We start from the raw sequence: 56300 nt of genomic DNA, 5'->3' as shown, positions 1-56300 counted from the left end.
GATGAAAACCGAGGATATCTTACCGCCTGTCCTACAAACGTAGGTACGGGGATGAGGGCTTCCGTAATGATGCACCTCCCTGCTTTATCGATGACCCAGCAGATCAACCGGATGATTCCGGCGATTAACCAGCTGGGTCTGGTGGTAAGAGGCATTTACGGGGAAGGCAGTGAAGCACTGGGCAGCATTTTTCAAATATCCAACCAGATTACTCTCGGAAAGTCGGAGGAGGACATTGTGGAAGATCTCCATAGTGTCGTGAAGCAGCTGATCGACCAGGAGAGGAAAGCAAGAGAGACGTTGATGCACCGCTCCAGTATCCGTCTGGAGGATCGAATTTTCCGGTCGTACGGGGTGTTAACAAACAGCCGCATCATCGAATCGAAAGAGGCGGCGAAATGTCTGTCCGACCTGCGGCTCGGTATCGATCTTGGGCTCATTGATCATATTCCAAGAACCATTTTGAATGAATTGGTGATTTTGACCCAGCCGGGCTTCCTTCAGCAATACGCTGAAACATCGTTATCCCCTGATGAGAGGGATGTAAGGAGAGCTTCGCTTATCCGTGAGAGGCTCCAGCTTGAGCATAAAGAATAATGTTAGGAGGGAATGTCCATGATGTTTGGGCGATTTACAGAAAGAGCACAGAAAGTACTTGCTTTAGCGCAGGAAGAAGCCGTCCGTTTAGGACACAACAATATTGGAACAGAACACATTTTGCTTGGACTTGTCAGTGAAGGGGAAGGCATTGCAGCCAAAGCTTTAACGGCTTTAGGTCTGGAATCCTCTAAAATTCAGCAGGAAGTCGAGAAGTTAATCGGCAAGGGAGAGAAAGTATCCCAGACGATTCACTATACGCCGCGTGCGAAAAAGGTGATTGAGCTTTCCATGGATGAAGCACGCAAGCTTGGTCATTCCTATGTCGGAACCGAACACATTCTTCTCGGTTTGATCCGCGAAGGAGAAGGAGTTGCGGCCCGCGTATTGAACAACCTTGGTGTAAGCTTGAATAAAGCCCGTCAGCAGGTTCTTCAACTGCTTGGGAACAATGAGTCCACCGGCGGTCAGAACCGCAGAGGCGGCGGCTCAGGAGCTCAGGCGGCGAATGCGAATACACCGACCCTTGACTCCCTTGCCCGTGACTTAACGGCTATTGCCAAGGAAGGGAATATTGATCCGGTCATCGGCCGCAGCAAGGAAATTGAGCGCGTGATTCAAGTATTAAGCCGCCGTACGAAGAACAACCCTGTTCTTGTAGGTGAGCCTGGTGTTGGTAAGACCGCTATCGCTGAAGGTCTTGCCCAGCAGATCATGAATAACGAGGTGCCCGAAATCCTTCGTGAAAAACGCGTCATGACGCTTGATATGGGAACCGTTGTCGCTGGTACGAAATACCGCGGTGAATTTGAAGACCGTCTGAAAAAAGTGATGGAGGAAATCCGTCAGGCGGGCAATATCATTTTATTCATTGATGAGCTTCACACGCTGATCGGCGCCGGTGGTGCTGAAGGTGCCATTGACGCTTCCAACATCCTTAAACCGTCGCTTGCCCGTGGTGAGCTGCAGTGTATCGGAGCTACGACACTTGATGAGTACCGTAAGTACATTGAAAAGGATGCAGCTCTTGAGCGCCGTTTCCAGCCGATTCAGGTGGATGAGCCGACGCTTGATGAGTCTGTACAGATCCTTCAAGGACTGCGTGACCGCTATGAAGCGCACCACCGTGTAACGATTACAGATGAATCCATTGATTCTGCCGTCCGTTTTTCCGATCGTTACATCACCGACCGGTTCCTTCCGGATAAAGCGATTGATTTGATTGATGAAGCAGCATCCAAAGTGCGGCTGCGTTCCTACACGGCTCCACCGAACTTAAAAGAGCTCGAACAGAAGCTGGAGGAAGTTCGCAAGGAGAAAGATGCAGCGGTACAAAGCCAGGAATTCGAAAAGGCCGCTTCCCTGCGTGACAGCGAGCAGCGCCTTCGTGATGAACTGGAGCAGACGAAAGACGAATGGAAGGAAAAGCAGGGACAGGAAGACTCTGAGGTAACTGTTGAAGATATCGCAGCCGTCGTTTCTGTTTGGACCGGCGTTCCTGTTTCCAAGATGACGAAAGATGAAAGTGAGCGCCTGTTGAATCTTGAAGATACGCTTCACAACCGTGTCATTGGTCAGGAAGAAGCCGTGAAGGCCATTTCCAAGGCGATCCGCCGTGCCCGTGCCGGTTTGAAAGATCCGAAGCGTCCAATCGGTTCCTTCATTTTCCTTGGACCTACAGGTGTCGGTAAAACAGAACTCGCCCGCGCCCTTGCAGAAAGCATGTTCGGCGAGGAAGATGCCATGATCCGTATCGACATGTCCGAGTACATGGAAAAACACAGCACGTCCCGTCTGGTCGGATCTCCTCCAGGTTATGTCGGCTACGAAGAAGGCGGCCAGCTGACTGAGAAAGTGCGTAACAAGCCTTACTCCGTCGTTCTGCTGGATGAAATTGAAAAGGCACACCCGGAAGTCTTCAACATCCTTCTCCAGGTTCTGGAAGATGGTCGTTTGACAGATTCCAAGGGCCGTGTCGTTGATTTCCGTAATACGGTGCTGATTATGACATCCAACGTTGGAGCCCAGGAGCTTAAGCAGAATAAATATGTTGGATTCTCTATGGGAGAGGCGGACCAGGATTACAAGGACATGAAGTCCAAGGTTACGGATGCTTTGAAGAAAGCCTTCCGTCCTGAATTCCTGAACCGTATCGACGAGACAATCGTCTTCCATTCTCTTGAGAAGAAACACATGAAGGACATTGTTGTTCTTATGGCTGAAGAGCTCAGAAAACGCCTGTTGGAGCAGGAAATCGACTTTACGCTTACAGACGCAGCAATCACTTATATTGCAGATTCCGGCTTTGATCCGGAGTATGGAGCAAGACCACTGCGACGCTCCATCCAGAAAAACGTCGAGGATCTGTTATCTGAAGAGCTTCTTAAGGAAAACATCGCTAAAGGCCAAAAAGTTAAAATTGATCTGGACGATGACAAGAACTTCGTCGTTCATACGCAGCAGGAGTCTTCAACAAGCTGACTGCATGAGTAAAGAATCGGAAGGTGTCTGCCTTCCGATTTTTTTCTTATTCCGGTATGATTTGAATCACAACATTTAATAAAAATGATAAGACTGTGAAACTTCCTCACAATCTTTTTCGTATACACTCATAGGAATAGAAGAGGTGATCTCTTGGCAAAAAGAAAGACAAAGTTTGTCTGCCAGGAATGTGGATATGAAACACCGAAATGGATGGGGAAATGCCCTGCGTGCCATCAATGGAACACGCTCGTGGAGGAAATGTCGGCTCCGGCTGCCAATTCCCGTCACGTCTTCCAGACCAGTTCCACTTCTGCAACGGCAAAACCTGAAAAAATTACACAGATCAAATCACAGAAGGAACCACGGCTGCCGACAGATATGCCTGAATTCAACCGCGTGCTCGGCGGCGGTATTGTAGCAGGCTCCTTAGTTTTAATCGGGGGAGACCCGGGTATCGGTAAGTCAACATTACTCCTTCAGGTTTCCGCACAAATCGCTGATAAGGATTTTCCGGTCCTCTACATATCAGGGGAAGAATCTCCCCGGCAGACGAAGCTGAGGGCGGAACGTTTAGGCATCACATCTGACGAGCTTTATGTACTGTCTGAGACGAATCTCCAGGACGTGACGAACCAGATTGAACAGATCGATCCGAAGTTCGTCGTCATTGACTCGATACAGACGATATTCAAAGAGGATGTCACGTCTGCTCCAGGGAGCGTTTCCCAGGTGAGGGAATGTACGAGTCAGTTAATGAGAATTGCCAAAAGCAAAGGTATCCCGATTTTTATTGTGGGGCATGTTACTAAAGAAGGATCCATCGCGGGCCCACGGCTTCTGGAGCATATGGTGGATGCCGTCCTTTATTTTGAAGGGGAGCGCCATCACACCTTCCGTATTTTGAGAAGTGTGAAAAACCGCTTCGGAAGCACGCACGAAATGGGTATATTCGAAATGAAGGAAAAAGGACTTGAAGAAGTGCTCAACCCTTCGGAGATCTTTCTTGAGGAGCGGTCCCAGGGGGCAGCCGGTTCAATTGTTGTTGCTTCCATGGAAGGAACGAGACCCGTGCTTGTTGAAATCCAGGCCCTCATTTCACCAACGGCCTACGGGAATCCGAGGCGTATGGCGACGGGACTTGATAACAGCCGGGTGCCGCTGCTTATGGCGGTTCTCGAGAAACGGGCAGGTCTTCTGCTCCAAAACCAGGATGCTTATGTCAAAGTCGCCGGTGGTGTCAAACTGGATGAACCCGCCATTGACCTTGGCGTGGCGATCAGCATTGCCTCAAGCTTCCGCAACCAGTCGTCCAATGGGGATGATGTCGTTGTAGGGGAAGTGGGGCTGACCGGCGAAATCCGTCGTGTAGCAAGGATTGAACAGCGTGTTCAGGAAGCGGCTAAGCTTGGTTTCAAGCGGGTCATCATTCCTAAAAAGAACATGGATGGCTGGACCCCGCCTTCCCAGATTGAAGTGATCGGAGTCAGCACCGTCCAGGAAGCTATGAAGGTCACATTGGGGGACACATAAATGGAATGGCACGAAATCAAGGAAAACGGAATTGGAGACATTTTGAAGCTGGTGGCTCCCGGGACACCACTCAGGGACGGCATTGACAATGTCCTCCGTGCAAATACGGGGGGCTTGATCGTTCTGGGCTATGGAGACGGTATGCGGGAGCTCGTGGATGGTGGTTTTCACATCCAGTCAGATTTCACACCGGCGCACTTATATGAACTCGCCAAAATGGACGGAGCGCTCATCCTTAATGATGAAGGTACGAAAATTTTATACGCGAATGCCCAGTTAATGCCGAACCCTGATATCCTCTCCAATGAAACAGGGATGCGTCACCGGACAGCTGAGCGGGTGGCCAAGCAGACAGGTTCGCTTGTGATTGCCATCTCCCAGCGGAGGAATGTCATAACGCTGTATAAAGGGTCGCTCCGTTATTCCTTGAAAGACATCGGTGTCATCCTGACTAAGGCGAATCAAGCGATTCAGACATTGGAAAAGTATAAAAATGTGCTCGACCAAAGCGTCACCAACCTTGGAGCCATGGAATTCGAGAACATGGTTTCCTTTTCCGAAGTGGTCCAGGTTGTACACCGGATTGAAATGGTTCTCCGCACAAAGACAGAAATATTAAACTATGTGAATGAGCTTGGAATCGAAGGACGTCTGATCCAGCTCCAGCTCACGGAACTGGTCTCCAACATTGAGGAAGAGGCAGAGCTCCTCATGAAGGATTACAGCCGCCGGCCGGATTATGAACCCTACTATATGTTAAAGAAGATGCAGGAAGTGTCCAATCCGGAACTTCTATCCGATGAGCAGGTATTAAAACTACTGGGGTATTCAACGGGAACGAAGCTTTCTGATGCGGTTCATCCACGAGGCTACCGGATTCTCAGCCGAATCCCGCGTCTTCCGTTTTTAATTATTGAACACCTGGTGCAGCGTTTCAGCACCCTGGATGATCTGATCCAGGCTTCTCCAAAAGAACTTGTCAAAGTGGATGGTGTCGGAGAAATCCGGGCAGCAAAAATCAGAGACGGACTCGACCGCATACAGGAACAACTGTTTGTAGACCGTCATATATAAGAACATTGACTTATTTAAAATAAATATGGTATGATGAATGTTTTGCTCATTGACTAAAAATGGAAGTTGTGCTAAGTTTAAGACCATCATTCCTTTTTATATGATTAATGGTTGTGAGGTTTGGTCATACTGTGTTTGAGGAGGTGAATACAAGTGCTTAAACGTATTGTACAGTTATTTATTGTTATTACCGGCGGAACCATCGGTTACCTCTATTTCCCTGAACTGTTTACAACCATGGGGCTTACGTGGCAGACCTGGATTCAAGCTGTCATGGGAGCTGTAATAGGAGCACTTATTTTATTTTTATTAACATTCTGGATCGTAGATTATATTGTCGATTTCATTCGATGGGTGGAGGATTCTCTTGTCCGGGCACCTGTCGCTGATTTACTGTTCGGAAGTTTAGGTTTAATCGTTGGGCTGCTGATCGCGTATTTGATTAATGTGTTTGTCCAGGATATTCAAATCCAGGTCATCAACCAGGTCGTACCAATTGCTCTTACCGTTCTGCTTGGCTACCTCGGTTTTCAGGTCGGGTTTAAGCGTAAAGATGAATTTTTGAACCTTGTTTCCAAAAAGGATAAAAAAGCGGACGAGGAAGCGGAAGGCTCTTCCGGTACGGCTGTGGATGAGTCGTTGATTCCAAAGCAGAAGATTCTTGATACCAGTGTCATTATTGATGGTAGAATCGCAGATATCTGTGAAACTCACTTTTTGGAAGGGACGATCGTGATTCCTCAGTTTGTTCTTGAAGAACTTCAGCACATTGCCGATTCCTCTGACGGACTGAAAAGAAACCGCGGACGCAGAGGTTTGGATATTCTGAACCGACTGCAGAAGGATCTTCCTGTTAATGTAGAGATCTATGAAGGTGACTTTGAAGAGATTCAGGAAGTGGACAGCAAGCTCGTCAAACTCGCTAAAGTCACGAATGGTATTGTCGTGACCAACGACTTCAACTTAAATAAAGTCTGTGAGTTTCAAAATGTTCAGGTGCTGAACATCAATGATCTTGCAAATGCTGTGAAGCCTGTCGTTCTACCTGGTGAGGAAATGACCATCCAGGTGATCAAAGACGGGAAAGAACAGAATCAGGGTGTCGCTTATCTGGATGACGGAACAATGATTGTCGTTGAGGAAGGCAAAGACTTCATCGGTAAGACGATCGAAGTTGTGGTCACCAGTGTCCTTCAGACATCAGCGGGCCGTATGATTTTCGCAAAGCCTAAATCACTTGAAAAAGCCCTTTAAAAACGGTATAAACTAAATAGAGAAATACAAAAGTGATAACGCGTATGTTATCGCTTTTGTTCTTTTATGGGGAATTTCACAACACTATCTCGCTCAAGGTGGCTATTATGATAAAATACACAGCGATTGTGCTTGCGGCCGGACAAGGAAAGCGGATGGGTGCAGGTCACAATAAACAATTTATTAATATTAATGATAAACCTCTGATCCTTCATACTCTGGCTGTCTTTGAACAAGATGACTGGTGCGGGGAAATCATTCTCGTTACGAATAAACAGGAGCAGGATCAGATGGAGAGACTGCTTGAGCGTTTTCCTTCAACCACACCCATCAAGGCTGTGAATGGAGGAGCAGAACGGCAGGACAGTGTACATGCCGGACTCTCTGTCGTGCAGAGGAAAGACATCCCTGTACTGATCCATGACGGGGCGCGTCCTTTTGTTATGGAGGAAAGTCTACATCAATTAGCAGAAGCAGCTGTGGAAAAAGGGGCAGCGCTGCTGGCTGTTCCGGTCACGGATACGATTAAACAGAAAGAGGGGAGGACGCTTACAACCCTCGACCGTAACAAACTGTGGGCTGCACAGACACCGCAGGCTTTTCAGTATGATCTGATTACCAAAGCGCATGAAGAAGCGCAGGAACGTGGATACTATGGTACAGATGATGCATCGTTAGTGGAACAGTCAGGTAAAGAAGTGGCAGTCGTCCAGGGAAGTTATGACAATATTAAGCTGACAACTCCTGAAGACTTACATAAGGCAGAAGCCTATTTGAATAACCAAAAGGAAAAGGAGACACATTCAATGTTTCGAATCGGACAAGGTTTTGATGTGCACCAGCTGACAGAAGGTCGTCCATGCATCATCGGGGGAATTGAAATCCCTTATGAAAAAGGACTCCTCGGACACTCGGATGCCGATGTTCTGCTTCATACCATCGCGGATGCTTGTCTTGGAGCCGTTGGAGAAGGAGATATCGGCAGACATTTTCCGGATACCGATCCGGAGTTCAAGGATGCAGACTCCGGCCGTCTTCTCCAGCATGTATGGAAGATCATCGAGAAAAAGGGATATACGCTTGGGAATATGGACTGTACCGTGATTGCCCAGGCACCGAAAATGGCCCCTTATATTGAACAAATCAGAGAAAACATTGCGGATCTACTCCAGACCGAAAAAGATCTCATCAATGTCAAAGCGACTACAACAGAGAAGCTTGGTTTTGCCGGACGAAAAGAAGGAATCGCGGCCCAGGCGGTTGTTCTGTTGCAAAATAATCCACAATCCTAAGCAAAAAATGATAAAATGAGTCAAGGATTATGACCGGTTACCGGAAAGGAGAACAATTATGACAAACGAAGTACGTGTGCGGTATGCACCAAGTCCAACGGGGTATCTTCATATCGGAAATGCCCGAACAGCTCTGTTCAATTACCTGTTTGCTAAAAATGCAGGAGGGAAAATGGTCGTTCGTATCGAGGATACAGACGAAAAACGGAATGTAAAAGGCGGCGAGCAAAGCCAGCTGGATTATTTGAAATGGCTCGGGATTGAATGGGAAGAAAGTCCGAACCTTGGTGGGGAGTACGGCCCTTACCGTCAGATGGAACGTCTGGACATTTACAAGAAATATGTCGATGAGCTGATGGAGCGCGGACTTGCCTACAAGTGCTATATGACGTCTGAAGAACTGGAAGCGGAACGTGAGGCTCAGATGGCCCGCGGAGAGGCTCCTAAGTATTCCGGAGCGCACAGCAGCCTGACAGAGGAACAAATGGCGGAATTTGAAGCCGAAGGCCGTGAGCCGAGTATCCGCCTGCGTGTGCCGGAGAATCATACGTACACGTTCAACGACATTGTACGTGGAGACATCACGTTTGAATCCAGCGACTTTGGAGACTGGGTCATCGTTAAGAAAAACGGTACACCGACCTACAACTTTGCTGTAGCCATCGATGATTATCTAATGAAAATCACTCACGTGCTGCGCGGAGAAGAACACATTTCCAACACACCAAAGCAGATGATGGTTTATGAAGCATTTGGATGGGAAGCTCCGAAATTCGGTCATATGACGTTGATCCTGAACGAAGACCGTAAAAAATTGAGTAAGCGTGATGAGCACATTCTTCAGTTCATTTCCCAATACAACGATCTGGGGTATATGCCTGAAGCGCTTTTCAACTTCATCACCCTGCTGGGCTGGTCCCCTGTAGGTGAAGAGGAGATCTTTACAAAGGATCAGCTGATCGATATTTTCGATGCCGAGCGCCTTTCCACGTCCCCGGCCGTATTTGATGCAGCGAAGCTGAAATGGATGAACAACCAGTATATTAAAGCTGCTGACCTTGATCAGGTCGTTGAACTGGCTCTTCCTCACCTCGTGGAAGCCGGCCGTGTATCGGAAGACATGAGTGATGAGGATCGCCAATGGGTGAAGGAACTCATCGGCCTTTATCAGGAGCAGTTGAACTACGGTGCGGAAATTGTCGAATTGACAGAGCTCTTCTTCAAGCAGGAAATTCAGTATGATGAAGCAGCTATGGAAGTGCTTCAGGGCGAGCAGGTGCCAGAGGTGCTTGAAACGTTCAAAAAGAACCTTCAGCAATTGGAAGAGTTCACACCGGCCAATATCAAGGCACAAATTAAAGCGGTGCAGAAGGAAACCGGCCATAAAGGGAAGAAACTCTTCATGCCGATCCGTGTCGCTACAACCGGTCAGACACACGGTCCGGAGCTTCCTAACGCGATTCATCTGCTTGGACTTGATACCGTTACGGTCCGACTGAACGATGTATTAAGCAAAGGACAAGCTTAAATCGTTCACAGGAAGGAAATAATATCATATAGTAGAGTTACCTATACGAAACGTTGATGAGGAGAAGTAAAGGAACCACTCTTCTGCAGAGAGAATCACCTTTGGCTGGAAGTGATTTGGAGAGAGTTCCTTGAAATGCACCTCGGAGTCTTCCGCTGAATGTTAGTAGGCGGAAGCGGCTGCCTTCCGTTATCAAGGCTCGAGAGGGGAAAGGATTTCATGTTTCCCAAACAGAGTGGAACCACGGTCAAGCGTCTCTGTGCTTATGGCACAGGGACGCTTTTTTTCTGCTTTGTGTTATTCAAAGGAGGGAGCAAGTATGGGGCTTTTTAAAATGTTCAAGGAAGATGTGGATGTGGTGTTTGATCAGGATCCTGCTGCTCGTTCTTACATTGAAGTCATTCTTACCTATTCCGGCCTCCACGCCATCTGGGGCCACCGGGTGGCCCATGCGTTTCACAAAAGGAAATTCTTTTTTCCTGCCCGGCTGATTTCCCAGTGGAGCCGCTTCTTAACCGGTATTGAAATTCATCCGGGCGCGAAGATCGGCAGCCGCTTTTTCATTGACCACGGCATGGGAGTCGTCATCGGGGAAACGTGCGAAATCGGTGATAACGTGACGATATTCCAAGGCGTGACCCTCGGGGGAACTGGGAAGGAGAAAGGGAAGCGGCACCCAACGCTGCTCGATAACTCCCTTGTTGCTACAGGAGCGAAGGTTCTTGGGTCCATCACTATAGGAGAGAATTCCAAGGTAGGGGCAGGGTCTGTCGTGTTGAAAGATGTCCCGGACAATTCCACAGTCGTTGGGATCCCTGGTCATGTCGTTATCCAGAACGGCAGGAAAGTCCAGAAAAACCTCGACCACCATAAACTGCCGGATCCGGTTTATGACCGGCTGAACAATCTGGAAAAAGAACTACAGCAGCTGCGTGATCAGCTGAAAGAGAAAGAAGGAGTGAAGACTAATGGCGATTAATGTATATAACACTTTAACGCGTAAGAAAGAACTATTTACACCCATTGAAGAAGGCAAGGTGAAAATGTATGTGTGCGGACCCACCGTGTACAACTACATTCATATCGGAAACGCGCGCCCGGCCATCGTCTTCGATACTGTCCGCCGTTATTTTGAATACCGCGGCTATGATGTGCACTATGTGCTCAATTTTACTGATGTGGATGACAAATTGATTAAAGCGGCCAACGAAATGGGCGAAGGTGTGACAGAAATCGCCAACCGGTTTATTGATGCCTATAAGGAAGATGTTGGTGCCCTTGGAGTTAAAGAAGCCGTCGATCATCCCCGGGTAACAGAAAACATGGAGGAAATCATCAGCTTCATTCAAGGACTTGTTGATAAAGGGTATGCCTATGAAGCAGGCGGAGATGTTTATTTCCGCACCCGATCCTTTGATAATTACGGGAAACTTTCTCATCAATCCGTCGATGAGCTTCGTTCCGGATCGCGCATTGAGGTAGGGGATAAGAAAGAAGATCCGCTTGATTTTACCCTTTGGAAAAATGCAAAGCCGGGTGAAATTACGTGGGATAGTCCCTGGGGCACCGGACGTCCGGGCTGGCATATAGAATGCTCGGCTATGGCGAAAAAGTATCTTGGTGATACGATTGATATTCATGCAGGCGGACAGGACCTTACCTTCCCCCACCATGAAAACGAAATAGCACAGTCTGAAGCCCATAACGGAGAATCCTTTGCTCGTTACTGGATGCATAATGGGTATATTAATATCGACAACGAAAAAATGTCGAAATCCCTCGGAAACTTTATTCTTGCTCATGATCTTGTGAAAAAGCATGATCCAAAAGTCATTCGCTTCTTCATGCTGAGTGTTCAGTACCGTCACCCGATCAATTTCAGTGATGAATTATTGAAAGGCGCGAAGAGCAGCTTTGAACGGATTCAGAACGCTTATGAAAACATCCGCCACCGTAAAGAAACGGCGATGAGCCTGCAGGCAGATCGTGACGAGTGGATGGAGAAGGTACACGGATTCAAGGAGCAGTTCATGAAAGAAATGGATGATGACTTTAATACAGCGAATGCAATTTCTGTCATTTTCGACCTGACCAAGGCCGCCAACCTTTACCTTCAGGAAAGTCAGACACATGTCGATGTGCTTGATGCCTTTGAACAGACGCTGGAGGAATTGCTGCGTGTGCTGGGCATTCAAATTGGAGAAGAAACAGACCTTCTTGATGAAGAAATCGATGCTTTAATTGAAGAGCGTAAACAAGCAAGGAAAGACCGGAACTTCGAGCGTGCCGACCAAATCCGTGATGAGTTGAAAGACCGCGATATTATCCTGGAGGATACATCACAGGGAACGCGCTGGAAGCGGGGCTGAAGAGCATGAAGGATGTTAAACAGATGAAGAGTCTCGCCCTGGCCTATATGGGAGATTCCGTATATGAATTGTATGTCAGGCATCACCTTTTGGAAAAAGGAGAAGTGAAACCACAGCAGCTTCATCAGGCGGCGGTCCAGTTTGTATCAGCTGGATCGCAGGCTGCTGTTGTCCAAGCCTGGCAGGAGGACAGACTTTTGACGGAGGAAGAAGAAGGGGTGCTCCGCCGGGGGCGCAATGCCAAATCCGGCTCCGTCCCGAAAAGCACGAATGTCCAGACCTATCGTTATTCCACAGCTTTTGAAGCTGTACTTGGCTTTTTGTATTTGTCCGGTCGTACCGAGAGACTGGAAACTCTGATCGACTATTCCATTAAGCACGTAGAAGAAAGGAGCGAGCATTCATGACAAACGGAGAATGGATCATAGGAAAGAATCCGGTGCAGGAAGCGCTGAGAGCCGGACGCTCCATCAACAAGGTGATGGTATCCGATCAACTCCAGTACCAGGCTTTTAAAAAGCTGGAGCAGCTGGCTAAAGAACAGGGTGTCAATGTTCAGAAGGTACCGAAAAAGAAAATCGACCAGCTCGTGGACGGAAACCACCAAGGGGTGGCTGCTTCTGTTGCCGCTTACGATTATGCAGATCTTGAAGATCTTTTTGCTAAAGCTGAGGAAAAAGGAGAGGCACCATTTTTCATCATCTGTGATGAAATTGAAGACCCTCATAATCTGGGATCGATTCTGCGGACAGCAGATGCAGCAGGGGCTCACGGAGTGATCATTCCGAAAAGGCGCTCTGTTGCTCTTACGGCGACCGTGGCGAAAACATCGACAGGAGCGATTGAATACATTCCTGTCGCCCGTGTAACGAACCTTGCCCGTACCATTGATGAGTTAAAGGAGCGGTTCGTCTGGGTCGTCGGCACAGATGCAGAGGGTACGGAGGATTACAGACAGCTGGATGGCAGTATGCCGATTGCCCTTGTCATCGGAAGTGAAGGCCGGGGAATGAGTCGTCTCACCAAAGACAAATGCGACTGGACCGTCAGTCTGCCGATGGCTGGCAGAGTAACCTCCTTGAACGCTTCTGTTGCCGCATCCCTCCTCATGTATGAAGTCCATCGCAAACGGCATCCGCTGGGTGAGTAACAGATGGTTGTACTAATTGTTGATGGCTATAACATGATCGGAGCCTGGCCGGAACTCGTGAAATTAAGGGATAAGGATCTCGGGCAGGCCCGGGATCTATTAATTGAGATGATGGCCGAGTACCAATCCTATACAGGTGACCGGATCATCATTGTATTTGACGCCTATCATGTGCGCGGCCTTGAAAAAAAACACAAAAATTACAAAGTGGAAGTCATCTTTACAAAAGAAAACGAAACCGCTGATGAGCGTATTGAAAAATTAGCCGGTGATTTAAATGATGTCCGCACACAAGTCTATGTGGCGACATCGGATTATGCCGAGCAGCGGACGATCTTCGGGCAGGGAGCTTTCCGGAAGTCGGCCCGGGAACTTTATATTGAAATGAGAAATATAGAAAACCAGATTGAGAAAGATGTAGAAAATCACAATCTATACCCGTATCAGTCCAAGATTCCCATCGACAAAGAGATGCGGGAAATCTTTGAGAAATGGCGGCGAGGAGATAAATAATTCTGACAACTTGTTGACGCTTTTCAAGCGCTTACTGTATAATATTGCTATATTTAGGTAGCACGGTCGGAGGGATCCTGTGTGAGCATCTTACAAACGGAGAAAAGCAGCAGTGAGTTGGATCTTAGCAAGCTTGATGATGAAGCGATCGTTGAAAGGATCAATCAAGGACAGGTCCAGGCGCTTGACTATTTGATCAATAAGTACAAGAATTTTGTTCGCGCAAAGGCTCGAACCTACTTTCTTATTGGAGCAGACAGGGAAGATATTGTTCAGGAAGGTATGATAGGCCTTTACAAAGCGATCCGCGATTATCGTGAAGGCAGACTCTCGTCTTTTAAAGCATTTGCAGAACTGTGCGTCACCCGTCAGATTATCACCGCCATTAAAACCGCCACCAGACAGAAGCATATCCCTTTAAACTCCTACGTTTCTTTGGACAAGCCGATTTACGATGAAGAGTCGGACCGGACACTGCTTGATGTCATCGCCGGTTCCAAAGCCATTGACCCTCAGGAATTAATTGTGAATAAAGAAAAATTCGCCGATATGGAAGAGAAGATGTCCGAGCTGCTGAGCGATCTGGAAAGAAAGGTTCTCACGCTGTACTTGGATGGACGTTCCTATCAGGAAATTTCAATAGAGCTCGACAGACACGTGAAGTCTATCGATAATGCACTGCAGCGGGTGAAGAGAAAGCTCGAAAAGTATTTGGAAGTGAGTGAAATCACCCTCTGAACGCTGCATTGACACGGTAACCTTTGAATGCTACATTAAATGAGTATGTGTAAACCTCTTATAAAGAGAGGCGACGGAAATGCGGAAAAAAGTGATATTAGCTTGTACAGAATGTCTCAATCGAAATTATAGTTCATATACAAATCGTTCCAACCAATCTGAACGTCTCGAGGTACGGAAGTTCTGCAAAAACTGCGGGAAACATACGTTGCACCAGGAGACAAAGTAGAGAAGCAGCCGGATGGCGCAAGTTTGGGGGTATTGCAGCATGTTTAAGTTCTTCAAGAATGTAGCTCGGGAGATGAAGAAGGTAAGCTGGCCGAAGGGTCAGGAACTGACACGTTACACCATCACCGTTCTCGGAACGGTCGCTTTCGTAGCTGTGTTCTTTGCTATTGTAGATCTTGGGATTTCCCAAGTGCTTGAACTCATTGCTCAAGAATAGTAGAGTGGATTTTATGCTATAATAGGAGATAGACTTACAAAAAACCCGTTCCGCGGGTTTTTTCATGTTGGAGAAATTTTCATCACTCTAATACAAGGGAGGGAAGGGCAAGCACTTGTCCTGTGATTATGGAAAAAAGATGGTATGTAGTGCACACGTACTCAGGTTATGAGAATAAGGTTAAGACAAACCTTGAAAAGCGCGTGGAATCAATGGGTATGGAAGATAAGATTTTCCGTGTCCTTGTCCCGGAGGACGAAGAAGCTGAGATCAAAAACGGCAAGAAGAAAATCGCAAAGAAAAAGGTTTTCCCAGGCTATGTTCTTGCGGAAATGGTGATGACGGATGATTCCTGGTATGTTGTTCGTAATACACCAGGGGTCACTGGTTTCGTCGGTTCCACAGGTTCAGGATCCAAGCCGATTCCTCTACTCCCTGAGGAAGTAGAAACCGTGCTTAAGCGGATGGGCATGAATGAAGAGCCGAAAGCAGAGGTTGACTTTGAGGTGAAGGAAAGTGTTACAGTAACAGATGGGCCTTTTGCCAACTTCACAGGTACGATCGAATACATTGACACGGACAAACAGAAAGTCAAAGTCCACGTGAATATGTTCGGACGTGAAACACCAGTCGAGTTGGACTTTACTCAAATCGAAAAATTATAAAATTCATCTCTCCCCTTGCATATTAGAGTTAAAGATGCTAGAATTTTTATGTTCTATATGCGCCCTGTAAAATACAGGTTTTTGCATATTGCAATGGAGTGGGAGGGTGAATCCCTATTACCACATCACGGACTTTAAGGAGGTGTGTCTCGTGGCTAAAAAAGTAATTAACGTAGTTAAGCTTCAAATCCCTGCGGGTAAAGCAAACCCAGCGCCGCCAGTAGGACCGGCACTAGGTCAAGCAGGTATCAATATCATGGGTTTCTGTAAAGAGTTTAACGCTCGTACACAGGAACAGGCGGGTACGATTATTCCGGTTGAAATCACGGTATATGAGGACCGTTCATTTACATTCGTTACTAAAACTCCACCTGCTGCTGTTCTTCTTAAGAAAGCGGCTGGTATCGAATCAGGTTCCGGTGAGCCAAACCGTAACAAAGTTGCTTCTGTTAAACGTGACCAAGTTCGCGAAATCGCAGAAACAAAAATGCCTGATTTAAATGCGGCTGACGTTGAAGCTGCTATGCGCATGGTTGAAGGTACAGCGCGCAGCATGGGAATCACAATCGAAGACTAATCCCACAGCGTCACATGGAGATAGGAGAAGGTTGCGGAAATGGAGCTTGTGACTCTTTCGCAACCTTTATTCGTGGGAGGAAAATCCGTTAAAACCACAAGAGGAGGAAATTGAAATGGCTAAAAAAACGAAAAAGCAGCAAGAACTTCAAAAACTTGTTGACCGTACAAAAGCTTACGATGTACAAGAGGCGATCAAGCTTGTAAAAGAAACTTCAAAAGCTAACTTTGATGAAACTGTTGAAGCGGCTTTCCGTCTGGGTGTAGACCCTAAAAAAGCGGATCAGCAGATCCGTGGCGCGATGGTGCTTCCACACGGTACAGGTAAATCCCAGCGTGTGCTTGTTTTCGCTAAAGGTGATAAAGCGAAAGAAGCAGAAGCGGCTGGTGCAGACTACGTAGGAGAGCAGGACCTGATCAACCAAATCAACCAAGGCTGGTTCGATTTTGATGTGGTTGTTGCAACTCCAGACATGATGGCTGAAGTTGGTAAACTTGGTCGTGTACTTGGACCAAAAGGTCTTATGCCAAACCCTAAAACCGGCACGGTAACGTTCGAAGTTGAAAAAGCTGTCAATGAAATCAAGGCTGGTAAAGTTGAATACCGCGTTGATAAAGCAGCAAACATCCACGTTCCAATCGGTAAATCTTCTTTCGATGAAGAGAAACTTGCTGAAAACTTCGCAGCGATTACAGATGCGTTGGTTAAAGCGAAGCCGCAGGCTGCTAAGGGAACTTACATGCGTAACGCTGCTGTTTCATCTACAATGGGTCCTGGAATCAAAGTAGACGTTTCTGCTTACACGAAGTAATAAAAAGTGTTGACTTTCCGCTATTAGTGTTATATACTAAGTAGCGTTGTATAAAAAGAATACGTTATACCGTAGACAGCAGGGGCGGTTTTTCCGCTTAAAGTCCTGCCGAGGTGTGTGATATAAGATAGAGCAGCGCCATCTGCCCTGCTCTATGAAAAACACCTCCATGTCTATGTGGAGGTGTTTTTCTTTATTAAGAAAACCTTCGAACGGTATGATGAAAAGTCAATAGGAGGTGGAACGATGAGCGGTATTATCGAACAGAAGAAACAGATTGTATCTGATCTAGCTGAAAAGTTCCGCAACAGTAAATCTGCTGTATTAGTAGATTACCGCGGTCTTGATGTAGCTGAAGTCACTGAACTTCGTAATCAGCTTCGTGAAGCCGGCGTAGAATACAAAGTGCATAAAAACACAATGATTCGCCGTGCGGCTGCAGAAGTTGAACTATCTGACCTTGATGAAGTGTTACAAGGACCAACAGCGATAGCTTTCCACACAGATGATGCGGTAGCTCCTGCTAAAATCTTGAACAACTTCGCTAAAGATCATGAAGATCTTGAAATCAAAGGTGGCGTAGTTGAAGGCCAGGTCGCAACTCTTGAGCAAATCAAAGAGCTTGCCAACCTTCCAAACTACGAGGGTCTTGTATCTATGTTCCTAAGCGTACTACAAGCTCCAATCCGCAACTTCGCTTATGCTACACAGGCAATCGCGGATCAAAAAGAAGAAGAAAGTGCGTAAGTTAGCATTCGTTTAAAATAAACCAACATAACTAAGGAGGAAATTTCTCATGTCTAACGAACAAATTATCGAAGCGATTAAAGAAATGTCTGTTCTTGAGCTTAACGACCTAGTTAAAGCAATTGAAGAAGAATTTGGTGTATCTGCTGCAGCTCCAGTTGCTGCTGGTGCTCCTGCCGGTGGTGCAGAAGCTGCTGAAGAGCAAACTGAATTTGATGTAGTACTAGAATCTGCTGGTTCTTCTAAGATCAAAGTGGTTAAAGCTGTACGCGAAATCACTGGTGCTGGTCTTAAAGACGCTAAAGAAATGGTTGATGGTGCTCCAAGCGCAATCAAAGAAGGCGTTTCTAAAGAAGAAGCTGAAGAGATCAAATCTCAGCTTGAAGAAGCAGGCGCTACTGTCGAACTTAAGTAAGGAAAACCTTGGAGAAAAGCTCGCTGATATATCGGCGGGCTTTCTTTTTCTTAATAGACATTTTATTCTCTAAAATTCAGACAATGGAGAAGGTGTTCGGATATGTCGGAGCATTATTATTCAAAAAAGACATCAACGGCTAGTGAGGAGAAAACATGGTCCTTCGAATTGAAGGGATTTCCATTTTCCTTCACGACAGATCACGCCGTCTTTTCCAAAAATGAAGTGGATTACGGCTCAAGGGTCTTGATTGATGCATTTCAACTTCCTGAAGTGGAGGGGGAAATCCTTGATCTTGGATGTGGGTATGGCCCTATTGGGTTGTCTCTGGCTAAAGCTTTCAGTGACCGTCGTTTTGTGATGGTGGATGTAAACGAACGGGCCCTCCATCTGGCGGGAAAGAATGCGGCTGCCAATCACATTCATAATGTAACCATTCTGGAGAGCGACCGCCTTCAGGGTGTCCGGGACAGGAAGTTTGCTGCTATATTAACCAATCCTCCGATTCGTGCCGGTAAGTCTGTGGTGCATGCGATGTTTGAAGAAGCATCGGAAGCGCTGCTGCCAGGCGGAGAGTTATGGGTTGTGATTCAGAAAAAGCAGGGGGCGCCATCTGCTAAGCAGAAACTTGATGAATGGTTCGGTTCATCTGAGGTCGTTTTGAAAAAGAAAGGTTACTACATTCTCAAAGCAAAAAAGATTGACTAGCAAACCCACTTGTGCTAGTATTGAAAAATGCCAATATATCTGATATCTGTCAAGTCTTTTTTACAAAATAGTATAAAAAACTTACGGAGTGGTCAGAATGGTAAAATCGAACGCTGAAAGTAAATGAGGTTTTTAATGTATGAAAAGCCTTTTTCTTTTTTGTCTAACGTTAGAGAGAAATGAAGAATCACCATCTGCAATTGCCGCAGATGTTTAAATATGCTTGTGGCAAGATCAACCGCAAGCCTGTTCGGCATGTCTTGCCGGACCCTTTTTTCGTTATTAAAATGCTTGATTTGAGGGGTGAATCAGTTGACAGGTCAACTAGTTCAGTATGGACGACACCGCCAGCGCAGAAGTTATGCACGTATCAGTGAGGTATTAGAATTACCGAACCTGATTGAAATCCAAACCGCTTCTTACGATTGGTTCTTAAAAGAAGGTTTGAAGGAAATGTTCCAGGACATTTCCCCGATTGAAGATTTCACAGGTAATCTATCGCTTGAATTCGTAGACTACAGCCTTGGCGAACCAAAGTATCCAGTCGATGAGTCAAAGGATCGCGATGTAACATATAACGCACCGCTTCGAGTGAAAGTACGCCTTCTAAACAACGAGACAGGTGAAGTAAAAGAGCAGGAAGTTTTCATGGGTGACTTCCCATTGATGACAGACACCGGTACCTTCGTAATCAACGGTGCTGAGCGTGTCATTGTATCTCAGCTCGTCCGCTCTCCAAGCGTGTACTTTAACAAGAAAATAGATAAAAACGGTAAACGCGGCTATACGGCAACCGTCATTCCAAACCGCGGAGCGTGGCTGGAATTTGAAACAGATGCCAAAGATGTCGTACACGTACGTATTGACCGTACGCGTAAGCTGCCGATTACAGTTCTGCTGCGTGCTTTAGGATTCGGAACCGACCAGGAGATCATTGATCTTATCGGCGATAACGAATACTTGAAAAACACGCTTGAGAAAGATAATACGGAGACTACAGAGAAAGCTCTGCTTGAAATCTACGAGCGTCTACGCCCTGGTGAGCCGCCTACAGTAGAAAATGCGAAAAGCTTGCTGGTTTCCCGTTTCTTCGATCCAAAACGCTACGACCTAGCGCGCGTTGGACGATATAAAATGAATAAAAAGCTTCATATTAAGGACCGTTTGTTCAATCAAACACTGGCGGAAACGCTGGTCGATGAGGAAACAGGCGAAGTCATCGCTGAAAAAGGCGATAAGATTGACCGCCGTCTCCTGAATAAACTGATCCCTTACTTCGATGATCAGGAAGGTACATTGAGTGAAGAAACGCTTGAACCCGTTGAAGGCGTTCTTGAAGATCCGATCCAAGTACAGTCTGTGAAAATCGTTGACCCAACTGATCCAGAAGGGGAGCGTTCAATCAACGTTATCGGCAATGCCAACATTGACCGTGATGTGAAGAACATTACTCCTGCTGATATTCTTTCTTCAATCAGTTACTTCTTCAACCTGCTGCATGATGTAGGCGGGACAGACGATATTGACCACCTTGGTAACCGTCGTCTGCGTTCTGTAGGTGAACTTCTTCAGAACCAGTTCCGTATTGGCCTTTCCCGTATGGAGCGTGTCGTTCGTGAGCGTATGTCCATCCAGGATACATCGTCCATCACACCACAGCAGTTGATTAACATCCGTCCGGTTATTGCGTCTATTAAAGAGTTCTTCGGAAGCTCGCAGCTTTCACAGTTCATGGACCAGACCAACCCACTTGCGGAATTGACACACAAACGCCGTCTATCTGCTCTTGGACCAGGTGGTTTAACTCGTGAACGTGCAGGATTTGAAGTTCGTGACGTACACTATTCCCACTACGGGCGTATGTGTCCGATCGAAACGCCGGAAGGTCCAAACATTGGGCTGATCAACTCCCTTTCCTCCTATGCGAAAGTGAACGAGTTCGGATTTATTGAAACGCCATACCGTCGTGTCGATCCGGATACAAACAAAGTAACGGCTCAAATCGACTACCTGACTGCCGATGAGGAAGATAACTACGTGGTTGCCCAGGCGAACGCGAAGCTTGATGATGACGGTGGATTCACAGATGAAGAAGTTATCGCACGTTTCCGCGGGGAAAACACGGTCGTAGCCCGTGACCGCCTTGACTACATGGACGTATCTCCGAAGCAGGTAGTATCTGCTGCGACAGCCTGTATCCCATTCCTTGAGAACGATGACTCCAACCGTTCCCTAATGGGTGCAAACATGCAGCGTCAAGCAGTACCATTGCTGAAGCCGGATGCGCCTCTTGTTGGTACTGGTATGGAATATGTGTCTGGTAAAGACTCCGGTGCTGCCGTTATTTGTAAGCACGAAGGAATTGTTGAGCGTGTGGAAGCGAAAGAAGTCCGCGTCCGCCGTATTTCTGAAGTAGATGGCAAAGAGGTTGAGGGAGATCTTGACCGTTACCGTCTTCAGAAATTCATCCGTTCCAACCAGGGAAGCTGTTATAACCAGCGTCCGATCGTTTCTAAAGGTGACCGTGTTACAAAAGGGGAAATCCTTGCTGATGGTCCATCCATGGATATGGGTGAACTGGCTCTTGGACAGAACCCGCTTGTGGCCTTCATGACATGGGATGGTTACAACTACGAGGATGCGATCATTATGAGTGAGCGCCTTGTTAAAGATGATGTATACACATCCATCCACATTGAAGAATATGAATCAGAAGCCCGTGATACGAAGCTTGGACCTGAAGAAATCACTCGTGATATTCCTAACGTCGGTGAAGATGCTCTTCGTGACCTGGATGACCGTGGAATTATCCGCGTCGGAGCAGAGGTCAGTGACGGAGATCTGCTTGTCGGTAAAGTTACACCTAAAGGGGTAACAGAACTGTCTGCAGAAGAACGCCTTCTTCACGCCATCTTCGGTGAAAAAGCTCGTGAAGTCCGTGATACGTCTCTTCGTGTTCCTCACGGTGCTGGTGGTATCGTTCTTGATGTGAAAATCTTCAACCGTGAAGACGGAGATGAGCTTCCACCGGGAGTTAACCAGCTGATCCGTGTTTATATCGTTCAGAAACGTAAGATTTCTGAAGGGGATAAGATGGCTGGACGTCACGGTAACAAAGGTGTTATTTCCAAGATTCTTCCGGAAGAGGACATGCCGTTTCTTCCAGATGGAACACCGGTTGACATCATGTTGAACCCACTTGGTGTACCATCTCGTATGAACATCGGTCAGGTGCTGGAGCTGCACATGGGTATGGCCGCCCGTTTGATGGGTGAAAGAATCGCCACCCCGGTCTTTGATGGTGCCCGCGAGGAAGATGTTTGGGAAACATTACAGGAAGCAGGCATGGCTCGTGATGCGAAAACGATCCTGTATGATGGACGTACCGGAGATCCGTTTGATAACCGTGTATCTGTTGGTGTCATGTACATGATCAAACTGGCACACATGGTTGATGATAAACTCCACGCCCGTTCAACTGGACCTTACTCTCTCGTTACCCAGCAGCCGCTTGGTGGTAAAGCCCAATTCGGTGGTCAGCGTTTCGGTGAGATGGAGGTATGGGCACTTGAAGCATATGGTGCTGCCTATACCCTGCAGGAAATCCTGACAGTTAAATCCGATGATGTTGTTGGTCGTGTGAAAACATACGAAGCCATCGTCAAAGGTGACAACGTACCGGAACCTGGTGTGCCGGAATCCTTCAAGGTTCTTATCAAGGAACTTCAAAGTCTTGGTATGGATGTGAAGATTCTCTCCGGTGATGAGGAAGAGATTGAGATGCGGGATATTGAGGAAGAGCAAACCAAAGAATCCGAGAATTTGAACTTAGACGATTAAGTTAGAAACACTGCTGTCGCTCGTGTTCTAAGCTTAGGGTAAAACCTGGATACTGAAAGGGAGGTAGGCCCCTTGCTAGATGTAAACAACTTTGAGTATATGAAAATCGGCCTCGCTTCACCGGATAAGATTCGTTCTTGGTCCTATGGTGAAGTTAAGAAGCCGGAAACCATCAACTATCGTACGTTGAAACCAGAGAAAGACGGTCTTTTCTGTGAGCGTATCTTCGGGCCTCAAAAAGACTGGGAATGTCACTGTGGAAAATACAAACGCGTCCGTTACAAGGGCGTCGTTTGTGACCGCTGTGGCGTTGAAGTAACAAAAGCGAAAGTACGCCGTGAGCGTATGGGGCACCTTGAACTAGCTGCCCCTGTCTCTCACATCTGGTACTTCAAAGGTATCCCGAGTCGTATGGGTCTTGTATTGGATATGTCGCCAAGAGCGCTTGAAGAAGTTATTTACTTCGCCGCTTACATCGTGACCGATCCAGGCGAGACGGCTCTTGAGAAGAAGCAGCTGCTTTCTGAAAAAGAGTACCGTTCATACCGTGAGAAATTCGGACAAGGCTTCCAGGCTGCTATGGGAGCGGAAGCCATCCGTAAACTTCTATTCGACATCGATTTGGATGGAGAAGTAGACACACTGAAGGAAGAGTTGAAAACTGCCCAGGGGCAGCGACGCACACGTGCGATCAAGCGCCTGGAAGTGTTGGAGTCCTTCCGTCATTCTGGTAACGATCCATCATGGATGATCCTGGATGTTCTTCCTGTCATCCCTCCGGAACTGCGCCCGATGGTGCAGCTGGATGGTGGACGTTTCGCCACATCTGATTTGAACGACCTTTATCGTCGTGTCATTAACCGTAACAACCGTCTGAAGCGTCTATTGGACCTTGGAGCCCCTACGATTATCGTTCAGAACGAGAAGCGTATGCTTCAGGAAGCTGTTGACGCCCTGATCGATAACGGTCGACGCGGCCGACCGGTTACAGGTCCTGGTAACCGTCCGCTTAAATCTCTTTCTCACATGTTGAAAGGGAAGCAGGGACGTTTCCGTCAAAACCTTCTTGGTAAGCGTGTTGACTATTCCGGACGTTCCGTAATCGTTGTAGGACCATCGTTGAAGATGTACCAGTGCGGTCTTCCTAAAGAAATGGCTCTGGAGTTGTTCAAGCCTTTCGTTATGAAGGAATTGGTTTCCCGAGGACTTGCACACAACATCAAGTCAGCTAAACGTAAGATTGAACGCGTTCACCATGAAGTATGGGATGTTCTTGAAGATGTCATTAAAGAGCACCCGGTTCTTCTTAACCGTGCACCAACGCTTCACCGCCTTGGTATTCAAGCGTTCGAACCGACGCTTGTAGAAGGACGCGCCATTCGTCTGCACCCGCTCGTATGTACGGCTTATAACGCCGACTTTGACGGTGACCAGATGGCTGTACACGTACCGTTATCCTCAGAAGCTCAGGCTGAAGCACGTATTCTGATGCTTGCGGCTCAGAACATCCTGAACCCGAAAGACGGAAAACCAGTTGTTACGCCGTCACAGGATATGGTACTTGGTAACTACTACCTCACTCTTGAGCGTACCAGCGCAGTAGGAGAAGGTATGTTCTTCAAGGACTTGAACGAAGCGCTGATGGCTTACCAAAATGGTTATGCCCACCTGCACACACGTGTAGCTGTTCAGGCGAGTTCCTTGAATAACGAAACGTTTACAGAAAAACAGAACCAGCAGCTTCTTCTGACTACGGTCGGTAAGTTGATCTTCAACGAAATGCTGCCTAGTTCTTTCCCTTATATCAATGAACCAACAAAAGAGAACCTGGAGGTCAAGACTCCGGATCATTACTTTATTGAAAAAGGAACAGACATCCGTGCGGAAATTGCGAAGCGCGATGAAGTCGCTCCATTCAAAAAAGGAATTCTTGGAGACATCATTGCAGAAGTGTTCAAACGCTTCTCCATCAGTGAAACGTCCAAGATGCTTGACCGTATGAAGGATCTTGGTTTTGCCTACTCCACGAAGGCCGGTATTACAGTCGGTGTATCTGACGTTGTCGTACTTCCGGAGAAACAGGAAATTCTTGATGAAGGTCAGAAGAAAGTCGATAAGGTCATGAAACAGTTCCGCCGCGGTTTAATTACCGAGGAAGAGCGTTATGACCGCGTCATTGAAATCTGGGGAGCAGCGAAGGATGACATTCAGAACCGTCTGATGAAATCCCTTGATCCGCGTAACCCGATCTTCATGATGAGTGATTCCGGAGCCCGTGGTAACGCCTCTAACTTTACGCAGCTCGCGGGTATGCGTGGTCTGATGGCCAACCCGGCTGGACGTATCATTGAACTACCAATCAAGTCCAGTTTCCGTGAAGGTCTGACAGTACTTGAATACTTCATCTCCACACACGGTGCACGTAAAGGTCTTGCCGATACAGCCCTTAAGACAGCCGACTCAGGTTATCTGACTCGTCGTCTTGTAGACGTTGCGCAGGATGTCATCGTCCGTGAAGATGATTGTGGAACGGACCGCGGCTTGACTGTTGCCGCCCTTCAGGAAGGCACTGAAATCATCGAGCCGCTGATCGACCGCCTCATTGGTCGTACAGCATTCCAGAAAATCGAGCACCCTGAAACTGGTCGTGTTCTTGCAGAAAGAAACGAAGTTATTTCCGAAGATACTGCGAAACAGATTGAAGATTCCGGTATTAAGGAAGTTGTCATCCGAACTGCCTTCACTTGTAATACGAAGCACGGCGTATGTAAGAAATGTTATGGCCGCAACCTTGCCACTGGTGATGAGGTTGAAGTTGGAGAAGCTGTCGGTATCATCGCAGCGCAGTCCATCGGTGAGCCTGGTACACAGCTTACTATGCGTACCTTCCACACAGGCGGGGTAGCCGGAGACGATATCACACAGGGTCTTCCTCGTATCCAGGAGATCGTGGAAGCTCGTAATCCGAAAGGTCAGGCTGTCATCACTGAAATTGATGGTACTGTCCACGAAGTGAATGAAGTGAAAGAGAAACAGGAGATCGTCGTTCAGGGCGCGATTGAGTCCCGCTCCTATACAGCTCCATACGGTGCCCGTATGAAAGTAAGTGTCGGAGACGAAGTGAAGTCCGGTGATGCGTTGACGGAAGGTTCCATTGATCCGAAGGAACTGTTAACCATCAAAGGCCTCGACGGAGTTCAGGAATATCTTCTTAAAGAAGTTCAGAAAGTATACCGTATGCAGGGTGTAGAAATTTCTGATAAGCACGTAGAAGTTATGGTCCGTCAAATGCTTCGCAAAGTACGTGTTCTTGACTCTGGTGACACAGATGTTCTACCTGGATCTCTTCTTGAAATTCACCAATTCAAAGAAGCGAACCAAAAAGTGCTCATGGAAGGTGGCCAGCCGGCAGTCGGCCGTCCAGTCATCCTGGGTATTACCAAAGCGTCTCTTGAAACAGACAGCTTCCTGTCCGCCGCATCCTTCCAGGAAACGACTCGTGTCCTGACTGATGCAGCTATTAAAGGCAAGCGAGACGAGCTGCTTGGCTTGAAAGAGAACGTCATTATCGGTAAACTTGTTCCTGCAGGTACGGGCATGACCCGCTACCGCAAGATACAGGCTCAAGCCGAGGGTGCTAAGACCGAAACTTCGGTAACACCTGAAGAGGTTACGCAGCCATAAAAAGAGAAGCAGATGTTAACAAAGGGTAAAAAATAAGGAAGCATCAAAAATCTCACCCGAATGCAGTTGACATGCATTTGGGTGAGTGATAATATTATCAAGGTGCTTCCATTTATCCTTGTTACTTTGGAGGATATGAAGATGTCTTATGAAAAAGTAGCACAGGCAGGTTTCGATATCATTATCGGAACAAAGCAGACACTGAAAGCCATGAAAAATGGTGAAGTGAACGAAGTCATAACGGCTGACGATGCCGATCAGTCCATGACACTTAAAGTAGCTGAACTGGCCCGGCAACTGAACATTCCCCATACACGGGTTCCTTCCATGGAAGAGCTCGGGAATGCATGCGGTATTGACGTTGGTGCGGCTACAGTGGCGATAAAGCAATAAAGTTTTGGCGTTTCAACGCGAAAGCTTTGTTTTTTGCCTTTTTATGAACCACCTGGATGTGTGGTATTAAAAAATGAAGGGAGGATACAACCATGCCAACTATTAACCAATTGGTACGTAAAGGTCGCGTGAGCAAGACAAAGCAGACGAACTCTCCAGCTTTGAACAAAGGCTATAACAGCATGAAGAAGCGTATGACAGATCTTGCTGCTCCACAAAAACGTGGTGTCTGCACACGTGTTGGTACAATGACACCGAAGAAGCCGAACTCTGCACTTCGTAAATATGCACGTGTTCGTTTGACTAACCAGCTTGAGGTTAACGCTTATATCCCTGGTATCGGCCACAACCTTCAAGAGCACAGTGTTGTTCTTATCCGTGGCGGTAAAGTTAAAGACTTGCCAGGTGTACGTTACCACATCGTACGTGGTGCGCTTGATACTTCAAGTGTTGACGGCCGTATGCAAGGTCGCTCCAAGTACGGTACCAAAAAGCCAAAAGCTAAAAAATAAACGATATGAATATATCGCTTAAAATAAACTAAAACAATTGTGAGAAGGGAGGGGAACATATGCCACGTAAAGGTCCAGTAGCAAAACGTGATGTGTTGCCAGATCCAATGTATAACTCTAAGCTTGTTACTCGTTTGATCAACCAAATCATGGTGAACGGTCAGCGCGGAAAAGCTCAAAAGATTCTTTATAAAGCTTTTGAACTTGTTCAGGAGCGCAGCGGAAACGAAGCAATGGAAGCATTCGACGAAGCAATGAAGAATGTTATGCCTGTATTGGAGGTTCGCGCACGCCGTGTGGGTGGTTCCAACTACCAGGTACCCGTTGAGGTTCGTCCGGAACGTCGTCAGGCTCTAGGTCTTCGTTTCATCGTAAACTATGCGCGTCTACGCGGAGAGAAAACGATGGAAGAGCGCCTTGCTAACGAAATTCTTGATGCAGCGAACAACACTGGTGCTTCCGTTAAACGCCGCGAAGAAATGCACAAAATGGCAGAAGCGAACAAAGCATTCGCTCACTACCGTTGGTAATCACCAAAAAAATAACTGTTCAAACAGGAAGGAGAAAGATTCATGGCTAGAGAGTTCTCCTTGGAAAAGACCCGGAATATCGGGATCATGGCTCACATCGACGCTGGTAAAACAACGGCGACTGAGCGTATTCTTTTCTACACAGGACGTATCCACAAAATTGGTGAAACTCACGAAGGGGCTTCCCAAATGGACTGGATGGAGCAGGAACAGGAACGCGGAATCACCATTACTTCCGCCGCTACAACTGCTCAGTGGAGAGACCACCGTATTAACATCATCGACACTCCTGGACACGTAGACTTCACTGTTGAAGTTGAGCGTTCCCTGCGTGTACTTGATGGATCCGTAGCTGTTCTTGACGCCCAATCCGGTGTTGAGCCTCAAACAGAAACTGTTTGGCGCCAGGCTACCACGTACGGTGTTCCACGTATCGTGTTCGTTAACAAAATGGACAAAGTAGGGGCTGACTTCATTTACTCCCTTGGCACATTGAAAGACCGCCTTGGTGCAAATGCCGCAGCTGTTCAACTTCCTATCGGTGCAGAAGATGAATTCGAAGGAATCATTGACCTTGTAACGATGGAAGCTTTCTACTACATGGATGACCTTGGAACTCGTGCGGAAGCACGTGCCATTCCAGATGACTACAAAGATCAGGCTGAAGAGTACCGTGGCAAGCTTGTAGAAGCTGTTGCAGAACTTGATGAAGACTTGATGATGCAGTATCTGGAAGGGGAAGAAATCACTAACGAGCAGCTTAAGACGGCTATCCGTGCAGCTACTCTAACTGTAGACTTCTACCCAGTCTTCTGTGGATCTGCCTTCAAGAACAAAGGTGTACAGCTTCTAATTGATGGTGTTATTGATTATCTACCATCTCCATTGGATGTACCTCCAATTGAAGGTCACGTACCACAAACAGAAGAACATGTTGTCCGTAAGGCTGATGACAACGAGCCATTCTCTGGTCTGGCTTTCAAAGTTGCCACAGACCCTTATGTAGGTAAACTGACATTCTTCCGTGTATATTCCGGAACACTTTCCGCCGGTTCTTACGTGAAAAACTCGACGAAGGATAAGCGTGAGCGTGTAGGTCGTATCCTGCAGATGCACGCAAACTCCCGTGAAGAGATTTCCACAGTATACGCTGGTGATATCGCTGGTGCGGTAGGTCTTAAAGACACGGGTACAGGTGACACTCTATGTGATGAGAAGAGCCTTGTTATCCTTGAATCTATGGAGTTCCCTGAACCGGTAATCTCTGTAGCTATCGAGCCTAAGTCCAAAGCTGATCAAGATAAAATGGCAATTGCCCTTGGTAAGCTTGCGGAAGAAGACCCAACGTTCCAAACGGAAACAAACGTTGAAACAGGACAAACGATCATCGCTGGTATGGGTGAGCTTCACCTTGACATCATCGTTGACCGCCTGAAGCGTGAGTTCAAAGTTGAAGCGAACATTGGTGCTCCACAAGTTGCCTACCGCGAAACATTCCGCGCTAGTGCACAAGTGGAAGGTAAGTTCGTACGTCAATCCGGTGGTCGTGGACAATTCGGTCACGTATGGGTTGAGTTCGAGCCGAACGAAGAAGGCGCTGGTTTCGAATTCGTCAACAAGATTGTTGGTGGTGTTGTACCGCGTGAATACATTCCATCTGTAGAACAAGGTATTAAAGAATCCTTGGAGAATGGTGTATTGGCCGGCTACCCAATGGTAGACATCAAAGCAACTCTTTATGATGGTTCCTACCACGATGTCGACTCCAACGAAATGGCCTTTAAAGTTGCTGCTTCCATGGCACTTAAAGAGGCTAAAAACAAGTGTAAGCCTGTTCTACTTGAACCAATGATGAAAGTAGAAGTTGTTATTCCTGAGGAATACATGGGCGACATCATGGGTGACGTAACTTCCCGTCGTGGACGTGTTGAAGGTATGGAAACTCGTGGTAATGCACAAGTGGTTAAAGCATTCGTTCCACTATCTGAAATGTTCGGTTACGCAACAGCGTTGCGCTCCAACACTCAGGGCCGCGGAACTTACACAATGCACTTCGACCACTACGAAGAAGTTCCGAAGAGCATCTCTGAGGAAATCATCAAGAAAAATTCCGGACAATAATTGATTTTTTAAACAAGTTACAGTATAACTTGTAATGTAAGCTTAGGAGTGCTTGTCACTCCTTGGCTGCATATAAATCTTAAACTAATAATTGTTACTTATCTAAAGGAGGAAATATACAATGGGTAAAGAAAAATTTGACCGGTCCAAGTCCCACGTTAACATTGGTACTATTGGACACGTTGACCACGGTAAAACTACTCTAACTGCAGCGATCACTACTGTACTTCATAAGAAATCTGGTTCTGGTGAAGCTATGGCCTACGACATGATCGACGGTGCTCCTGAAGAGCGTGAGCGTGGAATCACTATCTCCACTGCACACGTTGAGTACGAAACTGAAGCTCGCCACTATGCACACGTTGACTGCCCAGGTCACGCTGACTACGTTAAGAACATGATCACTGGTGCTGCTCAAATGGACGGCGCGATCCTAGTTGTATCTGCAGCTGACGGTCCAATGCCACAAACTCGTGAGCACATCCTGCTTTCTAAAAACGTAGGTGTACCAGCTATCGTTGTATTCTTGAACAAAGTTGACATGGTAGATGACGAAGAGCTTCTTGAGCTAGTTGAAATGGAAGTTCGTGATCTTCTATCTGAATATGACTTCCCTGGTGACGATGTACCAGTAATCAGCGGTTCTGCTCTTAAAGCTCTTGAAGGTGAAGAGAAATACGAGCAGGCGATCTATGACCTTATGGACGCTGTTGACGAGCACATCCCAACTCCAGACCGTGACACTGACAAGCCATTCATGATGCCTGTTGAGGACGTATTCTCCATCACTGGCCGTGGTACAGTTGCAACTGGCCGTGTTGAGCGTGGTCAAGTTAAAGTCGGTGACGAAGTTGAAATCATCGGTATGGCTGAAGAGTCCTTCAAGACTGCCGTAACTGGTGTTGAAATGTTCCGTAAGCTTCTTGACTATGCAGAAGCTGGCGATAACATTGGTGCTCTTCTACGTGGTGTTAAGCGTGAAGACATCAACCGTGGTCAGGTACTAGCTAAGCCTGGTTCCATCACACCACACACAAACTTCAAAGCTGAAGTTTATGTACTAGCTAAAGACGAAGGTGGACGTCACACTCCATTCTTCTCTAACTACCGCCCACAGTTCTACTTCCGTACAACGGACGTAACTGGTGTTATTCAACTTCCTGAAGGCGTAGAAATGGTTATGCCTGGGGACAACGTTGAAATGACAGTTGAACTTATCGCTCCAATCGCGATCGAGGACGGAACTCGTTTCTCTATCCGTGAAGGTGGACGTACTGTAGGTTCAGGCGTTGTATCTACAATCACTAAATAAGATCTCTCTTATTTTATAGGAAGCAGCAGCCATCCGGCTGCTGCTTTTTTTGTGTTATCACTTGAAAGAACCGGCTGAATTTGTTTTAATGTATTATGGAATTTTTGCGGTGGAACGAATGCTGTTTATCTGGAAGAGATGGTTGAAATGTGCCGCAAACATCAGTATAATAGTAAAAGTGTCCGTAGATAAAATATTTATGGATTTTTCCTTGCAATGACCCGAATTATTCTATATAATGAGTAATGTTGGTCATAAAAGGCGATGAAGCGAAAGGTTGTTGACACACCCGGCCCCTTTGCCATGGCTGGTGTTCAAGTTTTTTCGCGGAGAATGTCTATTTTAAAAATGGGCGAAGAAGGAGGGAATATCATGGCAAAAGAAAAAATTCGTATTCGTTTAAAAGCGTATGATCACAGAGTGCTTGATCAGTCTGCAGAGAAGATCGTTGATACAGCTAAGCGTTCCGGCGCGGAAGTATCTGGTCCGATCCCGCTTCCAACTGAGCGTTCTGTATATACAGTACTTCGTGCGACTCACAAGTATAAAGACTCTCGTGAGCAGTTCGAAATGCGCACGCACAAACGTCTGATTGACATTGTTAATCCAACACCACAGACCGTTGATTCACTAATGCGTTTGGATCTACCATCTGGTGTGGATATCGAAATTAAACTATAATAAATCGTTAAGATAATAGGAGGTGTAACGGATGACGAAAGGAATCTTAGGACGCAAGGTCGGCATGACACAGATTTTCTCTGACAACGGTGAATTGATCCCTGTAACTGTTATTCAGGCTGAGCCGAACGTAGTTCTTCAAAAGAAAACTACAGAAAATGATGGTTATGAAGCGATCCAGCTTGGATTTGCTGATGAAAAATCCAACCGTTTGAAGAAAGCTGCTCAAGGGCACGCTGACAAAGCAAACACAACACCTAAGCGCTACGTTCGTGAATTCCGTAATGCGAACCTTGATGACTTTGAACTAGGTCAAGAGGTTAAGGTAGATATGTTTGAAACTGGTGACGCAATCGATGTGACAGGTACTTCTAAAGGGAAAGGTTTCCAAGGTGCAATCAAGCGCCACAACCAATCCACTGGACCTAAAACACACGGTTCCCGTTTCCACCGCCGTTCCGGTTCTATGGGACAAGGTGCAGACCCATCGAAAGTCTTCAAAGGCAAAGGTCTTGCAGGACAAATGGGTGGCGAGCAGGTAACTCTTCAAAACCTTGAAGTAGTTAAAGTAGACGCTGAGCGTAACCTGCTTCTAGTCAAAGGTAATGTACCAGGCGCGAAAAAATCTTACGTTAAGATTACAAGTGCAAATAAGGCTAGCAAATAATCAACGAAGGGAGGATATGTCATGCCTAAAGTAGCACTATTAAACCAAAGCGGTTCTAATGTTGGTGAAATCGAACTGAATGAAGCCGTATTTGGGATTGAACCTAATACTCACGTATTACACGAAACTGTGTTGATGCAGCGCGCGAATCTTCGCCAAGGCACACACAAAGTAAAAGGACGTTCTGAAGTATCCGGCGGTGGCCGTAAACCATGGCGTCAAAAAGGTACAGGCCGTGCACGTCAAGGGTCTATCCGTTCACCACAATGGGTTGGCGGTGGAACTGTATTCGGTCCTACACCACGCAGCTACAGCTACACGATGCCGAAAAAAGTTCGTCGTCTTGCACTTCAGTCCGCTTACTCTTCTAAAGTACAGGAAGGTAACGCAATCGTTCTTGAGAGCTTGTCTCTAGACGCTCCAAAAACTAAAGAAGTTGTAAATATGCTTAGCGCACTAGACGTAAACGAGAAGGCTTTGATCGTTACAGCAGGAGAAGATAAGAACGTAGCTCTTTCTTCTAATAACATCCCTACAGTAAATGCTCTCCCTGTAGAGCAGGTAAGTGTGTTAGACTTGCTGACGCATGACAAGCTGATCCTTACTAAGGAAGCAGCTGAAAAAGCAGGGGAGGTGCTCTCATAATGAAAGAACCACGCGATATCATTAAGCGCCCTGTCATTACTGAACATTCTGCTGATCTTATGGGAGAAAAGAAATATACGTTTGAAGTTAGCACGAAAGCTAACAAAACTGAAATTAAAAATGCAGTTGAAGAAATCTTTGGCGTTCAAGTTGAGTCTGTCAACACAATGAACCTTAAAGGTAAATTCAAGCGTATGGGTCGTTACGGCGGCTATCGTTCTGATCGTAAGAAAGCAGTTATTAAGTTGACTCAGGACAGTGAAGAACTAGAATTCTTTGAAGTATAATTGACTAATTGATAATGAAGGAGGGAAATAAAGATGGCGATTAAAAAGTTCAGACCGATTACTAACGGTCGTCGACACATGTCAGTTTCTGATTTCGCTGAAATCACAACTGACAAACCTGAACGCTCCCTTATCGCTCCACTTCACAAAAAAGGTGGACGTAACAACCAGGGTAGGCTGACAGTTCGTCATCAGGGCGGAGGCCATAAGCGTCAGTATCGTATTATCGACTTCAAACGTGACAAAGATGGAATACCTGGACGCGTTGCTACAGTCGAATATGATCCGAACCGCTCCGCTAACATTGCACTAATCAACTATGTTGATGGTGAAAAACGCTACATCCTTGCTCCTAAAGGTGTTAAGGTTGGCACAGAAATCATTTCAGGTGAAGGTGCGGATATCAAACCTGGTAACGCTCTTGCACTTAAAGATATTCCAGTTGGTACAATTGTACACAACGTAGAACTTAAGCCGGGACGCGGCGGACAGCTTGTTCGTTCTGCTGGTGCTTCTGCACAAATCCTTGGCCGTGAAAACAAATACACTCTAGTACGCCTGACTTCTGGTGAGGTCCGCCTGGTACTATCTACTTGCCGTGCAACAATCGGTCAAGTTGGTAACCTTGAGCACGAACTTATCAGTGTTGGTAAAGCTGGACGTTCTCGTTGGAAAGGCAAGCGCCCTACTGTACGTGGTTCCGTAATGAACCCTAGTGATCACCCACACGGTGGTGGTGAAGGACGCGCACCAATCGGTATGCCATCTCCTGTATCTCCATGGGGTAAACCAACTCTTGGATACAAGACAAGAAAACGCAACAAGCCGTCTGATAAATATATCGTACGTAGACGCGGTAAAAAATAACGGGATTGTCGGGCGGGCAGTAGGACCCGTCTCTCAATCGCGAAGGGAGGTTTATTCATGGGCCGCAGCCTGAAAAAAGGACCTTTTGTAGATGATCATTTGATGAAGAAAATCGAGAAGCTTAATGAAGATAGCAAACAGCAGGTCGTGAAGACTTGGTCTCGTCGTTCAACTATCTTCCCTAACTTCGTAGGACACACCATTGCTGTTTATGATGGTCGCAAACACGTACCTGTCTATGTTACTGAAGACATGGTAGGTCATAAACTAGGTGAATTCGCGCCAACCCGTACGTTTAAGGGACACTCTGGCGATGACAAGAAAACAAAACGCTAATATAGAGAGGAGGCACTCTAATGCAAGCTAAAGCAGTTGCTAAAACCGTTCGTATCGCTCCTCGTAAAGCTCGTCTTGTAATTGATTTAATTCGAGGAAAAAATGTGGGTGAAGCTCTAGCTACACTTCGCCTGAAAAACCGCGGCGCATCTCCAGTAGTTGAGAAACTTCTTAACTCTGCGATCGCCAACGCTGAACACAATTATGAAATGGATCCGGAAAACCTATATGTTTCCGAAGCGTTTGTAAACGAAGGCGTAACACTTAAACGTTTCCGTCCTCGTGCAATGGGCCGCGCAAGCCAGATCAACAAACGCACAAGCCACATCACTGTGGTCGTATCAGAAAAAAAGGAGGGATAATCAGTGGGTCAAAAAATTAATCCGGTAGGTCTTCGTATCGGCGTTATCCGTGACTGGGAGTCCAAGTGGTACGCTGGTAAAGACTACGCAGACTTGTTACATGAAGACATTAAGATTCGTGAATATGTTGAAACTCGTCTTAAAGATGCTGCTCTTTCCACGGTCGAAATCGAACGCGCAGCAAACCGTGTAAACATTACTGTGCACACAGCTAAGCCAGGAATGGTTATCGGTAAAGGCGGTTCTGAAGTCGAAGCACTTCGTAAAGCTCTTAACCAACTCACTGGTAAACGAGTTCACATCAACATCGTTGAAGTGAAAAAACCAGATCTTGACGCTACACTTGTAGCTGACAATATCGCACGTCAATTGGAAAACCGTGTATCTTTCCGTCGTGCTCAGAAACAAACTCTACAACGCGCAATGCGTGCAGGAGCTAAAGGTATCCGTACCCAGGTATCCGGTCGTCTAGGTGGCGCAGATATCGCTCGTGCTGAATACTACAGTGAAGGAACTGTACCACTTCATACACTTCGTGCAGACATCGATTACGGTACTGCAGAAGCAGACACCACTTACGGTAAGCTTGGTGTTAAAGTGTGGATCTATCGTGGTGAAATCCTTCCAACAAAAACTGATAAATAAGGAAGGGGGAACAGCATTATGTTAATGCCTAAACGTGTTAAATATCGTCGTCAACACCGTACAAGCTTGAAAGGCCGTGCCAAAGGCGGTACTGAAGTTGCATTCGGTGAATATGGTTTGCAAGCTATCGATCCAGCTTGGATCACAGCCCGTCAGATCGAGGCAGCGCGTATCGCGATGACTCGTTACATGAAGCGTGGCGGTAAAGTTTGGATTAAAATCTTCCCTGATAAGCCTTATACTGCTAAGCCCCTAGAAGTACGTATGGGTTCCGGTAAAGGTGCTCCAGAAGGTTTCGTAGCAGTTGTGAAACCAGGGAAAATTATGTTTGAGATCGCAGGAGTTTCTGAAGAGGTAGCCCGCGAAGCACTTCGTCTTGCTTCCCACAAACTTCCGATCCGTACGAAGTTCGTAAAACGTGAAGAAATTGGTGGTGAAATCAATGAAGGCTAATGAGATCCGTGAATTAACCACTGCCGAAATTGAACAAAAAGTTAAATCTCTTAAAGAGGAACTTTTCAACCTACGCTTCCAATTGGCAACAGGTCAACTTGAGAACACTGCACGTATCCGTCAAGTTCGCAAGTCCATCGCCCGTATGAAGACTGTTGCTCGTGAACGTGAGCTAGGCGTAAATAACTAATAGATGAGAGGAGGTCACCCTCACATGACTGAACGTAATAATCGTAAGGTTTATACCGGCCGTGTTGTTTCTGACAAAATGGACAAAACAATCACTGTTATGGTAGAAACTTATAAGTTCCACAAGCTTTATGGCAAACGCGTAAAGTATTCCAAAAAGTTCAAAGCACATGACGAAAACAACCAGGCGAAAAACGGCGACATCGTGCGCATCATGGAAACTCGTCCATTGTCCGCATCCAAGCGTTTCCGTCTTCTAGAAGTTGTTGAAGAGTCTGTTATTATCTAAATAAAGTTCGCTCGGAGATGATCCGAAGGGAGGTTACATGGTATGATTCAACAGGAATCTCGTCTGAAAGTTGCAGACAACTCTGGTGCACGTGAAATCCAAACGATCAAAGTCTTGGGTGGATCCGGCCGTAAAACAGCTAACATTGGTGATATCATCACTGCTACTGTGAAACAGGCAACACCAGGAGGCGTTGTTAAAAAAGGTGAAGTAGTTAAAGCTGTTATCGTACGTTCTAAGAGCGGTATGCGCCGTAAAGATGGTTCTTATATCCGTTTCGACGAAAACGCAGCAGTAATCGTTCGTGATGACAAAGGACCACGCGGTACTCGTATCTTCGGACCGGTAGCTCGTGAACTTCGTGATGCTAAATTCATGAAGATTGTATCTCTAGCTCCAGAAGTATTATAAAAGCCTGAATGAAATGCCTTGTTAAGGAGGTGCGCGTAGAATGCACGTAAAAAAAGGTGACAAAGTAATGGTCATTAGCGGTAAGGATAAAGGCAAGCAAGGTACAATCCTTGAAGCTTATCCAAAGAAAGATCGTGTTCTTGTTGAAGGCGTGAACGAAGTGAAAAAACACGCGAAGCCGTCTCAAGAAAACCCACAGGGTGGAATCTTGACTCAGGAAGCAGCGATCCACGTATCAAACGTAATGCCGATTGATCCTAAGACTGGCGAACCGACCCGTGTTGGTTACAAAGTCGAAGACGATAAGAAAGTTCGTATCGCGAAAAAATCCGGTGAAGCGCTGGACAAATAACCCATAGATGAAAGGAGGGCCACACGATGAACGAACTAAAGAAACAATATAAAGAAGAAGTTGTTCCATCTCTGATGAGCAAATTTGAATATGAGTCCATCATGCAGACACCAAAAGTTGAGAAAATCGTTGTCAACATGGGTGTAGGCGATGCTGTTCAAAACGCGAAAGCACTTGATACAGCTGTTGAAGAACTAACGATGATTACTGGTCAGAAACCAGTGATTACGAAAGCTAAGAAATCAATCGCAGGCTTCCGTCTACGTGAGGGTATGCCGATCGGTGCGAAAGTAACCCTTCGCGGAGAGCGTATGTACCAATTCCTACAAAAGCTGATCGCCGTATCACTACCACGTGTGCGTGACTTCCGTGGTATTTCTAAGAAAGCTTTTGATGGTCGTGGAAACTACACTCTTGGTGTTAAAGAGCAATTGATTTTCCCAGAGATCGATTACGATAAAGTAAACAAAGTGCGTGGAATGGATATCGTTATTGTCACTTCTGCTGACTCTGACGAAGAAGCGCGTGAACTATTAGCTCAATTCGGCATGCCGTTCCAAAAATAATGAGCTGACATTAAGGAGGGAAAATAGTGGCTAAAAAATCAATGGTCGCGAAGCAACAGCGTAAACAGAAGTACGAAGTACGCGAATACACTCGTTGTGAACGCTGCGGACGTCCGCACTCCGTACTACGTAAGTTTAAGCTTTGCCGTATTTGTTTCCGTGAACTTGCATACAAAGGACAAATCCCTGGTGTCAAAAAAGCCAGCTGGTAAACCCGTAACAGGGAAGGAGGTAAAAGAGTTATGACAATGACAGATCCAATTGCAGATATGCTGACTCGTATCCGTAATGCGAATATGGTTCGCCACGAGAAGCTTGAACTTCCAGCTTCCAACGTGAAAAAAGAAATCGCTGATATCCTTAAGCGTGAAGGTTTCGTACGTGACTACGAATTTGTAGAAGACAACAAGCAGGGTGTTCTTCGCATCTTCCTTAAGTACGGCCAGAACAACGAGCGCGTAATCACTGGTGTTAAACGTATCAGTAAGCCAGGTCTACGTGTGTATGCGAACTCCGAAGAGCTTCCTAAAGTTCTTAACGGACTTGGTATTGCCGTTGTATCCACTTCAAAAGGTGTCCTAACAGATAAAGAAGCTCGTGAACAAGCCATCGGCGGCGAAGTTCTAGCTTACGTCTGGTAATAAAACGAACAAGACAGGAGGTGCAAAAATATGTCTCGCGTAGGATTAAAAACTCTTGAAATTCCTGAAGGTGTAGAAATCACTCAGGATAACAAAACGATTACAGTGAAAGGTCCAAAAGGGGAACTGACTCGTACGTTCCACGAGGACATTACTGTTACAGTTGAAGATAACGTTCTATCTGTATCGCGTCCAAGCGATCACAAAGAGCACCGCGCTCTTCACGGTACAACACGCAGCCTGATCGGCAACATGGTTGAAGGTGTATCTAAAGGTTTCGAGAAGAACCTTGAAATCATCGGTGTCGGTTACCGTGCTCAGAAGCAGGGCGAAACAGTTGTTGTGAACGCTGGTTATTCCCACCCTGTAGAAATTGAAAAACGCGAAGGAATCGAAATCGAAGTTCCTTCCAACACAAAAGTTACTGTTAAAGGTATCGACAAAGAACTAGTTGGTGCTGTTGCTGCTAACATCCGTGCTATCCGTCCTCCAGAGCCTTACAAAGGCAAAGGAATTCGTTACGAAGGCGAACGTGTACGCAGTAAAGAAGGTAAAACAGCTAAATAAGGTTCTAAGGTAACGTATAGAAAGGAGTGACCAAGATGATCACGAAGGCAGATAAAAATGTCGTACGTAAGAAGCGCCACGCCCGCGTTCGTAAAAATGTTTTCGGAACAGCTGAACGCCCACGCTTGAACGTATACCGCTCTAACAACCACATCTATGCTCAACTCATCAATGATGAGAGCCAGGTTACAGTAGCAAGTGCATCTACTGTAGATAAAGGTTTTGACCTTGATCAGACTGGTAACGTGGAAGCTGCTAAGAAAGTCGGTGAAATGGTAGCACAACGCGCAATCGATAACGGCTTTAAAGTTGTTGTATTCGACCGCGGAGGTTACTTGTATCACGGCCGTGTGAAAGCACTAGCTGAAGCAGCCCGCGAAACCGGACTTGAATTTTAATAGTTAAAGGAGGGACACAAATGAATTTAAACATCGACCCTAACAAACTTGATCTTGAAGAACGCGTAGTCACTATCAACCGTGTAGCGAAAGTAGTTAAAGGTGGACGCCGTTTCCGTTTTGCTGCGCTTGTTGTAGTTGGAGATAAAAATGGTCATGTTGGTTTCGGTACAGGGAAAGCCCAAGAGGTACCGGAAGCAATCAAAAAAGCCATTGATGATGCTAAGAAAAATCTAATCACAGTACCAGTGAAGAACACGACGATTCCACACGAAATCAACGGACGTTTTGGTGCAGGTAACATTCTTATGAAGCCGGCAGCAGAAGGTACTGGAGTTATTGCTGGTGGACCTGTCCGTGCGGTACTTGAGCTTGCAGGTGTTCAAGACATTCTATCTAAGTCTCTTGGTTCTAACACGCCAATCAACATGGTACGTGCTACACTCACTGGACTTAGCGAGCTTAAGCGCGCAGAAGACGTTGCAAGACTTCGCGGTAAGTCTGTACAAGAACTAGGATAAGGAGGGAAATAAAATGGCTAATCAGTTAGAAATTACCCTCACGCGCAGCGTTATTGGTAGACCACAAGATCAGCGTGCTACGGTCAAGGCTCTTGGTCTTAACAAGATCCGACAAACTGTCGTAGTTGAAGATAACCCGGCGATCCGAGGTATGGCTAATAAGGTGTCTCACCTAGTTACGATTAAGGAAGTTTAATAGAAGAAAAGTAATAAGGAGGTGCAACGCATGAAACTGCATGAACTTAAACCGGCTAAAGGTACTCGTAAAGAGCGTAACCGTGTAGGCCGTGGTATGGCTTCTGGTAATGGTAAAACATCCGGACGTGGACACAAAGGTCAAGGTCAGCGTTCCGGCAGCAAAACTCGCCCAGGTTTCGAGGGTGGACAGATGCCACTATTCCAGCGCCTGCCTAAGCGTGGTTTTACAAACATTCACCGTAAAGAGTTCGCAATCGTTAACCTTGATGCCCTGAACCGTTTCGAAGAAGGTACAGAGGTTACTCCTGAGCTTCTACTTGAATCCGGCGTGGTAAGCAACCAAAAAGCCGGCATCAAAGTATTGGCTAAAGGTTCTATCGAGAAGAAACTTACAGTGAAAGCTCACAAGTTCTCTGCTTCCGCAAAAGAAGCAATTGAAGCGGCGGGCGGTCAAACTGAGGTGATTTAATGTTCCGGACAATCTCCAATTTTATGCGCGTGGGTGATATTCGACGGAAAATCATTTTCACTTTGCTGATGCTCGTTGTGTTTCGCCTGGGAACCTTCATCCCGGTGCCTTTCACAAACAGAGACGCCATCACTTTCATGGATGAACAGAACGCATTTGGGTTCCTGAATACGTTCGGAGGCGGGGCATTACAGAACTTCTCCATCTTTGCTATGGGGATCATGCCCTACATTACAGCCTCCATCATCATGCAGCTGCTGCAGATGGATGTTGTCCCGAAATTTGCTGAGTGGAAACAGCAGGGTGAAGTTGGCCGTCGAAAATTAGCTCAGTTTACCCGCTACGGAACTATTGTTCTCGCTTTCGTTCAAGCCATTGGTATGTCCATTGGTTTTAACGCTTTGGCAGGAGGTCAGTTGATCTCGGATCCTGGTGTTACCAAGTTCTTAGTCATTGCGCTTGTGCTGACAGGCGGAACAGCTTTTCTAATGTGGCTTGGCGAGCAAATCACTGCACATGGCGTCGGAAATGGTATTTCTATACTAATCTTCGCAGGTATCGTTGCGGCGATTCCTAATGGTGTGAATCAGTTGTATGATCAGTACATCTCCGGTGCAGGAGACGAACTGTTCATCAACCTGGTAATCATCGCGTTGATTGCCCTGGTCATCGTTGCGGTCGTGGTTGGAGTTATCTTCATCCAGCAGGCCCTTCGTAAAATCCCGATCCAGTATGCGAAGCGTTTAGTGAATCGTTCCCCTGTAGGTGGACATTCCACTCACCTTCCACTCAAAGTGAATGCTGCAGGAGTTATCCCGGTCATCTTTGCGATATCCTTTATTATCGCTCCGAGAACCGTTGCCGGCTTCTTTGAAGACAGCGAAGTAGCTTCTGTTATCCAGTATATCTTTGATTACCAAAACTGGCCGGGAATGATTATCTATGTTGCGTTAATTATTGCCTTCACGTATTTCTACACGTTTGTTCAGGTTAATCCGGAGCAGATGGCAGAAAACTTGAAGAAGCAGGGCGGTTACATTCCAGGGATTCGTCCCGGGGCCAATACTGAAACGTATCTGACCCGTGTAATGTACCGATTAACCTTTGTAGGATCCATTTTCCTTGCAGCTGTCTCCATCCTTCCAATCATCCTTGGTTCCCTGGCGCAACTGCCGCCGACGGTCCAAATTGGAGGAACAAGCCTGCTCATCGTTGTCGGGGTTGCCCTTGAAATGATGAAACAGCTTGAAAGTCAGCTTGTAAAACGCCACTATAAAGGATTCATTAAATAATAAACATCCTGCTATTGAATAAATGAGAGCGAGGGGAAGACGTTGAATTTAATCCTAATGGGTCTCCCTGGTGCCGGAAAAGGTACTCAGGCAGAGAAAATAGTCGAAAAATATGACATCCCTCATATCTCAACTGGAGATATGTTCCGTTTAGCTATCAAAGAAGGAACATCCCTTGGCCAAGAGGCCAAATCATATATGGACAAAGGCGAACTCGTTCCGGATGAAGTTACCATCGGAATCGTTCGCGAGCGTCTAAGTAAGCCGGATTGTCAGAAAGGCTTTCTGCTCGATGGTTTCCCTAGAACCATCGCTCAGGCAGAAGCCCTTCACAACCTTCTGGCCGATATGGAACGTTCACTGGATTATGTTCTTCATATCGATGTTCCAAAAGAGAAGCTTATCGAGCGTCTGACTGGACGACGCATCTGCCCGACCTGCGGTGCTACGTACCACGTTGTGTTCAACCCTCCTAAAGAGGACGGGATCTGTGATAACGATGGTTCAGCATTGACTCAGCGGGAAGACGATCAGCCTGAAACCGTTAAGAAACGCCTCGAGGTCAACGTAGAACAGCAGCAGCCTCTGCTTGATTTCTATCAGGATCAAGGCTACCTGGTCTCCTTCGAAGGTGATAAAGACATCAAAGAAGTATTTGTTGACATTGATCAGAAGCTTGGAGCACTGGCTGAATGATTATATGTAAGACTCCGCGGGAATTAGATATTATGCGTGAAGCAGGACGCATTGTCGCCCTGACGCACCAAAAGATGAAAGAAAACATCCGCCCAGGTATAACTACTGGAGAATTGGATAAGATTGCTGATAAATTCATACGCAGTATGGATGCAATCCCTTCTTTTAAAGGTTATAATGGATTCCGTGGCAGTATCTGTGCATCTGTCAATGAAGAACTTGTTCATGGTATTCCTGGAGACAGGGTCCTGAACGATGGTGATATTATCAGTATCGATATTGGGGCAAAATATAAAGGCTATCACGGTGATTCGGCCTGGACGTATCCGGTCGGCACTGTTGATGAGGGCACATTGGAGCTGCTGAGAGTTACCGAGCAGTCATTGTTCAAAGGACTTGATGAAGCAAAACCAGGTGAACGCCTTTCAAATATATCGCATGCCATCCAAAGCTATGTTGAGCCTGAAGGTTTCTCCATAGTAAGGGAATATGTCGGTCACGGCGTTGGTCAGGAACTTCATGAGGATCCACAGATTCCTCATTATGGACCTCCCAACAAAGGCCCCCGATTAAAACCTGGAATGGTATTAGCTGTTGAACCGATGATCAATGCAGGTTCACGTCATGTGAAAACCCTGAATGATCAATGGACGGTTGTAACGCAGGATGGAAAGATGTGCGCACATTTTGAGCACACCATCGCGATTACGGATGAGGGTTACGAAATATTAACAAAATCCTAAATGAAGGTGATCGTTTTTGAACGAATCTGAGTCGAGTCCGCGAATAGGTCAAATTGTTCGTATTGTGCAGGGGCGTGAGGCAGGACAGTACGCAGTGGTGATCGGTGTGCTGGATGGCCGCTTTGTGCTGCTTGCCGACGGAGAGAAACGTAAGTATGATCGACCAAAGAAAAAGAATCTGCAGCACGTTGAGCTTATGGATTTCATCTCTCCGGAAGTCCAGGACAGCCTTCTGGAAACTGGTCGGGTCACAAATGGCAAGCTTCGATTTGCCGTAGCAAAATATGTCAATGAAGCAGTGACTGATTTGAAGAAGGGAGATCAACTCGATGGCGAAAGACGATGTAATTGAAGTAGAAGGGACCGTCGTTGAAACCTTACCGAACGCTCAGTTCAAGGTTGAACTTGAAAACGGTCATACCGTTCTTGCTCATGTTTCCGGTAAAATTCGCATGCACTTTATCCGAATCTTACCTGGGGACAAAGTAACGGTAGAACTTTCTCCTTATGATTTGACAAAAGGACGTATTACGTACCGTTATAAATAAAACTCCGATCTTAAAGGAGGTATGGATGATGAAGGTAAGGCCTTCTGTAAAACCAATTTGCGAAAAATGCAAAGTCATCAAACGTAAAGGTAAAGTCATGGTTATCTGTGAAAACCCTAAGCATAAACAAAAACAAGGTTAATCTTAAAGGAGGTGCACGTAACTTATGGCACGTATTGCAGGTGTAGATATTCCCCGCGACAAGCGCGTGGTTGTTTCATTAACTTATGTCTTTGGTATCGGTAAATCCCTTGCTGCAGACATCCTGGCTGAAGCTGGTGTATCTGAGAGTACCCGCGTTCGCGATCTTACAGAAGACGAACTAGGTAAGATCCGTCAAGCTGTTGAACAGCATAACGTTGAGGGTGATCTTCGTCGTGAGAACTCTCTAAACATCAAGCGTCTGATTGAAATCGGTTCTTACCGTGGAATCCGTCACCGTCGTGGTCTTCCACTTCGCGGACAAAAGACGAAGAACAACTCCCGTACACGTAAAGGTCCACGTCGTACAGTAGCTAACAAACGTAAATAATAATTAATACAAAGGAGGTAAACTCATCCTATGGCACGTAAAGGAAACACTCGCAGTCGTAAACGCCGCGTGAAAAAGAATATAGAGACGGGTATGGCTCATATTCGTTCTACATTCAACAACACAATCGTAACGATCACTGATGTCCAAGGTAATGTTATCAGCTGGAGCAGTGCAGGTTCTCTTGGTTTCAAAGGTTCCCGTAAATCTACTCCATTCGCTGCACAAATGGCTTCTGAAGCAGCAGCGAAAGATGCTATGGACAACGGCATGAAAACTCTTGAAGTTACAGTAAAAGGTCCTGGTGCAGGTCGTGAAGCTGCGATCCGTTCACTACAGGCAGCAGGTCTTGATATTACGGCAATCCGTGACGTAACTCCAGTACCACACAATGGTTGCCGCCCACCAAAACGTCGTCGCGTATAATAAGTTCTGAATAGAATTTGTCACCCTGTCTATAATGGGTTATGATAGCTTTTAAATCAGGACCGCAGTAGACAGCCATTAAGCAGTTATCTTATATCGGGACTGCCTACCTGAGGAATTTCGGTTAGACCTGTCGTCTAACCGGGGTTTCGACGTTTTGAAGGAGGGGTTTGAGTAAATGATCGAAATTGAAAAGCCAAAGATTGAAACGGTCGAGATCAGCGATGAATCTACTTTTGGTAAGTTCGTCGTAGAACCGCTGGAACGTGGATATGGTACAACTCTAGGGAACTCCTTGCGTCGTATCCTATTATCCTCACTTCCCGGATCTGCTGTCACTTCTGTTCAAATTGACGGTGTACTTCATGAGTTTTCCACGATTGAAGGCGTCGTTGAAGACGTAACAACTGTTATTTTGAACCTGAAGAAACTAGCTTTGAAAGTGTATTCTGACGAAGAGAAGACTTTAGAAATTGATGTGCAGGGTGAAGGCAAGGTTACCGCGGCTGATATTACGCATGATAGTGACGTTGAAGTTCTAAATCCAGACCTTCATATCGCTACACTCGACAGCAATTCCAGCTTCCGTGCTCGCATTACAGCAGAACGCGGTCGAGGATATCGTCCGGCTGAAGGAAATAACCATGAGGATCTACCCATCGGCGTGATTCCCGTTGACTCTATCTTCACACCGGTTTCCCGTGTGACGTATCAAGTAGAGAATACTCGAATCGGTCAAACATCTAATTTTGATAAATTGACATTGGATGTTTGGACGGATGGCAGCATTCGTCCAGAAGAGGCGATCTCTCTTGGAGCTAAAATTTATATGGAGCACCTCAACATTTTCGTCGGCCTTACTGATGAAGCTCAAAAAGCTGAAATCATGGTCGAGAAAGAAGAGGACCAAAAAGAAAAAGTTCTTGAAATGACGATCGAGGAACTTGACCTTTCTGTTCGTTCCTACAACTGCTTGAAGCGCGCAGGTATCAACACTGTGCAGGAGCTTGCCAACAAGTCTGAAGAAGACATGATGAAGGTGCGCAACCTTGGCCGCAAGTCACTTGAAGAAGTGAAGCATAAACTGGACGAACTAGGTCTTGGACTAAGAAAAGACGATTGATAGAACACATCTAAGAGATCCAGTTAAGGGAGGGATTATCAATGGCTAGAAAACTAGGACGTACTACAGATCAGCGCATGGCTTTGCTTCGCGGCTTGGCAACTGACCTGATCGTACACGAACGTTTGGAAACAACAGAAGCTAAAGCGAAAGAGCTTAAGTCTGTTGTAGAAAAAATGATTACACTAGGTAAACGCGGCGATCTTCATGCCCGTCGTCAAGCGGAAGCATTCCTATATAATGCACAAGCTGATGAAGAAGGAGAGCAGACTGCACTGCAGAAGCTATTCTCTGACATCGGCCCACGCTACGAGGACCGTCAAGGTGGTTACACTCGCGTATTGAAGCTTGGCGAGCGTAAAGGTGATGGAGCTAAAATGGCAATCATCGAACTAGTATAATGATTACCATCGGGGTAAAAGGGCAGGAGTGAATCTCATTATGAGGTTACATCCAGCCCTTTTTTTATACTTTTTTATACCGATGCGGGAATACCTCCCGTTATGGGAGGGTGAAATTCTCTTTATAACGGGGAATGGTGTCATATTTCCCGGGAAATCGTCAGCTGAGCAGAGGAGGAACAGAGATGGGAGAGAGACAAGTCGAGTTCCGGAACGTATCTTTTCGATACCAGGAGGACATGCCCTGGGTGTTGAGAGATGTAAGCTTTACAATCGGACCGGATGAGTGGGTGGCTGTCATCGGTCATAACGGCTCAGGAAAGTCGACCATAGCGAAATTAATGAATGGACTGCTGTTTCCACAGGAAGGGGAAATCCTGGTAGATGGGATGCCGGTCAACGAAAAAACCATCTGGGATGTTAGAAAACAGGTAGGCATGGTCTTTCAAAATCCGGACAACCAGTTTGTCGGGACCACTGTGAAAGATGATGTCGCTTTTGGTATGGAGAATCACGGCATGCCCAGGGAGTTGATGCTGGAAAGGATCAAAGAGAGCCTCTCGGCCGTAGGGATGTCTGATTATGAGCAGCAGGAACCACACCGTCTGTCAGGCGGGCAGAAACAGCGGGTAGCTATCGCGAGTGTCCTCGCCGTGTCACCGAAGTTCATCATTCTTGATGAAGCCACTGCTATGCTCGACCCTAAAGGGCGCAAGGAAATTATGAACACGGTCCACCGCGTTCAGGAAGAACGGGACCTGTCCCTGATTACCATCACTCACGATCTGCATGAGGTTACTCAGTCTTCCAGGGTGATTGTCATGAATAAAGGAGAGGTTTGGATGCAGGGATCTCCTAGAGACGTATTTTCCAAAAAAGAACACTTACAAGAAATTGGCTTGGATACTCCATTCGTTAGTAAATTGGCCGACCACCTGAAAGCAGAAGGTGTGCCGCTTACCCGTGAGCCATTGAATCACCAGGAGTTGTTGGAGGAATTATGGACATCACGTTCGATCATGTAAGTTACACGTACCAGCCGAATACACCATTCGAACACAGAGCTTTGGATGACTTGTCCTTTACCATCCAATCCGGTTCTTTTGTAGCGGTCATCGGTCATACCGGGTCTGGGAAATCCACATTGATTCAACACCTGAACGGGCTGCTTCAGCCGACAGAAGGGCAGGTGCAGGTGGGCCCGTATACGATGAAGGCCGGAGAGAAAAACAAACAGCTGATGAAGCTTCGGGAAAACGTCGGCGTCGTGTTTCAATATCCTGAGCACCAGTTGTTTGAAGAAACCGTGGAAAAAGACATCGGCTTCGGTCCGCAGAATTTCGGTGTTGGACAGGACGAAATCAAACGCCGGACAAAAGAAGCGGTGCAGGCGGTAAAACTGCCGGAAGAGCTTCTGGAACGTTCTCCCTTTGACTTAAGCGGAGGACAGATGCGCCGCGTAGCCATATCCGGTGTTCTCGCTATGGATCCTGAAGTGCTTGTGCTGGATGAGCCGACTGCCGGACTTGATCCGAACGGGCGTAAGGAAATCATGGATATGTTTTATCACCTGCATCAAGAGAAGGGTCTTACAACCGTGCTTGTAACCCACAGCATGGAGGATGCTCTTGCCTATGCCGATCATATTATCATCATGAATCAAGGGAAGGTCTACAGGGAAGGGACCCCGCTGGAAATCTTTAAGCAGCAGCAGGCCCTGGAAGATGTGCAGCTGGACGTACCGGAAGTCGTTTCCTTTTTGAAAATGGCCCGGGATTATGGCCTTGATCTTGAATACGAAGGCCAGACGATAGCGGAGTTAGCAAAGGAAATAGCCCTGAAAGTGAAGGGGGGCGGCGATCATGAGTAGTTCCCTGATTATCGGTCAATACATTCCATCGGATTCTGTTATTCACCGCCTGGATCCCCGCTCCAAAATCGCTGTCATCTTTTTTTATGTCGTGATCGTCTTTTTTGCTAACTCTGTTATGAGTTATGGGGTGCTCGCGTTGTTCGCCCTCTCGAGTGCCGTTTTATCGAAAGTTCCATTCTCCTACATCATGAAGGGGCTGAAGCCGGTCTGGTTCCTGGTCATCTTCACGTTCCTGCTTCACTTGTTCGTGACAAGGGAAGGAGAGGTTGCGTTCAGCCTGTTCGGCTGGGCGGTCTATGAGGAAGGGTTGATCCAGGGGGCAGCGATTTCCCTGAGATTCTTCCTGTTGATCCTCGTTACCTCCCTGCTTACGTTAACGACGACGCCGATTGAGATTACCGATGCCATTGAGGAGCTGCTGGGTCCTTTGAAAAAAGTGAAATTCCCTGTCCATGAACTGGCGTTGATGATGTCAATCTCCCTGCGTTTCATCCCAACATTGATGCAGGAGACAGAAAAGATATCCAAGGCACAGGCCTCAAGAGGGGTAGACTTCCGCACAGGCGCTTTTAAAGACCGTGTGAAGGCCGTTGTCCCTCTGCTGGTCCCTTTGTTTGTCAGCGCCTTTAAACGCGCAGAGGAGCTCGCTATGGCGATGGAAGCGCGAGGATATCAAGGGGGCGAAGGAAGAACGAAGCTGAGAGAATTAAAACTGGAGCGGAGGGACTGGCTGCTCTTTGCTGTTTTCATTCTGCTGGCCGCAGTTCTCTTCCTGACCCGTTCATGATCGGAGGTGCTGGATATGAATCGTATACGTATGACTATCGCCTATGATGGCTCCGGTTACGCAGGCTATCAGGTTCAGCCGAATGGCGGCACGATTCAGGAAGAGCTTGAGAAGGCTTTAAAAAAGATTCATAAAGGAAAGACCGTAAAGGTGACGGCTTCGGGCAGAACCGATGCCCGTGTGCATGCTGTCGGGCAGGTGATTCATTTTGATACACCGCTCGAGATCCCCGTCAGTAACTGGCGGCGGGCGCTGAATTCCATGCTGCCGGATGACATTCAGGTGAAGGAAGCTGACCAGCCGACCGGTGGTTTTCATGCCAGGTACGATACAACCGGAAAAGAATACCGGTATTTTGTGAGGAATCACCCCGATCCAGATCTTTTCCGCCGTCATTATACTTCTCACGTCAAAGCTCCTCTCGACATAACAGCCATGAAAAAGGCATGCGGCTATATCGAAGGAGAGCATGATTTCACATCCTTCTGTTCACCGAAGACAGATCTAAAGGGGAGCAAGGTGCGCACAATTTTTAAAGCGGATGTAGAAAGCCGTGGAGAAGAAGTGGTGTTCACCTTTAAGGGATCCGGATTTTTATATAATATGGTAAGGATCCTTGTCGGCACACTTCTGGAAATAGGAAAAGGAAAGCGTGCCCCGGAGGATATTCCTGATATCTTAAAAGCCCGGACCCGGGAAGCGGCAGGGCGGACGGCTCCTCCTCAGGGGCTGTTCCTATGGAAGGTCGATTATTAAGAGGTCCTGAACAATTTCCATTCATTGGGTCCTCTGTCTCATAAAAAAACAACGAATCCAGGTGTGCATTCCCTTGACACATGAATATAGAGTGTTATATTATATTCTATGGCATTTTATTTCTGTACCACGGTTAGCCCCGGAAAACTAATCGTACTTTGAGATAAATGATAAAGCAGTTAATCAGTCTATGTGATAATAAAACATTTCAGGAGGGAAACCGATATGCGCACAACTTTCATGGCAAATGAAAACAACGTTGAACGTAAATGGTATGTTGTGGATGCTGCAGGGCAGACACTCGGCCGTTTAGCGAGCGAAGTTGCTGCGATCCTTCGCGGTAAGAACAAACCAACATACACACCACACGTTGACACTGGTGACCACGTCATCATCATCAATGCTGGTGAGATCGAACTAACAGGTAACAAAATCAACGATAAGGTATACTATCGTCACTCCAACCACCCTGGTGGTCTGAAGTCCCGTACGGCTAACGAAATGCGTACGAAATATCCAGAGCAGATGCTTGAACTTGCTGTTAAAGGCATGCTTCCAAAAGGAAGTCTTGGACGTAAAATGGGCAAGAAACTTCATGTATATGCTGGATCTGAGCACAAACATGAAGCACAACAACCAGAAGTTTACGAACTTCGCGGATAATTAAAGGAGGTAATCTAGTGGCACAAGTACAATACTCCGGTACTGGTCGTCGTAAGAGCTCAACAGCTCGTGTACGTCTTGTTCCAGGAACTGGTCGTGTAGTAGTTAACAAACGTGATGCTGAAGACTTTTTCCCATATGAAACCCTTCGTATGATTCTTAAACAGCCTCTTGCTGTAACAGAAACTGAAGGTAACTATGATGTCTACGTAAACGTAGACGGCGGTGGATTCACAGGACAAGCAGGAGCAATCCGTCACGGTATCGCCCGTGCATTGCTTAAAGCTGACCCAGAATACCGTACACCACTTAAACGCGCAGGTCTATTGACTCGTGACGCACGTATGAAAGAGCGTAAGAAATACGGTCTTAAAGGTGCCCGTCGCGCGCCACAATTCTCCAAGCGTTAAGTTTTGGACAATCCGAAAGACTCCCGACCATTATGGTTGGGAGTCTTTTTTTGCTTTCCTATACGTTCAGGGTGTATCCTCCAATTCCTGAGTTCAGTCTCCAGGCTGGTGCTGAAGTTGACCTGCTCATATTTTCGTCTCTTGTCCCATACAATGATTCAGGGGAAGTACAAGGGAGTGTGAGCGATTGTGAGTCGACGATTGAAGACCTTTTTGTGGCTGGCTGGTGTGATTGTCCTTGTGTGCATGGTTTCCTATCCGATTCAGGAAGTGAAGGATGCATGGACGGTTTGGTCATCGCCGCTGTCCGGAAAAGTGATCGTTCTTGACCCGGGCCATGGTGGACCGGATGGTGGGGCGGTAGGCGGGGACGGTACAGAGGAAAAAATCATCACCCTGAAGATGGCAGAATACCTGCAGGATTACCTCCAGCAGGCAGGGGCGCTTGTATATATGACGAGGTACGAGGATGCTGATCTTGCTTCAGAGGGAACATCCGGTCTTTCCAGGAGAAAGTCGGAGGATATACGTAATAGAGTGGAGTTTATCGAAGAAAAAGAAGCGGATTTATACTTAAGTCTGCACTTGAATGCCATTCCATCTGATAAGTGGAGCGGGGCACAGACATTTTATTATCCGGAAAGCGAGGAAAGTGAATATCTCGCCAAGTTCATTCAAGCTGAAATACAATCCAACATGGGCAATACAAAGCGCGAGGCTCTCGGGCTCAGCAATATCTATATCCTGAAGCATGCACAGGCTCCCGGAGCCCTTGTAGAGGCGGGGTTTTTGTCCAATGACCGTGAACGGGAACTGTTGAAATCAGACGATTATCAAAGGCAGATGGCTGCTTCGATCTATCAAGGGGTGCTGCGGTTTGTAACGGAACGGGATTTCCCTGAGGAAAATGGATCGTGAGCAAATCACTTAGAAAGCGTTTCATGTATGTTATACTACAGGAAACGATCATTTTCTAAGGATGGTGAACCGGCTTGTTGACACAAGAGAAAGTACTAGAAATCCTGAACCCTATTCAAGATCCATTTTTACATAAAACACTGGAAGAAACCGGTGGAGTGGAAGAAGTAAAAATCAAGGAAGAAAAAAATCATGTCAGCGTGAAGATTCTGATTGGAAAGACGAATACAGCGGAGCAGATGGAACTGCAGCAGACCATCGTCAATGCCCTGAAAAGCGGGGGAGCGGCGACAGTCGGTCTTCGCTTTGACCAGCTTCCTGATGAGGTCATTCAGAAATTACAGCCGGCCGATCAGCAGTCGGAGGATGCCTCTTTACTGAGCGGCAATACGGATACAAAGTTCATTTCCATCGCCAGTGGTAAAGGCGGGGTGGGTAAATCAACCGTAACGGTTAACCTTGCCGTGGCCTTAACACGTCTTGGAAAGAAAGTCGGCATTATCGATGCGGATATCTATGGTTTCAGTGTTCCGGATATGATGGGCGTGGAGGAGCGTCCGGTCGTCCGCGGGGAAAAAATCATTCCTGTTGAACGATTTGGAGTGAAAGTCGTTTCCATGGGCTTCTTTGTGGAAGATAACTCTCCAATCATCTGGCGTGGACCGATGCTTGGGAAAATGCTGACAAGCTTCTTTAAGGAAGTGGAATGGGGAGATCTTGACTACCTGCTTCTAGATCTGCCGCCAGGTACGGGAGATGTAGCGCTGGATGTCCATTCAATGCTTCCTTCTTCCAAGGAAATCATCGTAACGACTCCGCACCCGACCGCTGCTTTCGTAGCCGCGCGCGCTGGCCAGATGGCGATTAAGACGGAACACGAGATTCTTGGTGTTGTGGAGAACATGGCTTACTTTGAAAGTAAAGAAACAGGAAACAAAGAGTTCATCTTCGGCCGTGGGGGCGGAGTGAAGCTTGCGGATACGCTGCAGACAGCCGTTCTTGGACACGTGCCACTTCAACAGCCATATGAGGAAGAAGAAGTCTTTGCTCCTTCTGTTTATCAGGCGGATCACCCGATCGGTGTCATTTACCGGAATATGGCCGCCAAAGTCATTGATAAATATTAATAAAAACCACGCGTCCCTTCACGGGGCGCGTGATTTTTTATAGAATTAACCGCTTTGTCCTTCTTCGCTGCCGCTTTCAGATTGACTTCCGCCACTCTGTTGGCCGCTTTCCTCGGATTGACCGCCTTGTTCTTCACCGCTTTGCATTTCCTCTGCGGCTTTTAACAGTGTTTCTGTCATTTTTGCCTGGAAGACAGGACTATTCAACGTTTCCTCGATGGAGGTCTCCAAATGTGCCTTGAACTTCTGTCCCTGCATGACAGTGACCATCTGCTCCATCATTTCAGGGTTTTTATAAATGTCGATCATCAACTTCTGATATTCTGCATCTTTCATGAGCCCTTTCATCAATTCTTTCTGCTGGTCCTCCAGAACTTTGCTGAATTCCTGGACGAACGTAGGGTCTGAAAAAAGCTTGCTCCAAAAAGCTTTACCTTCTTCAGATATCAACGTCTGCTGGACAGCCTGAGAGACGACTTCGGACTCTAGAGCCATGAACTGCTGCATCTCCTCATCGGAAAGGACTTCAGTCATCGCCTTTTTTCCATCATCGGACTTGAGGATATCGACCATCATTTTCTTGGTGGTATCGTAGTCCGCCTGTTCACTTGCTCCTGATGAACCATTACAAGCGGCCAGGAAAACAAGAACGAGAACGGGCAGCAATATACGGAGTCTGGACATCATTGCATGTCCCCTTTCTTATGTTCTCCATAGCCTTACTATTCGCGTTTCGACAAATTTTATACGTTCGGAGGCAAACAGACAGGCTTCATGATAAAATACGGGGAGGAAGTTTTGTACATATAGGGGGAGCGCTTGTGAACAGTCGTAAATGGGTACAGTTATTTTTATCAACGTTATGGATCGGCGGCGGGGTGACCCTGGCGGCCAGTTTCTTTTTTAAATTTGATTCGTATGCCGAGTTTTGGCAGCCCTTTCAATTATTTGAGCTGTTCGGTCTGCTTTTATTTTTTGCGGGCATGGGTTTTATATTCAGTATCATCAGTCAAATGGGTTTCTTCGCCTATTTGACCGTCAATCAATTCGGAAAGGGCCTGTTCCGTTCTGCATGGATACCGGTACAGCTGTTTTTAATTGCTTTTACTCTTTTTGATTTGGTGTATTTTCGATATCAGGCAGCTGAGGATGGGGCATCTGTCTGGGGGTATATTGTGACAGCGGCTGCGCTTTTAGCTCTATCGCTGATTGTGGCTTACGTTAAAACAAAAGAGACAAATGCCCATGCATTTATCCCCGCCCTTTTCTTTATGGTTGTCGTTACAACGGTGGAATGGGTGCCGGCACTTAGAGCGGCAGGGAGTGATTATGTATGGTTGATGGTCATTCCTTTATTTATCTGCAATGCCTATCAGCTTCTTCTGCTGCATCGCCTTACGGGGCCTGCCCGTAGTGAAAATGCCTGAAAAAAACCGCCGTATCCTACGGCGGCTTTTTTTATTATTGGATCTGACTCGTCTTGGCTTCGCCGCCACTTGCTAATTCGGTGATACTGACGAAGGAAAGCCCCTTCTGCTTCAATCCGGGGAGAATGACTTCAAGGGCTTTAGGCGTCTGTTTGACTGAATCGGAAGCATGCAAAACAATGATATCTCCTTTAGAGCTTTCTTTTAACACGGCATCGATGATGGCATTGGTGCCTGGATTTTCCCAGTCCCTTGGATTCAAACTCCATTGGACGGCCTGCATATCGTTTTGTTCGATGGTTTTTAAGACCTCTTTATTCATATGACCATGTGGAGGCCGGATCCATTGAATGTCTTCAAAACCAAGCTTTGCAAACACTTCATCTGCCTTTTTTAAATCGCCGGCTACTTGGTCTGGTTCTTTTTCAAGGTAGCTTTCATATGTGTAGCCCATCATCCCGATTTCATGCTTTCCTTCCTGAATGGTTTTGACGATATCCGGGTGTCTCTCCGCCCATTCTCCACTCAGGAAGAATGTAGCCTGGACTTGATGAGCTTCCAGCTGCTTTAAAACTTCATTGACCTTTTCCGTTCCCCAGCTGATGTTAAAGGTCAGCGCGATATGGTCCTGATCGCTGCTCCCTTGGGAAAGAGCGCGCGGCTCCCCATTATTAGAAAAAGCGGGCAGCTGCTCCCAGCGGCCGATCCACAGGGCGAAAGCACAAAATAAGGCAAGGAGAGCGATAATACCGTAACGCTTGAGTCTTTCTGTTTTCCACGTGTAAAAGCTCATGGATCGACTTCCTTTCCTACCAATATGTTCTATACATATGAAAAAGCGGACAACCTATGCTAAAAACAATGAAATTAGGGTAGAAATAAATAGAGTTGTTTATCAGGGAGGTACTTTCAGATGCATGGGTTAATTATCAATGAACAGGAGCGTCGTGAAATAGAGTACTTATTAAAGCGGGAAATGGAAGAGATCACCTTTGATATGGGTGATCACCGGATTGATCAGGGAATGAAGCAGGCGATGGAAGAAAGGTATGAAGTGCTTTTTCAGATCTTCCGACGCTTTGCTGCAAGGGAAGAATGCCTGCAGTATATGCCGAGGAAAAAGAAGCAGAACTAACAGCTCGAAAAATCCTGTCATCCGTACAGGATTTTTTTATTAAAAAAACATTAAAAAGTATTGCATTTGTTTTTTAAACTGTGCTATATTATTAAACGTTGTCGGGAAACAAAACGACTTGCCAAACAGTTTGAAATTGAATTGAAATTGATTTGAAAAAGTTGTTGACACTGCTTCCCACACATGATAAATTATTACTTGTCGCCGAAAACGACAGCCAAACGCTTTCTCAACTTAATGAAAAAAGTTGTTGACATGAAAAACAACACATGTTAAGATGATTAAGTCGCTGTTTTCAAACGGCCGACAACATTTGATCTTTGAAAACTGAACGAACCAACCAGTACGTCAAAACATTTCTTCTTTAATGAAGAAATTTGAAACAAAGCACATTCGGTGTGCAAATGAGCAAGTCAAACTACTTTTATGGAGAGTTTGATCCTGGCTCAGGACGAACGCTGGCGGCGTGCCTAATACATGCAAGTCGAGCGCGGGAAGCGAGTGGATCCCTTCGGGGTGAAGCTCGTGGAACGAGCGGCGGACGGGTGAGTAACACGTGGGCAACCTGCCTGTAAGATCGGAATAACCCCGGGAAACCGGGGCTAATGCC

Annotated in this window: 71 protein-coding genes, 1 rRNA gene and 2 other annotated features (1 of these 74 running past the window's edge); of the genes, 70 read left to right on the top strand and 2 right to left on the bottom strand. The window is 46.6% G+C overall.

Translation table 11 applies throughout. The annotated features are described in order from the left end of the window. From mcsB to H615_RS0100850, 67 genes are all read left to right on the top strand, one after another. On the top strand, positions 1-597 hold the 3' portion of the coding sequence (mcsB, locus tag H615_RS0101180; RefSeq protein WP_027953451.1) for a protein-arginine kinase McsB. The gene continues 474 nt to the left of window position 1, outside the view; the window shows 597 of its 1071 coding nt (coding positions 475-1071); its start codon lies beyond the left edge, outside the window; the stop codon is at positions 595-597. An 18-nt stretch (positions 598-615) separates the two neighbouring features. After that, entirely contained in the window at positions 616-3078 is a 2463-nt protein-coding gene (gene clpC, locus H615_RS0101175) for an ATP-dependent protease ATP-binding subunit ClpC (protein ID WP_027953450.1), read from the top strand. Positions 3079-3231: 153 nt separating this feature from the next. Continuing rightward, positions 3232-4611 carry a DNA repair protein RadA gene (gene radA, locus H615_RS0101170; protein WP_027953449.1) on the top strand — a complete coding sequence of 460 codons (1380 nt, stop codon included), beginning with the start codon at positions 3232-3234 and terminating at the stop codon, positions 4609-4611. After that, the gene (gene disA / locus H615_RS0101165; RefSeq protein WP_027953448.1) at positions 4612-5685 is read left to right on the top strand and encodes a DNA integrity scanning diadenylate cyclase DisA; all 1074 of its coding nucleotides are present in this window, start codon (positions 4612-4614) and stop codon (positions 5683-5685) included. Between the two features lie 153 nt (positions 5686-5838). Continuing rightward, entirely contained in the window at positions 5839-6939 is a 1101-nt protein-coding gene (locus H615_RS0101160; RefSeq protein ID WP_027953447.1) for a PIN/TRAM domain-containing protein, read from the top strand. Between the two features lie 44 nt (positions 6940-6983). Then, on the top strand, positions 6984-8231 hold the full coding sequence (locus H615_RS0101155; RefSeq protein ID WP_342341469.1) for a bifunctional 2-C-methyl-D-erythritol 4-phosphate cytidylyltransferase/2-C-methyl-D-erythritol 2,4-cyclodiphosphate synthase: 1248 nt from the start codon (positions 6984-6986) through the stop codon (positions 8229-8231). A 58-nt stretch (positions 8232-8289) separates the two neighbouring features. After that, the gene (gene gltX, locus H615_RS0101150; protein ID WP_027953445.1) at positions 8290-9759 is read left to right on the top strand and encodes a glutamate--tRNA ligase; all 1470 of its coding nucleotides are present in this window, start codon (positions 8290-8292) and stop codon (positions 9757-9759) included. 44 nt (positions 9760-9803) lie between these two features. Continuing rightward, positions 9804-10021 (top strand) — a binding site (T-box leader). 57 nt (positions 10022-10078) lie between these two features. Continuing rightward, the gene (gene cysE, locus H615_RS0101140) at positions 10079-10738 is read left to right on the top strand and encodes a serine O-acetyltransferase (RefSeq protein ID WP_027953444.1); all 660 of its coding nucleotides are present in this window, start codon (positions 10079-10081) and stop codon (positions 10736-10738) included. Next, entirely contained in the window at positions 10728-12128 is a 1401-nt protein-coding gene (cysS, locus tag H615_RS0101135) for a cysteine--tRNA ligase (protein ID WP_027953443.1), read from the top strand. Before cysE ends, cysS begins: the two co-directional genes overlap by 11 nt. A gap of 5 nt (positions 12129-12133) precedes the next feature. After that, complete coding sequence (locus H615_RS0101130; RefSeq protein WP_027953442.1) at positions 12134-12535, top strand: Mini-ribonuclease 3; 402 nt, start codon at positions 12134-12136, stop codon at positions 12533-12535. Continuing rightward, complete coding sequence (gene rlmB, locus H615_RS0101125) at positions 12532-13278, top strand: 23S rRNA (guanosine(2251)-2'-O)-methyltransferase RlmB (protein ID WP_027953441.1); 747 nt, start codon at positions 12532-12534, stop codon at positions 13276-13278. Before H615_RS0101130 ends, rlmB begins: the two co-directional genes overlap by 4 nt. A gap of 3 nt (positions 13279-13281) precedes the next feature. Beyond that, positions 13282-13791 (top strand): NYN domain-containing protein, encoded by a 510-nt coding sequence (locus H615_RS0101120; protein WP_027953440.1) that lies wholly within the window; start codon positions 13282-13284, stop codon positions 13789-13791. 81 nt (positions 13792-13872) lie between these two features. Further along, positions 13873-14529 (top strand): RNA polymerase sporulation sigma factor SigH, encoded by a 657-nt coding sequence (gene sigH, locus H615_RS0101115; RefSeq protein WP_027953439.1) that lies wholly within the window; start codon positions 13873-13875, stop codon positions 14527-14529. A 79-nt stretch (positions 14530-14608) separates the two neighbouring features. Next, on the top strand, positions 14609-14758 hold the full coding sequence (gene rpmG / locus H615_RS21925; protein WP_084162932.1) for a 50S ribosomal protein L33: 150 nt from the start codon (positions 14609-14611) through the stop codon (positions 14756-14758). A 39-nt stretch (positions 14759-14797) separates the two neighbouring features. Beyond that, on the top strand, positions 14798-14974 hold the full coding sequence (gene secE / locus H615_RS0101110; protein WP_027953438.1) for a preprotein translocase subunit SecE: 177 nt from the start codon (positions 14798-14800) through the stop codon (positions 14972-14974). Between the two features lie 128 nt (positions 14975-15102). Further along, positions 15103-15639 (top strand): transcription termination/antitermination protein NusG, encoded by a 537-nt coding sequence (gene nusG / locus H615_RS0101105; RefSeq protein WP_027953437.1) that lies wholly within the window; start codon positions 15103-15105, stop codon positions 15637-15639. A 151-nt stretch (positions 15640-15790) separates the two neighbouring features. Continuing rightward, a complete protein-coding gene (rplK, locus tag H615_RS0101100) occupies positions 15791-16216 on the top strand; it encodes a 50S ribosomal protein L11 (RefSeq protein ID WP_027953436.1) in 426 nt (141 codons plus the stop codon). A gap of 115 nt (positions 16217-16331) precedes the next feature. After that, on the top strand, positions 16332-17027 hold the full coding sequence (rplA, locus tag H615_RS0101095) for a 50S ribosomal protein L1 (RefSeq protein WP_027953435.1): 696 nt from the start codon (positions 16332-16334) through the stop codon (positions 17025-17027). Between the two features lie 51 nt (positions 17028-17078). Next, positions 17079-17228 (top strand) — a sequence feature (ribosomal protein L10 leader region). Positions 17229-17273: 45 nt separating this feature from the next. Beyond that, the gene (rplJ, locus tag H615_RS0101090) at positions 17274-17774 is read left to right on the top strand and encodes a 50S ribosomal protein L10 (protein WP_027953434.1); all 501 of its coding nucleotides are present in this window, start codon (positions 17274-17276) and stop codon (positions 17772-17774) included. 49 nt (positions 17775-17823) lie between these two features. Continuing rightward, positions 17824-18189, top strand: a complete 366-nt coding sequence (gene rplL / locus H615_RS0101085) for a 50S ribosomal protein L7/L12 (RefSeq protein WP_027953433.1) — start codon at positions 17824-17826, stop codon at positions 18187-18189. Positions 18190-18291: 102 nt separating this feature from the next. Beyond that, a complete protein-coding gene (locus tag H615_RS0101080) occupies positions 18292-18897 on the top strand; it encodes a class I SAM-dependent methyltransferase (RefSeq protein WP_027953432.1) in 606 nt (201 codons plus the stop codon). 312 nt (positions 18898-19209) lie between these two features. Then, on the top strand, positions 19210-22737 hold the full coding sequence (gene rpoB, locus H615_RS0101075; protein ID WP_027953431.1) for a DNA-directed RNA polymerase subunit beta: 3528 nt from the start codon (positions 19210-19212) through the stop codon (positions 22735-22737). A 72-nt stretch (positions 22738-22809) separates the two neighbouring features. After that, positions 22810-26421 (top strand): DNA-directed RNA polymerase subunit beta', encoded by a 3612-nt coding sequence (gene rpoC, locus H615_RS0101070; protein ID WP_027953430.1) that lies wholly within the window; start codon positions 22810-22812, stop codon positions 26419-26421. 141 nt (positions 26422-26562) lie between these two features. Beyond that, positions 26563-26814 (top strand): 50S ribosomal protein L7ae-like protein, encoded by a 252-nt coding sequence (locus H615_RS0101065; protein WP_027953429.1) that lies wholly within the window; start codon positions 26563-26565, stop codon positions 26812-26814. 92 nt (positions 26815-26906) lie between these two features. Next, the gene (gene rpsL / locus H615_RS0101060) at positions 26907-27326 is read left to right on the top strand and encodes a 30S ribosomal protein S12 (protein ID WP_027953428.1); all 420 of its coding nucleotides are present in this window, start codon (positions 26907-26909) and stop codon (positions 27324-27326) included. A 59-nt stretch (positions 27327-27385) separates the two neighbouring features. Then, positions 27386-27856: a 30S ribosomal protein S7 gene (rpsG, locus tag H615_RS0101055; protein ID WP_027953427.1), complete on the top strand. Its 471-nt coding sequence runs from the start codon at positions 27386-27388 to the stop codon at positions 27854-27856. A 42-nt stretch (positions 27857-27898) separates the two neighbouring features. Then, entirely contained in the window at positions 27899-29977 is a 2079-nt protein-coding gene (fusA, locus tag H615_RS0101050) for an elongation factor G (protein WP_027953426.1), read from the top strand. Positions 29978-30098: 121 nt separating this feature from the next. After that, a complete protein-coding gene (tuf, locus tag H615_RS0101045) occupies positions 30099-31289 on the top strand; it encodes an elongation factor Tu (protein WP_027953425.1) in 1191 nt (396 codons plus the stop codon). A 372-nt stretch (positions 31290-31661) separates the two neighbouring features. Continuing rightward, positions 31662-31970 (top strand): 30S ribosomal protein S10, encoded by a 309-nt coding sequence (gene rpsJ, locus H615_RS0101040; RefSeq protein ID WP_027953424.1) that lies wholly within the window; start codon positions 31662-31664, stop codon positions 31968-31970. A gap of 31 nt (positions 31971-32001) precedes the next feature. Then, positions 32002-32637 (top strand): 50S ribosomal protein L3, encoded by a 636-nt coding sequence (gene rplC / locus H615_RS0101035; protein WP_027953423.1) that lies wholly within the window; start codon positions 32002-32004, stop codon positions 32635-32637. A 21-nt stretch (positions 32638-32658) separates the two neighbouring features. Continuing rightward, positions 32659-33282, top strand: coding sequence for a 50S ribosomal protein L4 (rplD, locus tag H615_RS0101030; protein WP_027953422.1), 624 nt, complete (start codon positions 32659-32661; stop codon positions 33280-33282). Then, positions 33282-33569 carry a 50S ribosomal protein L23 gene (gene rplW, locus H615_RS0101025; protein ID WP_027953421.1) on the top strand — a complete coding sequence of 96 codons (288 nt, stop codon included), beginning with the start codon at positions 33282-33284 and terminating at the stop codon, positions 33567-33569. The genes rplD and rplW overlap by 1 nt, the downstream gene beginning before the upstream one ends. 33 nt (positions 33570-33602) lie before the next feature. Beyond that, a complete protein-coding gene (rplB, locus tag H615_RS0101020) occupies positions 33603-34436 on the top strand; it encodes a 50S ribosomal protein L2 (RefSeq protein ID WP_027953420.1) in 834 nt (277 codons plus the stop codon). Positions 34437-34493: 57 nt separating this feature from the next. Then, positions 34494-34772 carry a 30S ribosomal protein S19 gene (gene rpsS / locus H615_RS0101015; protein ID WP_027953419.1) on the top strand — a complete coding sequence of 93 codons (279 nt, stop codon included), beginning with the start codon at positions 34494-34496 and terminating at the stop codon, positions 34770-34772. A 20-nt stretch (positions 34773-34792) separates the two neighbouring features. After that, entirely contained in the window at positions 34793-35134 is a 342-nt protein-coding gene (rplV, locus tag H615_RS0101010; RefSeq protein WP_027953418.1) for a 50S ribosomal protein L22, read from the top strand. Between the two features lie 3 nt (positions 35135-35137). Beyond that, positions 35138-35779 (top strand): 30S ribosomal protein S3, encoded by a 642-nt coding sequence (rpsC, locus tag H615_RS0101005; RefSeq protein ID WP_027953417.1) that lies wholly within the window; start codon positions 35138-35140, stop codon positions 35777-35779. An 18-nt stretch (positions 35780-35797) separates the two neighbouring features. Then, complete coding sequence (gene rplP, locus H615_RS0101000; protein WP_027953416.1) at positions 35798-36232, top strand: 50S ribosomal protein L16; 435 nt, start codon at positions 35798-35800, stop codon at positions 36230-36232. Continuing rightward, on the top strand, positions 36222-36422 hold the full coding sequence (gene rpmC, locus H615_RS0100995) for a 50S ribosomal protein L29 (RefSeq protein WP_027953415.1): 201 nt from the start codon (positions 36222-36224) through the stop codon (positions 36420-36422). The genes rplP and rpmC overlap by 11 nt, the downstream gene beginning before the upstream one ends. A gap of 24 nt (positions 36423-36446) precedes the next feature. Next, a complete protein-coding gene (rpsQ, locus tag H615_RS0100990; protein ID WP_027953414.1) occupies positions 36447-36710 on the top strand; it encodes a 30S ribosomal protein S17 in 264 nt (87 codons plus the stop codon). Between the two features lie 42 nt (positions 36711-36752). Continuing rightward, positions 36753-37121, top strand: coding sequence for a 50S ribosomal protein L14 (gene rplN, locus H615_RS0100985; RefSeq protein ID WP_027953413.1), 369 nt, complete (start codon positions 36753-36755; stop codon positions 37119-37121). Positions 37122-37161: 40 nt separating this feature from the next. After that, on the top strand, positions 37162-37473 hold the full coding sequence (gene rplX / locus H615_RS0100980) for a 50S ribosomal protein L24 (RefSeq protein ID WP_027953412.1): 312 nt from the start codon (positions 37162-37164) through the stop codon (positions 37471-37473). A 26-nt stretch (positions 37474-37499) separates the two neighbouring features. Next, positions 37500-38039: a 50S ribosomal protein L5 gene (gene rplE, locus H615_RS0100975; RefSeq protein WP_027953411.1), complete on the top strand. Its 540-nt coding sequence runs from the start codon at positions 37500-37502 to the stop codon at positions 38037-38039. 26 nt (positions 38040-38065) lie between these two features. After that, positions 38066-38251 (top strand): type Z 30S ribosomal protein S14, encoded by a 186-nt coding sequence (locus H615_RS0100970; RefSeq protein ID WP_027953410.1) that lies wholly within the window; start codon positions 38066-38068, stop codon positions 38249-38251. A gap of 30 nt (positions 38252-38281) precedes the next feature. Further along, positions 38282-38680, top strand: coding sequence for a 30S ribosomal protein S8 (rpsH, locus tag H615_RS0100965; RefSeq protein ID WP_027953409.1), 399 nt, complete (start codon positions 38282-38284; stop codon positions 38678-38680). 30 nt (positions 38681-38710) lie between these two features. Then, positions 38711-39247 carry a 50S ribosomal protein L6 gene (gene rplF / locus H615_RS0100960; protein ID WP_027953408.1) on the top strand — a complete coding sequence of 179 codons (537 nt, stop codon included), beginning with the start codon at positions 38711-38713 and terminating at the stop codon, positions 39245-39247. A gap of 35 nt (positions 39248-39282) precedes the next feature. Further along, positions 39283-39645 (top strand): 50S ribosomal protein L18, encoded by a 363-nt coding sequence (gene rplR / locus H615_RS0100955; RefSeq protein WP_027953407.1) that lies wholly within the window; start codon positions 39283-39285, stop codon positions 39643-39645. 20 nt (positions 39646-39665) lie between these two features. Next, positions 39666-40166, top strand: a complete 501-nt coding sequence (gene rpsE, locus H615_RS0100950; RefSeq protein WP_027953406.1) for a 30S ribosomal protein S5 — start codon at positions 39666-39668, stop codon at positions 40164-40166. A gap of 13 nt (positions 40167-40179) precedes the next feature. Further along, positions 40180-40362 (top strand): 50S ribosomal protein L30, encoded by a 183-nt coding sequence (gene rpmD / locus H615_RS0100945; RefSeq protein ID WP_027953405.1) that lies wholly within the window; start codon positions 40180-40182, stop codon positions 40360-40362. Between the two features lie 30 nt (positions 40363-40392). Further along, on the top strand, positions 40393-40833 hold the full coding sequence (gene rplO / locus H615_RS0100940; RefSeq protein ID WP_027953404.1) for a 50S ribosomal protein L15: 441 nt from the start codon (positions 40393-40395) through the stop codon (positions 40831-40833). Next, positions 40833-42125, top strand: a complete 1293-nt coding sequence (secY, locus tag H615_RS0100935) for a preprotein translocase subunit SecY (protein WP_027953403.1) — start codon at positions 40833-40835, stop codon at positions 42123-42125. The genes rplO and secY overlap by 1 nt, the downstream gene beginning before the upstream one ends. Positions 42126-42167: 42 nt before the next feature. Next, positions 42168-42821 (top strand): adenylate kinase, encoded by a 654-nt coding sequence (locus tag H615_RS0100930; protein WP_027953402.1) that lies wholly within the window; start codon positions 42168-42170, stop codon positions 42819-42821. Next, entirely contained in the window at positions 42818-43564 is a 747-nt protein-coding gene (gene map, locus H615_RS0100925) for a type I methionyl aminopeptidase (protein ID WP_027953401.1), read from the top strand. The genes H615_RS0100930 and map overlap by 4 nt, the downstream gene beginning before the upstream one ends. A gap of 16 nt (positions 43565-43580) precedes the next feature. Further along, a complete protein-coding gene (locus tag H615_RS0100920) occupies positions 43581-43916 on the top strand; it encodes a KOW domain-containing RNA-binding protein (protein ID WP_027953400.1) in 336 nt (111 codons plus the stop codon). Next, positions 43894-44112: a translation initiation factor IF-1 gene (infA, locus tag H615_RS0100915; protein ID WP_027953399.1), complete on the top strand. Its 219-nt coding sequence runs from the start codon at positions 43894-43896 to the stop codon at positions 44110-44112. The genes H615_RS0100920 and infA overlap by 23 nt, the downstream gene beginning before the upstream one ends. A gap of 28 nt (positions 44113-44140) precedes the next feature. Next, the gene (gene rpmJ, locus H615_RS0100910) at positions 44141-44254 is read left to right on the top strand and encodes a 50S ribosomal protein L36 (protein WP_002509257.1); all 114 of its coding nucleotides are present in this window, start codon (positions 44141-44143) and stop codon (positions 44252-44254) included. 24 nt (positions 44255-44278) lie between these two features. Then, the gene (rpsM, locus tag H615_RS0100905; RefSeq protein WP_027953398.1) at positions 44279-44644 is read left to right on the top strand and encodes a 30S ribosomal protein S13; all 366 of its coding nucleotides are present in this window, start codon (positions 44279-44281) and stop codon (positions 44642-44644) included. A 30-nt stretch (positions 44645-44674) separates the two neighbouring features. Further along, positions 44675-45070 carry a 30S ribosomal protein S11 gene (gene rpsK / locus H615_RS0100900; RefSeq protein ID WP_027953397.1) on the top strand — a complete coding sequence of 132 codons (396 nt, stop codon included), beginning with the start codon at positions 44675-44677 and terminating at the stop codon, positions 45068-45070. 178 nt (positions 45071-45248) lie between these two features. Next, positions 45249-46193 carry a DNA-directed RNA polymerase subunit alpha gene (locus H615_RS0100895; protein WP_027953396.1) on the top strand — a complete coding sequence of 315 codons (945 nt, stop codon included), beginning with the start codon at positions 45249-45251 and terminating at the stop codon, positions 46191-46193. Positions 46194-46234: 41 nt separating this feature from the next. Then, a complete protein-coding gene (gene rplQ, locus H615_RS0100890; protein WP_027953395.1) occupies positions 46235-46594 on the top strand; it encodes a 50S ribosomal protein L17 in 360 nt (119 codons plus the stop codon). Between the two features lie 185 nt (positions 46595-46779). Continuing rightward, positions 46780-47619 (top strand): energy-coupling factor ABC transporter ATP-binding protein, encoded by an 840-nt coding sequence (locus H615_RS0100885; protein WP_027953394.1) that lies wholly within the window; start codon positions 46780-46782, stop codon positions 47617-47619. Then, positions 47595-48464, top strand: a complete 870-nt coding sequence (locus H615_RS0100880) for an energy-coupling factor ABC transporter ATP-binding protein (protein WP_027953393.1) — start codon at positions 47595-47597, stop codon at positions 48462-48464. Before H615_RS0100885 ends, H615_RS0100880 begins: the two co-directional genes overlap by 25 nt. Further along, a complete protein-coding gene (locus H615_RS0100875) occupies positions 48457-49254 on the top strand; it encodes an energy-coupling factor transporter transmembrane component T family protein (RefSeq protein ID WP_027953392.1) in 798 nt (265 codons plus the stop codon). The genes H615_RS0100880 and H615_RS0100875 overlap by 8 nt, the downstream gene beginning before the upstream one ends. 15 nt (positions 49255-49269) lie before the next feature. After that, complete coding sequence (truA, locus tag H615_RS0100870; RefSeq protein ID WP_027953391.1) at positions 49270-50010, top strand: tRNA pseudouridine(38-40) synthase TruA; 741 nt, start codon at positions 49270-49272, stop codon at positions 50008-50010. 225 nt (positions 50011-50235) lie between these two features. Next, on the top strand, positions 50236-50673 hold the full coding sequence (gene rplM, locus H615_RS0100865) for a 50S ribosomal protein L13 (RefSeq protein WP_027953390.1): 438 nt from the start codon (positions 50236-50238) through the stop codon (positions 50671-50673). Between the two features lie 17 nt (positions 50674-50690). Continuing rightward, a complete protein-coding gene (gene rpsI / locus H615_RS0100860) occupies positions 50691-51083 on the top strand; it encodes a 30S ribosomal protein S9 (protein WP_027953389.1) in 393 nt (130 codons plus the stop codon). 189 nt (positions 51084-51272) lie between these two features. After that, the gene (cwlD, locus tag H615_RS0100855; protein ID WP_027953388.1) at positions 51273-52001 is read left to right on the top strand and encodes an N-acetylmuramoyl-L-alanine amidase CwlD; all 729 of its coding nucleotides are present in this window, start codon (positions 51273-51275) and stop codon (positions 51999-52001) included. 74 nt (positions 52002-52075) lie between these two features. Next, positions 52076-53128: an Mrp/NBP35 family ATP-binding protein gene (locus H615_RS0100850; protein ID WP_027953387.1), complete on the top strand. Its 1053-nt coding sequence runs from the start codon at positions 52076-52078 to the stop codon at positions 53126-53128. Between the two features lie 45 nt (positions 53129-53173). Here H615_RS0100850 and gerD read toward each other — a convergent pair whose 3' ends face one another. Further along, a complete protein-coding gene (gene gerD / locus H615_RS0100845; protein WP_035531086.1) occupies positions 53174-53812 on the bottom strand; it encodes a spore germination lipoprotein GerD in 639 nt (212 codons plus the stop codon). Positions 53813-53949: 137 nt separating this feature from the next. Here gerD and H615_RS0100840 point away from each other — a divergent pair, with 137 nt between their 5' ends. After that, positions 53950-54555, top strand: coding sequence for a KinB-signaling pathway activation protein (locus tag H615_RS0100840; RefSeq protein ID WP_027953385.1), 606 nt, complete (start codon positions 53950-53952; stop codon positions 54553-54555). A 34-nt stretch (positions 54556-54589) separates the two neighbouring features. On the opposite strand, the gene H615_RS0100835 is transcribed toward H615_RS0100840, so the two are convergent. Beyond that, complete coding sequence (locus H615_RS0100835) at positions 54590-55348, bottom strand: polysaccharide deacetylase family protein (protein ID WP_027953384.1); 759 nt, start codon at positions 55346-55348, stop codon at positions 54590-54592. Positions 55349-55468: 120 nt separating this feature from the next. On the opposite strand from H615_RS0100835, the gene H615_RS0100830 reads away from it, so the two are divergent. Together H615_RS0100830 and H615_RS0100825 are read left to right on the top strand one after the other, a co-directional pair. Further along, a complete protein-coding gene (locus H615_RS0100830) occupies positions 55469-55690 on the top strand; it encodes a hypothetical protein (protein WP_027953383.1) in 222 nt (73 codons plus the stop codon). 423 nt (positions 55691-56113) lie between these two features. Next, a 16S ribosomal RNA gene (locus tag H615_RS0100825) occupies positions 56114-56300 on the top strand; the annotation flags it as partial.

Origin of the sequence: Halobacillus kuroshimensis DSM 18393 (genome assembly GCF_000425705.1) — a bacterium.
Classification (GTDB): Bacteria; Bacillota; Bacilli; order Bacillales; family Halobacillaceae; genus Halobacillus; species Halobacillus kuroshimensis.
This window is presented reverse-complemented; position numbering and strand designations above follow the sequence as displayed.

Bases quoted from the DNA above. Each gene is read 5' to 3' on its own strand.
- clpC (WP_027953450.1), top strand. From the start codon at position 616: ATGATGTTTGGGCGATTTACAGAAAGAGCACAGAAAGTACTTGCTTTA.
- disA (WP_027953448.1), top strand. From the start codon at position 4,612: ATGGAATGGCACGAAATCAAGGAAAACGGAATTGGAGACATTTTGAAG.
- H615_RS0101155 (WP_342341469.1), top strand. From the start codon at position 6,984: ATGTTATCGCTTTTGTTCTTTTATGGGGAATTTCACAACACTATCTCG.
- gltX (WP_027953445.1), top strand. From the start codon at position 8,290: ATGACAAACGAAGTACGTGTGCGGTATGCACCAAGTCCAACGGGGTAT.
- cysE (WP_027953444.1), top strand. From the start codon at position 10,079: ATGGGGCTTTTTAAAATGTTCAAGGAAGATGTGGATGTGGTGTTTGAT.
- cysS (WP_027953443.1), top strand. From the start codon at position 10,728: ATGGCGATTAATGTATATAACACTTTAACGCGTAAGAAAGAACTATTT.
- H615_RS0101130 (WP_027953442.1), top strand. From the start codon at position 12,134: ATGAAGGATGTTAAACAGATGAAGAGTCTCGCCCTGGCCTATATGGGA.
- rlmB (WP_027953441.1), top strand. From the start codon at position 12,532: ATGACAAACGGAGAATGGATCATAGGAAAGAATCCGGTGCAGGAAGCG.
- H615_RS0101120 (WP_027953440.1), top strand. From the start codon at position 13,282: ATGGTTGTACTAATTGTTGATGGCTATAACATGATCGGAGCCTGGCCG.
- rpmG (WP_084162932.1), top strand. From the start codon at position 14,609: ATGCGGAAAAAAGTGATATTAGCTTGTACAGAATGTCTCAATCGAAAT.
- secE (WP_027953438.1), top strand. From the start codon at position 14,798: ATGTTTAAGTTCTTCAAGAATGTAGCTCGGGAGATGAAGAAGGTAAGC.
- nusG (WP_027953437.1), top strand. From the start codon at position 15,103: ATGGAAAAAAGATGGTATGTAGTGCACACGTACTCAGGTTATGAGAAT.
- rplA (WP_027953435.1), top strand. From the start codon at position 16,332: ATGGCTAAAAAAACGAAAAAGCAGCAAGAACTTCAAAAACTTGTTGAC.
- rplJ (WP_027953434.1), top strand. From the start codon at position 17,274: ATGAGCGGTATTATCGAACAGAAGAAACAGATTGTATCTGATCTAGCT.
- rplL (WP_027953433.1), top strand. From the start codon at position 17,824: ATGTCTAACGAACAAATTATCGAAGCGATTAAAGAAATGTCTGTTCTT.
- H615_RS0101080 (WP_027953432.1), top strand. From the start codon at position 18,292: ATGTCGGAGCATTATTATTCAAAAAAGACATCAACGGCTAGTGAGGAG.
- H615_RS0101065 (WP_027953429.1), top strand. From the start codon at position 26,563: ATGTCTTATGAAAAAGTAGCACAGGCAGGTTTCGATATCATTATCGGA.
- rpsL (WP_027953428.1), top strand. From the start codon at position 26,907: ATGCCAACTATTAACCAATTGGTACGTAAAGGTCGCGTGAGCAAGACA.
- rpsG (WP_027953427.1), top strand. From the start codon at position 27,386: ATGCCACGTAAAGGTCCAGTAGCAAAACGTGATGTGTTGCCAGATCCA.
- fusA (WP_027953426.1), top strand. From the start codon at position 27,899: ATGGCTAGAGAGTTCTCCTTGGAAAAGACCCGGAATATCGGGATCATG.
- tuf (WP_027953425.1), top strand. From the start codon at position 30,099: ATGGGTAAAGAAAAATTTGACCGGTCCAAGTCCCACGTTAACATTGGT.
- rpsJ (WP_027953424.1), top strand. From the start codon at position 31,662: ATGGCAAAAGAAAAAATTCGTATTCGTTTAAAAGCGTATGATCACAGA.
- rplC (WP_027953423.1), top strand. From the start codon at position 32,002: ATGACGAAAGGAATCTTAGGACGCAAGGTCGGCATGACACAGATTTTC.
- rplD (WP_027953422.1), top strand. From the start codon at position 32,659: ATGCCTAAAGTAGCACTATTAAACCAAAGCGGTTCTAATGTTGGTGAA.
- rplW (WP_027953421.1), top strand. From the start codon at position 33,282: ATGAAAGAACCACGCGATATCATTAAGCGCCCTGTCATTACTGAACAT.
- rplB (WP_027953420.1), top strand. From the start codon at position 33,603: ATGGCGATTAAAAAGTTCAGACCGATTACTAACGGTCGTCGACACATG.
- rpsS (WP_027953419.1), top strand. From the start codon at position 34,494: ATGGGCCGCAGCCTGAAAAAAGGACCTTTTGTAGATGATCATTTGATG.
- rplV (WP_027953418.1), top strand. From the start codon at position 34,793: ATGCAAGCTAAAGCAGTTGCTAAAACCGTTCGTATCGCTCCTCGTAAA.
- rplP (WP_027953416.1), top strand. From the start codon at position 35,798: ATGTTAATGCCTAAACGTGTTAAATATCGTCGTCAACACCGTACAAGC.
- rpmC (WP_027953415.1), top strand. From the start codon at position 36,222: ATGAAGGCTAATGAGATCCGTGAATTAACCACTGCCGAAATTGAACAA.
- rpsQ (WP_027953414.1), top strand. From the start codon at position 36,447: ATGACTGAACGTAATAATCGTAAGGTTTATACCGGCCGTGTTGTTTCT.
- rplN (WP_027953413.1), top strand. From the start codon at position 36,753: ATGATTCAACAGGAATCTCGTCTGAAAGTTGCAGACAACTCTGGTGCA.
- rplX (WP_027953412.1), top strand. From the start codon at position 37,162: ATGCACGTAAAAAAAGGTGACAAAGTAATGGTCATTAGCGGTAAGGAT.
- rplE (WP_027953411.1), top strand. From the start codon at position 37,500: ATGAACGAACTAAAGAAACAATATAAAGAAGAAGTTGTTCCATCTCTG.
- rpsH (WP_027953409.1), top strand. From the start codon at position 38,282: ATGACAATGACAGATCCAATTGCAGATATGCTGACTCGTATCCGTAAT.
- rplF (WP_027953408.1), top strand. From the start codon at position 38,711: ATGTCTCGCGTAGGATTAAAAACTCTTGAAATTCCTGAAGGTGTAGAA.
- rplR (WP_027953407.1), top strand. From the start codon at position 39,283: ATGATCACGAAGGCAGATAAAAATGTCGTACGTAAGAAGCGCCACGCC.
- rpsE (WP_027953406.1), top strand. From the start codon at position 39,666: ATGAATTTAAACATCGACCCTAACAAACTTGATCTTGAAGAACGCGTA.
- rpmD (WP_027953405.1), top strand. From the start codon at position 40,180: ATGGCTAATCAGTTAGAAATTACCCTCACGCGCAGCGTTATTGGTAGA.
- rplO (WP_027953404.1), top strand. From the start codon at position 40,393: ATGAAACTGCATGAACTTAAACCGGCTAAAGGTACTCGTAAAGAGCGT.
- secY (WP_027953403.1), top strand. From the start codon at position 40,833: ATGTTCCGGACAATCTCCAATTTTATGCGCGTGGGTGATATTCGACGG.
- map (WP_027953401.1), top strand. From the start codon at position 42,818: ATGATTATATGTAAGACTCCGCGGGAATTAGATATTATGCGTGAAGCA.
- infA (WP_027953399.1), top strand. From the start codon at position 43,894: ATGGCGAAAGACGATGTAATTGAAGTAGAAGGGACCGTCGTTGAAACC.
- rpmJ (WP_002509257.1), top strand. From the start codon at position 44,141: ATGAAGGTAAGGCCTTCTGTAAAACCAATTTGCGAAAAATGCAAAGTC.
- rpsM (WP_027953398.1), top strand. From the start codon at position 44,279: ATGGCACGTATTGCAGGTGTAGATATTCCCCGCGACAAGCGCGTGGTT.
- rpsK (WP_027953397.1), top strand. From the start codon at position 44,675: ATGGCACGTAAAGGAAACACTCGCAGTCGTAAACGCCGCGTGAAAAAG.
- H615_RS0100895 (WP_027953396.1), top strand. From the start codon at position 45,249: ATGATCGAAATTGAAAAGCCAAAGATTGAAACGGTCGAGATCAGCGAT.
- rplQ (WP_027953395.1), top strand. From the start codon at position 46,235: ATGGCTAGAAAACTAGGACGTACTACAGATCAGCGCATGGCTTTGCTT.
- H615_RS0100885 (WP_027953394.1), top strand. From the start codon at position 46,780: ATGGGAGAGAGACAAGTCGAGTTCCGGAACGTATCTTTTCGATACCAG.
- H615_RS0100880 (WP_027953393.1), top strand. From the start codon at position 47,595: ATGGACATCACGTTCGATCATGTAAGTTACACGTACCAGCCGAATACA.
- H615_RS0100875 (WP_027953392.1), top strand. From the start codon at position 48,457: ATGAGTAGTTCCCTGATTATCGGTCAATACATTCCATCGGATTCTGTT.
- truA (WP_027953391.1), top strand. From the start codon at position 49,270: ATGAATCGTATACGTATGACTATCGCCTATGATGGCTCCGGTTACGCA.
- rplM (WP_027953390.1), top strand. From the start codon at position 50,236: ATGCGCACAACTTTCATGGCAAATGAAAACAACGTTGAACGTAAATGG.
- gerD (WP_035531086.1), bottom strand. From the start codon at position 53,812: ATGTCCAGACTCCGTATATTGCTGCCCGTTCTCGTTCTTGTTTTCCTG.
- H615_RS0100835 (WP_027953384.1), bottom strand. From the start codon at position 55,348: ATGAGCTTTTACACGTGGAAAACAGAAAGACTCAAGCGTTACGGTATT.
- H615_RS0100830 (WP_027953383.1), top strand. From the start codon at position 55,469: ATGCATGGGTTAATTATCAATGAACAGGAGCGTCGTGAAATAGAGTAC.